The organism is Variovorax sp. OK212, from assembly GCF_900112425.1.
Taxonomy (GTDB): domain Bacteria; phylum Pseudomonadota; class Gammaproteobacteria; order Burkholderiales; family Burkholderiaceae_C; genus Variovorax.
The window spans coordinates 842,068-896,796 of the sequence record NZ_FOLP01000001.1 but is presented as its reverse complement, the minus strand read 5'-3'; the positions used below and the strand labels follow the sequence as shown (position 1 = coordinate 896,796).

The 54,729-nt window shown below is 68.5% G+C and carries 54 protein-coding genes and 1 riboswitch (2 of these 55 cut by a window edge); of the genes, 33 read left to right on the top strand and 21 right to left on the bottom strand.

The features are described from left to right. The 13 genes from BM004_RS04025 to BM004_RS03965 all read left to right on the top strand — a co-directional run. On the top strand, positions 1-60 hold the 3' portion of the coding sequence (locus tag BM004_RS04025; protein WP_093211414.1) for a hypothetical protein. The gene continues 360 nt to the left of window position 1, outside the view; 60 of the gene's 420 nt are visible here — the last part of the coding sequence; its start codon lies off the left edge, out of view; the stop codon is at positions 58-60. A 142-nt stretch (positions 61-202) separates the two neighbouring features. Further along, positions 203-1,054, top strand: coding sequence for a class D beta-lactamase (gene blaOXA / locus BM004_RS04020; protein ID WP_093211412.1), 852 nt, complete (start codon positions 203-205; stop codon positions 1,052-1,054). Between the two features lie 86 nt (positions 1,055-1,140). Then, positions 1,141-2,058, top strand: a complete 918-nt coding sequence (locus BM004_RS04015; RefSeq protein WP_093123914.1) for a LysR family transcriptional regulator — start codon at positions 1,141-1,143, stop codon at positions 2,056-2,058. Positions 2,059-2,202: 144 nt separating this feature from the next. Continuing rightward, entirely contained in the window at positions 2,203-2,901 is a 699-nt protein-coding gene (locus BM004_RS04010; RefSeq protein ID WP_256219775.1) for a DUF4286 family protein, read from the top strand. A gap of 37 nt (positions 2,902-2,938) precedes the next feature. Next, positions 2,939-4,267, top strand: a complete 1,329-nt coding sequence (locus BM004_RS04005; RefSeq protein WP_093211410.1) for an MFS transporter — start codon at positions 2,939-2,941, stop codon at positions 4,265-4,267. Between the two features lies 1 nt (position 4,268). Next, complete coding sequence (locus BM004_RS04000) at positions 4,269-5,003, top strand: DUF2848 domain-containing protein (RefSeq protein ID WP_256219774.1); 735 nt, start codon at positions 4,269-4,271, stop codon at positions 5,001-5,003. After that, entirely contained in the window at positions 5,003-6,346 is a 1,344-nt protein-coding gene (locus tag BM004_RS03995) for an amidase (RefSeq protein ID WP_093211408.1), read from the top strand. The genes BM004_RS04000 and BM004_RS03995 overlap by 1 nt, the downstream gene beginning before the upstream one ends. Positions 6,347-6,399: 53 nt before the next feature. Beyond that, entirely contained in the window at positions 6,400-7,017 is a 618-nt protein-coding gene (locus BM004_RS03990; protein ID WP_093211406.1) for a GNAT family N-acetyltransferase, read from the top strand. Continuing rightward, positions 7,014-7,505 (top strand): GNAT family N-acetyltransferase, encoded by a 492-nt coding sequence (locus BM004_RS03985; protein ID WP_093123903.1) that lies wholly within the window; start codon positions 7,014-7,016, stop codon positions 7,503-7,505. Before BM004_RS03990 ends, BM004_RS03985 begins: the two co-directional genes overlap by 4 nt. Positions 7,506-7,540: 35 nt before the next feature. Then, complete coding sequence (locus BM004_RS03980; RefSeq protein ID WP_093123901.1) at positions 7,541-7,816, top strand: DUF2277 domain-containing protein; 276 nt, start codon at positions 7,541-7,543, stop codon at positions 7,814-7,816. Between the two features lie 19 nt (positions 7,817-7,835). After that, positions 7,836-8,213: a hypothetical protein gene (locus BM004_RS03975; protein WP_218152670.1), complete on the top strand. Its 378-nt coding sequence runs from the start codon at positions 7,836-7,838 to the stop codon at positions 8,211-8,213. A 124-nt stretch (positions 8,214-8,337) separates the two neighbouring features. Continuing rightward, positions 8,338-8,742, top strand: coding sequence for a GFA family protein (locus BM004_RS03970; protein ID WP_093123898.1), 405 nt, complete (start codon positions 8,338-8,340; stop codon positions 8,740-8,742). Between the two features lie 36 nt (positions 8,743-8,778). Further along, positions 8,779-9,405, top strand: coding sequence for a LysE family translocator (locus tag BM004_RS03965; RefSeq protein ID WP_093123895.1), 627 nt, complete (start codon positions 8,779-8,781; stop codon positions 9,403-9,405). Between the two features lie 68 nt (positions 9,406-9,473). Here the strand turns inward: BM004_RS03965 and BM004_RS03960 are convergent, their stop codons facing one another. After that, positions 9,474-9,680 carry a thrombospondin type 3 repeat-containing protein gene (locus BM004_RS03960; protein ID WP_093123893.1) on the bottom strand — a complete coding sequence of 69 codons (207 nt, stop codon included), beginning with the start codon at positions 9,678-9,680 and terminating at the stop codon, positions 9,474-9,476. Positions 9,681-9,948: 268 nt separating this feature from the next. Here BM004_RS03960 and pbpC point away from each other — a divergent pair, with 268 nt between their 5' ends. Together pbpC and BM004_RS41765 are read left to right on the top strand one after the other, a co-directional pair. Beyond that, positions 9,949-12,252: a penicillin-binding protein 1C gene (gene pbpC / locus BM004_RS03955; protein ID WP_093211404.1), complete on the top strand. Its 2,304-nt coding sequence runs from the start codon at positions 9,949-9,951 to the stop codon at positions 12,250-12,252. 29 nt (positions 12,253-12,281) lie between these two features. Continuing rightward, positions 12,282-13,742 (top strand): TPM domain-containing protein, encoded by a 1,461-nt coding sequence (locus BM004_RS41765; protein WP_093212011.1) that lies wholly within the window; start codon positions 12,282-12,284, stop codon positions 13,740-13,742. Positions 13,743-13,764: 22 nt separating this feature from the next. Here BM004_RS41765 and BM004_RS03945 read toward each other — a convergent pair whose 3' ends face one another. Then, on the bottom strand, positions 13,765-14,658 hold the full coding sequence (locus BM004_RS03945; RefSeq protein WP_093123888.1) for a LysR family transcriptional regulator: 894 nt from the start codon (positions 14,656-14,658) through the stop codon (positions 13,765-13,767). Positions 14,659-15,013: 355 nt separating this feature from the next. On the opposite strand from BM004_RS03945, the gene BM004_RS03940 reads away from it, so the two are divergent. Continuing rightward, positions 15,014-15,703: a FadR/GntR family transcriptional regulator gene (locus BM004_RS03940; RefSeq protein ID WP_093211402.1), complete on the top strand. Its 690-nt coding sequence runs from the start codon at positions 15,014-15,016 to the stop codon at positions 15,701-15,703. 41 nt (positions 15,704-15,744) lie between these two features. Next, positions 15,745-16,986, top strand: a complete 1,242-nt coding sequence (locus tag BM004_RS03935) for a CynX/NimT family MFS transporter (protein ID WP_093211400.1) — start codon at positions 15,745-15,747, stop codon at positions 16,984-16,986. A gap of 24 nt (positions 16,987-17,010) precedes the next feature. Here the strand turns inward: BM004_RS03935 and BM004_RS03930 are convergent, their stop codons facing one another. The 7 genes from BM004_RS03930 to BM004_RS03900 all read right to left on the bottom strand — a co-directional run bounded on the left by BM004_RS03930 (position 17,011) and on the right by BM004_RS03900 (position 26,147). Beyond that, positions 17,011-18,195 carry a M20 aminoacylase family protein gene (locus tag BM004_RS03930; protein WP_093125158.1) on the bottom strand — a complete coding sequence of 395 codons (1,185 nt, stop codon included), beginning with the start codon at positions 18,193-18,195 and terminating at the stop codon, positions 17,011-17,013. Between the two features lie 38 nt (positions 18,196-18,233). Next, a complete protein-coding gene (locus BM004_RS03925; protein WP_093211398.1) occupies positions 18,234-19,736 on the bottom strand; it encodes a M81 family metallopeptidase in 1,503 nt (500 codons plus the stop codon). A 42-nt stretch (positions 19,737-19,778) separates the two neighbouring features. Beyond that, positions 19,779-21,407 (bottom strand): dipeptide ABC transporter ATP-binding protein, encoded by a 1,629-nt coding sequence (locus BM004_RS03920; RefSeq protein ID WP_093211396.1) that lies wholly within the window; start codon positions 21,405-21,407, stop codon positions 19,779-19,781. Positions 21,408-21,410: 3 nt separating this feature from the next. Continuing rightward, positions 21,411-22,367, bottom strand: coding sequence for an ABC transporter permease (locus tag BM004_RS03915; protein WP_093211394.1), 957 nt, complete (start codon positions 22,365-22,367; stop codon positions 21,411-21,413). Positions 22,368-22,386: 19 nt separating this feature from the next. Next, positions 22,387-23,328 carry an ABC transporter permease gene (locus tag BM004_RS03910; RefSeq protein ID WP_093123872.1) on the bottom strand — a complete coding sequence of 314 codons (942 nt, stop codon included), beginning with the start codon at positions 23,326-23,328 and terminating at the stop codon, positions 22,387-22,389. 22 nt (positions 23,329-23,350) lie between these two features. Continuing rightward, positions 23,351-24,934, bottom strand: coding sequence for an ABC transporter substrate-binding protein (locus tag BM004_RS03905; RefSeq protein ID WP_093123869.1), 1,584 nt, complete (start codon positions 24,932-24,934; stop codon positions 23,351-23,353). A 140-nt stretch (positions 24,935-25,074) separates the two neighbouring features. Next, positions 25,075-25,199: riboswitch (glycine riboswitch) on the bottom strand. Positions 25,200-25,370: 171 nt separating this feature from the next. Then, entirely contained in the window at positions 25,371-26,147 is a 777-nt protein-coding gene (locus BM004_RS03900) for a hypothetical protein (RefSeq protein WP_093211392.1), read from the bottom strand. Between the two features lie 78 nt (positions 26,148-26,225). Between BM004_RS03900 and BM004_RS03895 the strand changes: the two genes are divergently transcribed. From BM004_RS03895 to BM004_RS03885, 3 genes are all read left to right on the top strand, one after another. Then, positions 26,226-26,861: an ABC transporter ATP-binding protein gene (locus tag BM004_RS03895; RefSeq protein ID WP_093212009.1), complete on the top strand. Its 636-nt coding sequence runs from the start codon at positions 26,226-26,228 to the stop codon at positions 26,859-26,861. 148 nt (positions 26,862-27,009) lie between these two features. Next, positions 27,010-29,247 carry an NADP-dependent isocitrate dehydrogenase gene (locus tag BM004_RS03890; RefSeq protein WP_093211390.1) on the top strand — a complete coding sequence of 746 codons (2,238 nt, stop codon included), beginning with the start codon at positions 27,010-27,012 and terminating at the stop codon, positions 29,245-29,247. 112 nt (positions 29,248-29,359) lie between these two features. Next, entirely contained in the window at positions 29,360-29,704 is a 345-nt protein-coding gene (locus tag BM004_RS03885; RefSeq protein ID WP_093211388.1) for a DUF1161 domain-containing protein, read from the top strand. 36 nt (positions 29,705-29,740) lie between these two features. On the opposite strand, the gene BM004_RS03880 is transcribed toward BM004_RS03885, so the two are convergent. Continuing rightward, positions 29,741-30,715: a helix-turn-helix transcriptional regulator gene (locus BM004_RS03880; protein WP_093211386.1), complete on the bottom strand. Its 975-nt coding sequence runs from the start codon at positions 30,713-30,715 to the stop codon at positions 29,741-29,743. A gap of 241 nt (positions 30,716-30,956) precedes the next feature. Between BM004_RS03880 and BM004_RS03875 the strand changes: the two genes are divergently transcribed. Continuing rightward, the gene (locus BM004_RS03875) at positions 30,957-31,970 is read left to right on the top strand and encodes an AraC family transcriptional regulator (protein ID WP_093211384.1); all 1,014 of its coding nucleotides are present in this window, start codon (positions 30,957-30,959) and stop codon (positions 31,968-31,970) included. A gap of 43 nt (positions 31,971-32,013) precedes the next feature. Then, positions 32,014-32,451 (top strand): hypothetical protein, encoded by a 438-nt coding sequence (locus BM004_RS03870; RefSeq protein WP_143072404.1) that lies wholly within the window; start codon positions 32,014-32,016, stop codon positions 32,449-32,451. Between the two features lie 66 nt (positions 32,452-32,517). Here the strand turns inward: BM004_RS03870 and BM004_RS03865 are convergent, their stop codons facing one another. The 3 genes from BM004_RS03865 to BM004_RS03855 are packed head-to-tail and all read right to left on the bottom strand — an operon-like array spanning position 32,518 to position 35,797. After that, positions 32,518-33,390, bottom strand: a complete 873-nt coding sequence (locus tag BM004_RS03865; RefSeq protein WP_093211380.1) for an alpha/beta fold hydrolase — start codon at positions 33,388-33,390, stop codon at positions 32,518-32,520. A 56-nt stretch (positions 33,391-33,446) separates the two neighbouring features. Then, the gene (locus BM004_RS03860) at positions 33,447-34,007 is read right to left on the bottom strand and encodes a nucleoside 2-deoxyribosyltransferase (protein WP_093211378.1); all 561 of its coding nucleotides are present in this window, start codon (positions 34,005-34,007) and stop codon (positions 33,447-33,449) included. Positions 34,008-34,045: 38 nt separating this feature from the next. Beyond that, positions 34,046-35,797 carry a hypothetical protein gene (locus BM004_RS03855; protein WP_143072403.1) on the bottom strand — a complete coding sequence of 584 codons (1,752 nt, stop codon included), beginning with the start codon at positions 35,795-35,797 and terminating at the stop codon, positions 34,046-34,048. 114 nt (positions 35,798-35,911) lie between these two features. Here BM004_RS03855 and BM004_RS03850 point away from each other — a divergent pair, with 114 nt between their 5' ends. Continuing rightward, positions 35,912-36,283 (top strand): Atu4866 domain-containing protein, encoded by a 372-nt coding sequence (locus BM004_RS03850; RefSeq protein WP_093211374.1) that lies wholly within the window; start codon positions 35,912-35,914, stop codon positions 36,281-36,283. 181 nt (positions 36,284-36,464) lie between these two features. After that, a complete protein-coding gene (locus tag BM004_RS03845; protein ID WP_093211372.1) occupies positions 36,465-37,223 on the top strand; it encodes an SDR family oxidoreductase in 759 nt (252 codons plus the stop codon). Here the strand turns inward: BM004_RS03845 and cynS are convergent. Then, a complete protein-coding gene (gene cynS / locus BM004_RS03840; RefSeq protein ID WP_093123838.1) occupies positions 37,217-37,660 on the bottom strand; it encodes a cyanase in 444 nt (147 codons plus the stop codon). The two genes, BM004_RS03845 and cynS, sit on opposite strands and share 7 nt — an antisense overlap. Before the next feature lie 65 nt (positions 37,661-37,725). Beyond that, complete coding sequence (locus BM004_RS03835) at positions 37,726-38,151, bottom strand: nuclear transport factor 2 family protein (protein ID WP_093123835.1); 426 nt, start codon at positions 38,149-38,151, stop codon at positions 37,726-37,728. 109 nt (positions 38,152-38,260) lie between these two features. Here BM004_RS03835 and BM004_RS03830 point away from each other — a divergent pair, with 109 nt between their 5' ends. Continuing rightward, a complete protein-coding gene (locus BM004_RS03830; RefSeq protein ID WP_093211370.1) occupies positions 38,261-38,854 on the top strand; it encodes a TetR/AcrR family transcriptional regulator in 594 nt (197 codons plus the stop codon). A gap of 22 nt (positions 38,855-38,876) precedes the next feature. Here BM004_RS03830 and BM004_RS03825 read toward each other — a convergent pair whose 3' ends face one another. Next, on the bottom strand, positions 38,877-40,538 hold the full coding sequence (locus tag BM004_RS03825; RefSeq protein ID WP_093211368.1) for an L-lactate permease: 1,662 nt from the start codon (positions 40,536-40,538) through the stop codon (positions 38,877-38,879). A 119-nt stretch (positions 40,539-40,657) separates the two neighbouring features. Here BM004_RS03825 and BM004_RS03820 point away from each other — a divergent pair, with 119 nt between their 5' ends. From BM004_RS03820 to BM004_RS03800, 5 genes are all read left to right on the top strand, one after another. After that, positions 40,658-41,542, top strand: a complete 885-nt coding sequence (locus BM004_RS03820) for a LysR substrate-binding domain-containing protein (protein ID WP_093211366.1) — start codon at positions 40,658-40,660, stop codon at positions 41,540-41,542. Positions 41,543-41,753: 211 nt separating this feature from the next. Continuing rightward, positions 41,754-42,911, top strand: coding sequence for an alpha-hydroxy acid oxidase (locus BM004_RS03815; RefSeq protein WP_093123825.1), 1,158 nt, complete (start codon positions 41,754-41,756; stop codon positions 42,909-42,911). 109 nt (positions 42,912-43,020) lie between these two features. Then, positions 43,021-44,370 (top strand): MFS family transporter, encoded by a 1,350-nt coding sequence (locus BM004_RS03810; RefSeq protein ID WP_093211364.1) that lies wholly within the window; start codon positions 43,021-43,023, stop codon positions 44,368-44,370. Positions 44,371-44,446: 76 nt separating this feature from the next. Then, positions 44,447-45,037 (top strand): hypothetical protein, encoded by a 591-nt coding sequence (locus BM004_RS03805; RefSeq protein ID WP_093123820.1) that lies wholly within the window; start codon positions 44,447-44,449, stop codon positions 45,035-45,037. Between the two features lie 90 nt (positions 45,038-45,127). Beyond that, the gene (locus tag BM004_RS03800; protein ID WP_093211363.1) at positions 45,128-46,030 is read left to right on the top strand and encodes an EcsC family protein; all 903 of its coding nucleotides are present in this window, start codon (positions 45,128-45,130) and stop codon (positions 46,028-46,030) included. A gap of 134 nt (positions 46,031-46,164) precedes the next feature. On the opposite strand, the gene BM004_RS03795 is transcribed toward BM004_RS03800, so the two are convergent. The 4 genes from BM004_RS03795 to BM004_RS03780 all read right to left on the bottom strand — a co-directional run bounded on the left by BM004_RS03795 (position 46,165) and on the right by BM004_RS03780 (position 51,811). Next, positions 46,165-46,608 (bottom strand): helix-turn-helix domain-containing protein, encoded by a 444-nt coding sequence (locus tag BM004_RS03795; protein ID WP_093211361.1) that lies wholly within the window; start codon positions 46,606-46,608, stop codon positions 46,165-46,167. Positions 46,609-46,763: 155 nt separating this feature from the next. After that, positions 46,764-47,750 carry a tripartite tricarboxylate transporter substrate-binding protein gene (locus BM004_RS03790; protein ID WP_093211359.1) on the bottom strand — a complete coding sequence of 329 codons (987 nt, stop codon included), beginning with the start codon at positions 47,748-47,750 and terminating at the stop codon, positions 46,764-46,766. A 42-nt stretch (positions 47,751-47,792) separates the two neighbouring features. Further along, on the bottom strand, positions 47,793-49,154 hold the full coding sequence (locus BM004_RS03785) for an alpha/beta hydrolase (RefSeq protein WP_093211357.1): 1,362 nt from the start codon (positions 49,152-49,154) through the stop codon (positions 47,793-47,795). Continuing rightward, positions 49,151-51,811: a tannase/feruloyl esterase family alpha/beta hydrolase gene (locus BM004_RS03780; RefSeq protein ID WP_093211355.1), complete on the bottom strand. Its 2,661-nt coding sequence runs from the start codon at positions 51,809-51,811 to the stop codon at positions 49,151-49,153. The genes BM004_RS03785 and BM004_RS03780 overlap by 4 nt, the downstream gene beginning before the upstream one ends. A 131-nt stretch (positions 51,812-51,942) precedes the next feature. Here BM004_RS03780 and BM004_RS03775 point away from each other — a divergent pair, with 131 nt between their 5' ends. Both BM004_RS03775 and BM004_RS03770 read left to right on the top strand, forming a co-directional pair. Continuing rightward, positions 51,943-52,872, top strand: coding sequence for a LysR substrate-binding domain-containing protein (locus BM004_RS03775; protein WP_093211353.1), 930 nt, complete (start codon positions 51,943-51,945; stop codon positions 52,870-52,872). Beyond that, entirely contained in the window at positions 52,869-53,900 is a 1,032-nt protein-coding gene (locus BM004_RS03770) for a Bug family tripartite tricarboxylate transporter substrate binding protein (protein WP_093211351.1), read from the top strand. Before BM004_RS03775 ends, BM004_RS03770 begins: the two co-directional genes overlap by 4 nt. A 24-nt stretch (positions 53,901-53,924) precedes the next feature. Here BM004_RS03770 and BM004_RS03765 read toward each other — a convergent pair whose 3' ends face one another. Beyond that, on the bottom strand, positions 53,925-54,485 hold the full coding sequence (locus BM004_RS03765; RefSeq protein WP_093123805.1) for a putative glycolipid-binding domain-containing protein: 561 nt from the start codon (positions 54,483-54,485) through the stop codon (positions 53,925-53,927). Between the two features lie 64 nt (positions 54,486-54,549). Here BM004_RS03765 and BM004_RS03760 point away from each other — a divergent pair, with 64 nt between their 5' ends. Next, positions 54,550-54,729, top strand: the 5' portion of a protein-coding gene (locus BM004_RS03760; protein WP_256219773.1) for a YiiX family permuted papain-like enzyme. Its footprint extends 477 nt past the window's final position; only the first 180 of its 657 coding nucleotides appear in the window; it begins with the start codon at positions 54,550-54,552; the stop codon falls past the right edge of the window.

Here is a 54,729-nt window from a genome sequence, read left to right as displayed (position 1 = left end):
TCGGAGGCTGCGTGCCGGGCATTCCTGGCGGCGGTCGTTCGTCAGTTGAGAGACGCTTAGCCCGACGCCGTCCCGTCCACGGCCAGCGCGGCGGTTACGCCGGTTACGGCGGTGACGATGCGCACCGCCGCCCGCGTTGTCCTTGCGCGCGGCCCGCCGGATGATTCGCGGCGTCATCACTTGCGCACCCGCTTTTCACGCCATGCTTTCTTCCAGACCCGACCAGCAACGCCGCGCCCTGCTGGTGCGCGGCGGCAGCGCCGCCGCCGCATTCGCCGCCTCGTGGCACGCCGGCTTCGCCCACGCGGGCGCCACGCCCGACGCCGCCATCGAAGAACGCGCGGACCTCGCCCGCCACTTCACCGCCGCGGGCACGCCCGGCACCTTCGCGCTGCTCGACACCGCCACGTCGAAGCTCACGGTGGTCAACGGCAAGCGCGCGGCCCAGCGCTTCGTTCCCGCCTCGACCTACAAGATTCCCAACAGCCTGATCGCACTGGAGACCGGCGCGGTGAAGGACATCGACGAGGTGCTGCCCTGCGGCGGCAAACCCCAGCGCCGCAAGGAATGGGAACGCGACATGAACCTGCGCGACGCCATCCGCGTGTCGAACCTGCCGGTGTACCAGGGCGTGGCGCGCCGCATCGGCATGGCGCGCATGAACGAATGGATCGCACGGCTGCACTACGGCAACGAGGCGCTGGGCCCGGCGGTCGACCGCTTCTGGCTCGACGGCCCGCTGAAGATCTCGGCCATCGAGCAGGCGCGCTTTCTGGCGCAGCTGGCCCTGAAGCAGCTGCCGCTGTCGGCGCGCGCGCAGGAGATGGTGCACGACATCACCCTCGTCGAGAAGACCGCCACGCACGCGCTGCATGCCAAGACCGGCTGGTACCACAAGCCGCCGGTGTCGATGGGCTGGTGGGTGGGCTGGGTCGCCGATGCGCAAGGGGGCGTGAAGAGCTTCGCGCTCAACCTCGACATGCACAGCGACGACGACGCGCCCAAGCGCCTGACCATCGGCCGTGCGCTGCTGGCCGATCTGGGCGCGCTGTAACCCCGCGGGCCCCTGCGCCACGCAACGCAATGCAAGGCAATGCAGTGCCGGCATGAATACCGGCAAAATGCCCCGCAGGTGCCCTCATGAATACAAGATTTGTCGAAGCCTTCCTCTGGGCCGCACGCCTCGGCAGCTTCCGCGCGGCCAGCGACCGGCTCCACATCACGCAGGCGGCGGTGTCCAACCGCGTCGCCTCGCTCGAAGAAGACATCGGCGCGCGCCTGTTCGAGCGCGATGCGCGCGAGCTGCGGCTCACGCCGGTGGGCGTGCGGCTCATGGACTACGGCGAGCGGCTGCTCGAACTGCGCCGCGAAATCGTCTCGCTGGGGCGCCCGCGCGAAGACCTGCTGGGGCTGGTGCGCATCGGCGCCATCGAGACCGTGGTGCACACCTGGCTGCTGGGCTTTCTCACCAACCTGCGCTCCACCTACCCGGGCATCGAGGTGCAACTGACCTCCGAGACCACGCTGGCGCTGCACCGCGGCCTGCGCGAAGGCGCGCTGGACATCGCGCTGCAGACCGACCACATCGCCGGCGCGGGCATCGTGAGCACGCCCTGCCTGCCCATGCCCATGGGCTGGGTCGGCCCGCAAGGCGCCGAGGCCACGCAGACCGTCGACCAGCTGCTGCGCCAGCCCGTGCTGACCATGAGCCCGGGCTCGCAACCGCACGAGGCGCTGAAGAACCTGTACCGCGCGGTGGGCATTCCGCTGGGCAAGGTGCACTGCGTGAGTTCGATCTCCGCGCTGGCGCGGCTGGTGAAGGCCGGTTTCGGCAACGCGCTGGTGCCGCTGCCGCCGGTGTACGAGTACGTGGCCAGCGGCGACGTTCGCATCATCGCGTGCGACGCGCTCATCTCGCCGCAACGGCTGGTGGTGAGCCATCTGGAAGCGGCCGACTCCGACGCCATCCGGCTCGTGGCCGAACTGGCCTGCCGGGCCTCCGACCAGTTCACGACCTCTGCAATCGCACCAACCTGGAGCGGGGCTTCAGAGGGTTAACCCTCGAATTGGGGCGTTTCCGCCCCAGGAAGGGGCCAGTAATTCTTGTGGCTATCGCCCAGAAAAACTCGTTTGTGACAGCAGCACCCTGCGACGGAAGATCGCGCCTTCATTTTTCGAAGGCCCGCCCGCTCCTCCGCCGCCATGACCACTTCCGACTCTTTCGCCCCTGACACCGACGCCGCGGCCGTGGCCCCGGCTGTGTACGGCATGCTGTTCGTCGCCTCCGATGTCGACGCGGCCGACGACGCCGACTACAACCGCTGGTACGACCGCGAACACGTGGAAGAGCGCGTGCGCATTCCCGGTTTCCTGTCGGGCGCGCGCTATTCCTCGCTCGAGGGCGGGCGCCGATACCTGGGCCTGTACCGCACCGAATCGCTGGCCGTGTTCGGCTCCGCCGGCTACCGCGCCGCGTTCGAGAAGCAGACGCCCTGGTCCATCGCCAACCTGGACCGCATGCGCCAGCCGATGCGCCGCGTGTGCGCCGTGCGCGCCGTCACCGGCTTCGGCAGCGGCAGCCATGCCGTGGTGCTGCCGTTGGCCGCGGCGGCCGATGCCGAAGCGCTCGCGGCCCATGCCGCACGCGTCGGCCAGGCGCTCGCCGAGCAGGCAGGCTTCGTGCAGTCGTACCTGCTCGTGCCCGACACCGCGCTGAGCACGCCCCTGCCGCGCGAATCCACCGAAGGCCGCGTGCTGCAGCCGATGCTGGTGATCGAAGCCAGCAACGCCCACGCCGCGCGCACCGCCCGTGCCACGGCGGCCGCCGCCTTCGACACCGACCCCGCCACCGGCTGGCTGCTCGCACTCGGCTGGAAGCTGGGCGCGGCCGAGCTGGCCTGACCCGACCCCCGTGTCTTCACCGAACCAAGGTATTCCGATGACCGAACATGTTCTTCCCACCAAGGCCGCGCCGGGCACAGCGCCCGCTTCGCATGCCGCGCCCAGAATGGGCCGCCTGGCCATGGCCAGCTCGATCGGCACCACGCTGGAGTGGTACGACTTCACCGTCTACAACATCATGGCCGCGCTGGTCTTCAACGCGGTGTTCTTCCCCTCGTTCGACCCGCTGACCGGCACCATCCTGGCCTTCTCGACCTACGCGGTCGGCTACATCTCGCGCCCGCTGGGCGGCGTGGTGTTCGGCCACCTCGGCGACCGGCTCGGCCGGCGCTTCGTGCTGGTGGCCACGCTGGTCATCATGGGCATTTCCACCGGCCTGATGGGCCTGTTGCCCACCTACGCGAGCTGGGGCATCTGGGCGCCCGTGGCGCTGGTGGCCTTGCGCTTCGTGCAGGGCGTGGCGCTCGGCGGCGAATGGGCCGGCGCGGTGCTGCTGTCGATGGAACACGGCAAGAGCGACGAGCGCGGGCGCAACGCCTCGTTCACGCAGGTCGGCCCGTCGTGCGGCACGCTGATCGGCACGGGCTTCATCGCCATCGTGTCGGCCTGGCTGAGCCCGGAAGAATTCCAGGCCTGGGGCTGGCGCCTGCCGCTGATCTCCAGCGTGGCGCTGGTGCTGTTCGGCCTGTGGCTGCGCCGCGGCGTGGACGAGACGCCCGTGTTCCTCGAGATGGAACAGAAGAAGGCCACCGCCAAGACCCCCATCAAGGAAGTGTTCACGCAGCACTGGCGCAGCCTGCTGGTGGCCGGCGGCTCGCGCATCGGCTCCGACGTGCTGTACGCGCTGGTGGTGGTGTTCACGCTGACCTACGTGACGACGGTGCTGCACCTGTCGCGTCCGCTGGCGCTCACCGCCACGATGATCGGCGCGGCTTGCAACGCCATTGCGGTGCCGTGGTTCGGCGGGCTGTCCGACCGCATCGGCCGCCGGCCGGTCTACATTGCCGGCGCGCTGCTGGGCATGGTGTGGGCCTTCGTGTTCTTCGTGCTGATGGACAGCGCGCACCCGGTCGCCATCTGCGCGGCGGTGGTGGTCGGCCTGCTGATCCACGCCATGATGTACGGCCCGCAGGCCGCCTTCGTGACCGAGCAGTTCCCCGGCCGCGTGCGCTATGCGGGCGCCTCGCTGGCCTACACGCTGGCCGGCATCCTGGGCGGCGGCTTCGCGCCGCTGATCATCGCCAGCCTGTTCAAGTCGTGGGGCAGCACGCTGGCCGTGTCGTTCTACGTGGTGGCCGCACTGGCCCTGACGCTGGTCGCCCTGGTGGTGGCCCGCGAAACCGCCAAGCGCCCGCTGGAGACCTGAGATGCACATCGAAACGACCATGCAACGCCTGAACTTCGCCTGCGAGAGCGTCGCCGCCGACGGCACGCGCTCCACCGCCCTGCACACCGTCGCGCCCCGCGCGCTGGTGGTGGCGGGCTGGACCGGCCGCGACACCGCGGCCATCGAGCACCACATCGAGGAGCTGGCCGCCATCGGCGTGCCGCGCCCGTCGAGCGTGCCGCTGTACTACCGCGTGGCGGCCCAGCTGCTGACGCAATCGCCCGCCATCGAGGCCCTGGGCGAACAGAGCTCCGGCGAAGCCGAGCCCGTGTTCTTCTTCTCGCAGGGCGAGTGGTGGCTGAGCGTGGCCTCGGACCACACCGACCGCCAGGTGGAGAGCTACTCGGTGGCCGTGTCCAAGCAGATGTGCGCCAAGCCCGTGGCCGAGACGGCCTGGCGCTGGAGCGACGTGCAGTCGCACCAGGACACGCTGGAGCTGCGCTCGCGCATCCTGGAAGACGGCCGCTGGGTCGACTACCAGCGCGGCACGCTCGCTTCGATCCACCCGCTGGCCGCGCTGCGCGACGGCATGCCCGGCGCCGGCGCCGCGCCCGAAGGCCTCTTCATGACCTGCGGCACGCTGGGCGCGCTGCCCAACGCCAAGGGCGAAGGCATCCGCCCGGCCACGCAGATGGAGATCGAGCTGCACGACCCGAAGCTGCAGCGCCGCATCGTGCATCGCTATGCGGTGCAGGCACTGCCGGTGGTGGCGTGATGAACGGCGGCTTCACCATTTCCGAACTGCGCGCGCGCATCGCCAGGGGCGAGCTGTCGCACGAGGCGCTGATCGACCAGGTGCTCGACGCGGCCTCGCAGCCCGCCGCGGCACACGTGTTCACCCGTGTGTACGCCGATGCCGCGCGCGCCGCGGCGCGCCATGCCGACGCAGCGCGCAAGGCCGGCGTCGAGCTCCCCGCGCTCGCCGGCCTGCCCGTGTCGGTGAAAGACCTCTGCGACGTGGCCGGCGAAACCACCATGGCCGGCTCCGCCGTGTGCGCCGGCGAGCCGCCGGCCGCGCACGACGCCGTGGCCGTGGCGCGCCTTCGCACGCAGGGCGCGGCCATCGTGGGCAAGACCAACATGACCGAGTTCGCGTTCTCCGGCGTGGGCATCAACCCGCACCACGGCACGCCGCGCAACCCGGCCGATGCGGCCACGCCGCGCATTCCGGGCGGTTCGTCGTCCGGTGCGGCGGTGTCGGTGGCGCTGGGCCTTGCCGTGGCCGGGCTGGGCTCGGACACGGGCGGCTCCATCCGCATTCCGGCCGCGCTGTGCGGGCTGGTGGGCTTCAAGAGCACGCAGTCGCGCGTGCCGCGCACCGGTGCTTTCGAGCTGGCGCGCTCGCTCGACACGGTGTGCGCCATGGCGCGCAGCGTGGAAGACTGCCTGGTCGCCGACGCGGCCATTGCCGATGCGCCGCTCGCCGTGCGCCGCCGCCCCCTGCAGGGCATGCGGCTGGCCGTGCCGCGCACGCTGATGTTCGACGACATCGAGCCGGCCGTGGCGCTGGCCTTCGACCGCGCGCTGAAGGCGCTGTCGGCCGCGGGCGCGCAGGTGGTCGACATCACGCTGGCCGAGCTGGCGGAGATCGCCACCGTCAACGCGCCCGGCGGCTTCTCGCCCGTCGAAGCATCGGCCGTGCACCGCGAACGCTTCGCGGCCAAACGCGAGGGCTTCGACGCCCGCGTGGCCGCGCGCATCGCGCTGGGCACCGAGGTGCGCGCCGCCGACTACATCGCCATGCAGGACCGCCGCCGCGACTGGATCGGCCGCGTGGAGCGCGCCATCGAGGGCTTCGACGCGCTCGTGTGCCCGACCGTGCCGATCGTCGCGCCGCCCATCGCGGCGCTGGCGGAAGACGCGGCCTTCTTCAAGGCCAACGGCCTGCTGCTGCGCAACACCTTCGCCATCAACCTGCTCGACGGCTGCGCCTTCAGCCTGCCCTGCCACGCGCCGGGCGAACTGCCGGTGGGGCTCATGCTGTCGTCGGTGCGCGGCGACGACGCGCGCCTGGCCGCGGTGGCGCTGGCCGTGGAGCCGGTGCTGCGTTTCGGCTGAACGAAGCGAAGGCCGGTGACGGGCCCGTTCCGTCATCGGCTATCGTTTCGCCCATGTCCCTCGCGCCACCCTCGCTCACCGGCCCCCGCCTTCTCCTGCGCCCGCTGCTCGCCGCCGACGCGGCGGCACTGGTTGCCGCCGCTGCCGACGGCGAACTCTGGAGCCTCCCGTTCACCGTGGTTCCATCCGCCGACACGGTCGATGCCTACGTCGGCAACGCGCTGGCCGGCCAGGCCGCCGGCACCGTGATGCCCTTCGCCACCGTGCTGCGCGAAACGAGCCAGGTCATCGGCTCCACGCGTTTCTGGAAGATCGACCGCATCAACCGCAAGCTGGAAATCGGCAGCACCTGGATCGCGGCGTCGTGGCAGAAGACCTTCGTGAACACCGAGGCGAAGTTCCTGATGCTGCGCCATGCGTTCGAGGAACTGCGGTGCGTGCGCGTGCAGCTCACCACCGACGAGATCAATGCGAAGTCGCGCGCGGCCATCCTGCGGCTGGGCGCGAAGCAGGAAGGCGTCGTGCGCAACGAGCGCATCATGCCGGACGGGCGCAAGCGCAACTCGGTGCGCTTCAGCATCATCGACGACGAGTGGCCGCAGGTGAAGGCGCAGCTCGAAGAGCGGCTGGCTGCGGGGGGCGGCACAGTCTTGCAGAAGCGCACGGCATGAGCCACGAGATCGTTCCGACGCACGAGTCGCACTTCGAGAGCCTGCACCGCGCGCTCGACATCGTGGCGCGCGAGCACAAGTACCTTGCGCTCATGCAGGCGCCGCCGCTGGAGCGGTCGGTCGCGTTCTACCGCGGCTTGATCGAAGCCGGCTTCCCGCATGTGGTGGCACTCGACGGCGCGCGAGTGGTCGGCTGGTGCGACGTGTCGCCGGTGTTCGGCCAGTCGCGTGCCCACATCGGGCTGCTGGGCATCGCGCTGCTGCCCGAGGCGCGCCACCAGGGACTGGGCGCGCGGCTGCTGCAGGCCGCCATCGACAGGTCGTGGGCGCGCGGGCTCACGCGCATCGAGCTGTCGGTGCGCGCGGACAACCTGAACGCCAAGGCGCTGTACGAGCGCTTCGGCTTCGCGCACGAGGGCGTGCAGCGCCGCGCCACGCTGATCGACGGCGTCTACCACGACGCCCACGCGATGGCGCTGCTTCGCTAGACTGGGCGCACGTCGTCGCCGAACGGAGAGCGCCCATGTGCCGCAGCATCAAGACCCTCTACAACTTCGAACCGCCCGCCACCGAGCAGGAGATCCGCGCCGCCGCGCTGCAGTTCGTGCGCAAGCTCAGCGGCTTCAGCGTGCCGTCGCGCGCCAACGAGGAAGCCTTCGAGCGCGCGGTCGAAGAAGTGACCGCCACCGCCGCGCGGCTGCTCGAATCGCTGGTGACCACCGCCGAGCCGCGCGACCGCGAGGCAGAGGCCGAGCGGGCGAAGGCGCGCAATGCGGTGCGCTTCGGCAGCACCGCGTGACCCAAGGCGTGACTGGGACGTGATCGACGTCACCCTCAACGGCGAACTCCGCGCCGTCGCCTCGCCACAGGCCCTGCGCACCGCCCTCGCCCGCTTCGACGCCGATCTGCCGCACTACGAACTCTGGCTGTGCGTGCCCGACGGCCCCTCGCTGTGCATGCTGCGCAGCGGCCCCGACGCCTGGCTCATGCACCTGCGCCACCCGGGCGACCCCGGCTTCACCTCCGAAGGCGACACCGCGCGCGACGGCGTTGCGCACTACACGCTGTCCAACGGCCAGGTCGACGAATACCCGCTCGCGTGGTGCATCGGGCTGCCGCGCTGCCACGACGCCGTCGTGCACTTCTTCGCCAGCGCGGGCGGCCGCTTCGACGGCGTGGCCTGGCGCGAGAGCTGAGCCGCCTGCAGATAACCCGCGGCCAGCAGCCCGGCACCGCCTTTGCTATGGTGCTTTCCGGCGCCAGATTGCGCACGCCGCGCACGTCACGCCCATCACGCATGGCCTTGCGAATTTTCAGCGTATGAAAAAGACCTATACCGGCGGCTGCCACTGCGGCGCCGTGCGATTCGAAGCCGACATCGACCTGAGCCAGGGCACCCTGCGGTGCAACTGCTCCATCTGCACCAAGACCCGCTTCTGGCCCGCGGCGGTCGAGCCCGACGCATTCCGGCTGATGGCCGGCCAGGAAGAGCTGACGGAATACCTCTTCCACACGCGCCAGAACAAGCACTTCTTCTGCAAGCACTGCGGCGTGCGCTCGTTCGGGCTGGGCAACCGGCCGGACGACGGCGGCGCGATCTACGGCGTGAACGTGACCTGCCTGGACGACGCCGAGCCCGAAGAGCTGATCAACTCCCCCATCACCTACGTCGACGGCCGCAACAACAGCTGGCACCTGCCGCCGGCCGAGACCCGGCACCTCTGAACCACCCACCCACCCATCCACAGGAGACACCGCAACATGCCCATCGAACTCTGGCTCGCCTTCGTCGCAGCGTCCACGCTGATGCTGATCATTCCGGGGCCGACCATCCTCACGGTGATCAGCTATTCCATGTCGCACGGCCGCCGCGCCAACGTGCCGCTGGTGGCCGCGGTGGCGCTGGGCGACTCGACGGCGCTGGTGGTGTCGCTGCTGGGCCTGGGCGCGCTGCTCGCCACCTCGGCCTTCTGGTTCACGGTGGTGAAGTGGGTGGGCGGCCTGTACCTGCTGTACCTGGGCATCAAGCTGCTGCGCGCCGGCGTCTCGCCCGCCGAGCTGGCCAAGCCCGCCGCGCCCGTCTCGCGCCTGCGCCTCTTCGCCAACACCTACCTGGTGACGGCGCTGAACCCCAAGGGCATCGTGTTCTTCGTGGCCTTCCTGCCGCAGTTCATCAGCCCGGCGGCCGACGTGACGCGCCAGCTGTGGGTGCTGGCCGTGACCTTCGTGGTGCTGGCCGCGACCAACGCCACGCTGTACGCGGTGTTCGCGGGCTCGGCGCGCAAGCTGCTCTCGTCGCCGCGCGCGCAGAAGCGGTTCAACCTGGCGGGCGGTTCGCTGCTGAGCGCCGCGGGCATCTGGGCGTTGATGGCGCGCCGGCCCGGCTGAGACGCACACGCCCTTGAAATGAAAAAGGCCGCGAAGCAGGTTGCTTCGCGGCCTCTGTCTTTGCGCAATCAGTTGCGGTACGGATTGTTCGGGCTGCGGTCGTAGCGGTTGGGCACGCCGTCGTTGTCGCGGTCACGGTCGTAGCGGTTCGGCACACCGTCGCGGTCGCGGTCGCCGTAGTGCGCGCGCGGCGGCGGCGGACGGTCGTAAGGGGCCACCACGCAGCCAGCCAGCAGGGCCGATGCGGCCATCAGGATCGCCAAAGTCTTCGTCATGTGAGTTCTCCTTGGAGTGTTTGTCGAACCGGGGGTCGCCTCCTGCGAGCCGGTACTGCATTGAAGGCCACGCCGGTACGCGTCGGGTTTCGCGATGAAGGCCCTTGCGTGAAGTTCGTTACCGGATGTGGAACGTGCTGAGAACTTTGGCGTGTAGTTTTCGCTCGCCGGGGCGGTCGGCGGCGCGTGTGCGAGTAGGCGCGGTTCCCGTGGTGCATCGCGGAGAATGTCACCGGCCCACACTTCCGGATACGAAGCTTTTCTCTCGATGCAGTTCGCGCCTTTCATCCCCACCCGCAAGGCCCTCGCCCTGGCCGCCGCCGTGCTGGCCGCGGCCAGCGCGCACCCGGCCTGGGCCGTGGTCAGCTTCGACGAAGTGAAGCGCGAGTTCCGCTCCTCCGACACTGCCGTGCTCGACCGCAACGGCGAACTGCTGCAGCGCGTGCGCACCGACCCCACCGTGCGGCGCGGCCAGTGGACCGGGCTGGCCGACGTGTCGCCCGCGCTGCGCACGGCCATGGTGCTGAGCGAAGACAAGCGCTTCTTCGAACACAGCGGCATCGACTGGCGCGCCGTGTCGGCCGCCGCCTGGGGCAACCTGTGGAACACGCGCACGCGCGGCGCATCGACCATCACCATGCAGCTGTCGGGCCTGCTCGACGACGACCTGCGCCGCGCTTCAGGCGGGCGCAGCTTCACGCAGAAGATCAGCCAGACGGTGGCCGCCGCGCAGCTGGAGCGCAGCTGGCGCAAGGACCAGATCCTGGAGGCCTACCTCAACACCGTGCCGTTTCGCGGCGAGATCGTGGGCATCGATGCGCTCTCGCGCACGCTGTTCGGCAAGGCACCGAGCGGGCTCGACGCGCGCGAGGCGGCCGTGGCCTCGGCGCTGGTGCGCGCGCCGAACGCCAGGCCCAACGTGGTGGCGCAGCGCGCCTGCGAAGTGCTGCGCGCGATGGAGCCGCAGCAGAAGGTCGACTGCGAAGCGCTCGACATGTTCACCAGCGCGGCGGTGCAGCGGCGTGCCTTCGACGCGAACGAGGGCATTGCGCCGCATGCGTCGCGGCGCGTGCTGCGTGAATTGCGCGACTTGCGCGAGTTACGCGACCCGAAGGCGGCGGATGCGGGCACAGCCCCCAGCCCCAAGAAAGACAAGGACGCCGCCGTGCGCACCACGCTGCGCGCGCCGCTGCAACGCTTCGCGCTCGACACGCTGCAGCGCCACCTGCGCGAGCTGCGCGAGCGGCATGTGGAAGACGGCGCGCTGGTGGTGCTCGACAACGCGACCGGCGAAGTGCTCGCATGGGTCGGCTCGTCGGGCCCGCTGAGCCAGGCGGCCGAGGTCGACGGCGTGACCGCGCTGCGCCAGCCGGGCTCCACGCTCAAGCCGCTGCTCTACGGGCAGGCCATTGCCGAGCGGCGCCTCACGGCGGCTTCGCTGATCGAGGACTCGTCGGCGCAGATCAGCACAGCCAGCGGCCTCTACATTCCGCAGAACTACGACCGCCGCTTCAAGGGCCCGGTGTCGGCGCGCACCGCGCTGGCCGCCTCGCTCAACGTGCCCGCCGTGCGCACGCTGGTGATGGTGTCGCCCGAGTCCTTCGCGCGCGAGCTGCGCGCGGCCGGCCTGCCGCTGCGCGAGAGCGGCGACTACTACGGCTACAGCCTCGCGCTGGGCAGCGCCGAGGTGTCGCTGCTGTCGCTCACCAACGCCTACCGCATGCTGGCCAACGGCGGGCGCTACGGCACGACGACGCTGACAGTGCAGCCCACGGCGACGGGTACAGCGACGGGTGCAGCGCCGGGGGGCAAGTCGAAGGCCGCCACGCCACCCCCATCGCCGCCGCTGCTCGACCCGCGCGCCGCCTTCATCGTCGGCGACATCCTCTCCGACCCCAACGCGCGCACGCGCACCTTCGGCCTCGACAGCATTCTGTCCACCCGCTTCTGGACGGCCGTGAAGACCGGCACCAGCAAAGACATGCGCGACAACTGGGCCGTGGGCTGGTCGCAGCGCTACACGGTGGGCGTGTGGGTGGGCAACGCCAGCGGCGAGTCGATGTGGGACGTGAGCGGCACCAGCGGCGCCGCGCCGGTGTGGGCCGAGGTGATGCGCTTCCTGCACGCGCGCGAGCCGAGCCGCGCGCCCGCGCCGCCCGCGGGCCTGGTCGAGTCGCGCGTCGAATTCGGCCCCGGCCCCGACGGCAGCCCGCTGGAGGCGGCGCGCAGCGAGTGGTTCCTGCAAGGCACCGAGCAGCCGCTGTTCGCGCTGGACACCGGCATGGCGAACGACATCGGCTTCGCGCGCATCACCTCGCCGTCGGACGGCACCATCATCGCGGTCGACCCCGACATTCCGCCGCTGCGCCAGCGCGTGCGCTTCGAGTCCGAAGGGCGCGGCGTGCAGTGGCGCATCGACGGCAAGTTCTTCGCGCGCGGCAACACCGCGCAATGGCTGCCGTGGCCGGGCCGGCATGTGATCGAGCTGGTGGACGGCGCCGGCAAGGTGGTGGACCAGCGCCGCATCGAGGTGCGCGGCGCAGGCGTGGTGACGAAGAGCGCGCGCCGCTGAGAAAAACACGAAGACGAAGGGAGTGCTGAATGAATGCTCGCCGCTGGCCGGGAACGGCGCTGGCGTGGTTGTACCTGTGCCTGCATCTGTGCCTGGGCCTGCTGGCGGTGGCGCTGCCCGCGCAGGCCAAGCCGGTGCCGGTGCCCGCCATGCAGTCGCGCGTGGTCGACCTCACCAGGACCCTGAAGGCGGACGAGGCGGAGGCGCTGCGTGCCGACATCGCCGCGCTCCAGTCCGAGACGCAGGCCCAGCTCGCGGTGCTGATCGTGCCGACCACGGGCGAGGACTCCATCGAGCAGTACGCCACGCGCGTCTTCGCGCAATGGAAACTCGGGCGCAAGGAAGAAGACGACGGCGTGCTGCTGCTGGTGGCGCTGAAGGACCGGCGCATGCGCATCGAGGTGGGCACCGGGCTGGAGGGCACGATCACCGACATCCAGGCGGCGGCCATCATCGACCGCGAGATGACGCCGCGCTTTCGCGGCGGCGACTTCGCGGGCGGCATCCGGGCGGCCGTGCACTCGCTGTCCGCGCTGATCGCGGGGCCGTCAGCGTCCGCTGCGGACGCCGACATGCAGGTGCATGAACTGCCGTCGGACACCGCGCCGGCGATCGCCTCGCGCGACGGGCACGTCACGCCCGAAGGCTGGGCGCTGCTCGGCGTGGCGCTGTGGAGCCTCGCGGTGGGCGCGTGGCACGGGCGCGGCATGGCCAGCAACGCGCACGAACGCACGGCCGTGCAGCAGTCGGGCCGCAAGCGCAAGGGCAAGCTCAACGGGAAGCTGCAAGGCAAGGCCAGGAGCGCTCGCCCCGAGCCCTGGGCCGGCGCCGTGGCCGCCATCGAGCCCCCCGCGCCGCGGCGCAAGCCCAACTGGCGCGTGGCGCTCGGCCTGTTCGCCGTGGGCCCGGTGGCCGCGGCCGCGGCGCTGCTGAACCCGTTGATGGCGGGCTTCATGGCCATGCCGGCCGGCTTCGCCTACGGCGTCGGCTACGCCAGCGGGCGCTCGCGTGCGGTGAGCTACGTGGTGGGCGGCATCGCGCTGTTCATCGCGGCGCTGGTCGCCGTGGCGTTCATCGTCGGGGAAGAACACTTCTGGTGGGGCTTCCTGTGGGCCTTGGGCGTGGGCGGGGTCGGCGTCTTCGTCACGGGCATCTTCTTCGCCATGCGGGCTTGCTGGCGCAGGAGTGAACTGGGTTTCCTGCTGCGCTCGGCCGCTGCGCTGGGCGTCATCGGCTGGGTGGCGGCGATGGCGCAGCCGGGGCTGACGCCCGACGAATCGTGGATTCCGGTCGGGCTGGTGACCTTCATCACGCTGCTGTTCGCGTACCTGCCGTACGGCGGCGGCGGAGGTGGCGGCGACAGCGACGACAGCGGCTGGAGCAGCAGCTCCTCGAGCAGCTCGTCGTCCTCTTCGTCTTCTTCGTCTTCCTCGTCGTCCGACAGCGGCGGCGGCTCCAGCAGCGGCGGCGGCGCCTCGGGAAGCTGGTAGTTCGGGGGGCTGCAGGGCGGCCTCAGGACGCCCTGAACACGCCCAGCATGTAGTCGACGAAGGTCTTGATCTTGGGCGAGTTGCGGCGCGCCGGCAGGTAGACCAAGTTGATCTCCTGCGGCTTGAGCTTGAGCGCCGGCAGCACCGGCACCAGCAGCCCGCCGTCGAGCTGCGGCTGCGCCAGCGACACCGGCAGCAGCGCGATGCCCCGGCCCGAGAGCGCGAGCTGCAGGATCAGCTCGAGGTCGTCCGACTGGCACACGCTTTCCACGCGCACGCGGTGCGTCTTCTCCGGTGTCGCCAGGTGGATCTCGCGCTTGCGGCCCTCGGCGTCGGCGCTCAGGAAGGCGTGCGATGCCAGGTCCGACAGGCTGGCCAGCGGCGCGTGCGGCGCCAGGTAGGCGGGCGCGGCGCACAGCATCAGCGGCTCGTTCTTCAGGTGGCGCGCCACCAGCTCGTCGCAGCCTTCGCGGCCGCGTCGGATGGCCACGTCGGTCTCGTCGCGGAACAGGTCGACACGGTCGCGGCCGGTCTCGACCACCACGTCGAGCTGCGGGTAGGCGCCCATGAAATCGGGCAGGTGGCTGGTGAGCAGCTCGCGGCCGTAGTAGTGCGGCACGGCGATGCGCAACCGGCCGGTGACGGTGCTGCCGCTGGAGGAGAGGTTGAGCATGACGTCGTCGAGGATCGTCAGCACATGCTGGGCAGCCACCAGGAACTCCCGGCCCTCGTCGGTGAGCGCGAAGCGCGTGGAGCCGCGGTGCAGCAGCTGGTGGCCCACCGTGGCTTCCAGCCGCTGGAGCTGGCGCGAGGCGGAGGCCTTGGGTACGTTCAGCACATCGGCGGCCGGGGTCAGTCCCCCGAGCTGCGCGGCCTTGGTGAAAAGCCGCACGTCCGACAAAGAAAAGTCCTTCATTTCAACTTCGGCGAGATCCGTTTCCTGTGGTTCTGGCGCTCCCTGGACGCTGTTAGAGACGGTCGGGAAGGGAGCACCGGACCGCGAAACAAGGCAACTTCTGGATTCATAAGTGACCTTTAGTTTCATTTTCAGCCAGCGGATCGGGCTCGGTTAACAATGGTGAAAAGCATTTCCCAATGCCGGAAAAAGTTCACTTTATTCGGACAAATCTTCGAAACCGGCTTGCGCCCGGCTGCGAATAGAGCTTGGTGGGCACTGTGGCGCGAATGCGCCGTTCAACCACCTCACCCCTAGCCCGGGTTTTGCATTGACAGCAAAATTCGTCTAATCATTGAATGAATAGGCCTTCTCGATGCTCGCCCAAGCCCCTCGCACCTCCCTGGCAGACAGCGCCGCCGACAGCATCCGCGCCGAGATCTCCGCCGGCCGCTGGGCGGTCGGCTCCCGCATCCCGATCGAGCCGCAGCTGGCCCAATTGCTCGGCGTGAGCCGCGGCACGGTGCGCGAAGCGGTCAAGACGCTGGTGTCGCGCGGCCTGCTCGAGGTGCGCCAGGGTTCGGGCACCTACGTGCGCTCGGGCTTCGACCCCTCCGCCAGCCTGCAGAAGATGCGCCTGGCCAGCCTGCGCGACCAGTTCGAGGTGCGCCGCGCGCTCGAGGTCGAGGCCGCGCGCCTGGCCGCCGTGCGCCACACCGCGCGCGACCTGCGCCGCCTGCACACCCTGCTCGACAAGCGCGGCGTGCCCGACGCCGACGACGCGGGCGCCTCGTTCGTCGAGCGCGACCTGGCCTTCCACCTGGCCATCGTCGACGTGTCGGGCAACCTGGCGCTGGCCGAGACCTGCCGCTTCGTCACGGGCTACATCAAGGAAACCATCGCCAGCACCATGGGCACGGTGCTGCCCGAGCCCGACGAGGCGGCGCACCGCGCCATCGTCGAAGGCATTGCCAGCCGCAACCCCGACGTGGCGGCCGAGGCGGTGCGCGCCTTCATGGCGCCGATGATCAACGCGCTCGCACTGGGCACCCCGGCCACGCCTTGAGCATCCGCTGATGCACCCATTGAGCACCTCTTGAACACCCCATGAATTCGGCCACCCTTTCTTCTTCGCCTTCCACCGCCGCAGCGGCGCGCGCCCCCAACAGCCTCGCCCGCCGCATCCTGCTCGGCGCCAGCGTGGTGCTGATCGCCTTCAACCTGCGCCCGGTGTTCTCCAGCCTGTCGGTCGTGCTGCCCGAGATCATCAAGGCCACCGGCCTCTCTGCCACCGCCGCGAGCCTGCTGACCACGCTGCCGATCGTCTGCCTGGGCGTGTTCGCGCCGCTGGCGCCCGGCCTCGGGCGCCGCTTCGGCACCGAGCGCACGCTGCTGGGCTGCATGGTGCTGATCGGCGTGGGCACGGTGCTGCGCGGCACCGGCCACATTCCGCTGCTGTTCCTGGCCTCGGCCATCGCGGGCAGCGGCATCGCGGTGTCGAACGTGCTGCTGTCGGGCCTGGTGAAGCGCGACTTCGCGAGCCAGGCGGCGCTGATGATGGGCCTGTACACCATGGCCGTGTGCGGCGGCGCCGCGAGCGCGGCCGGCTTCACGGTGCCGCTGGAGCACGCGCTGGGCGGCGGCTGGACCATGGCGCTGGCCATGTGGGCGCTGCCGGCCGCGCTGGTCACGCTGATCTGGGCGCCGCAGGCGCTGCCCCGCAAGCCGGTGGCCAGCGAGTCGGGCTTCACGGTGCGCGGCCTGTGGCGCGACAAGCTGGCCTGGCAGGTCACCTTCTTCATGGGCCTGCAGTCCGCGCTGGCCTACATCGTGATGGGCTGGCTCGCGCCCATATTGCGCGAGCGCGGCCTGGGCAGCGAGACGGCCGGCTACGTGGTGTCGCTGTCGGTCATGACGCAGGTGGTCACCTGCCTGGTCGTGCCGGCGCTGGCCGTGAAGCTGCGCAACCAGCGCGGGCTGGCGGTGGTGCTGGCCGCGATGACGGTGGCGGCCATGCTGGCGATGCTGTTCGCGCCGCTGGCCGGGGTCTGGGCCTGGGCCGTGCTGCTGGGCATCGCGCAGGGCGGCACCTTCGCGCTGGCGCTCACCATGATCGTGCTGCGCTCGCCCGACTCGCACGTGGCCGCGCACCTCTCGGGCATGGCGCAGGGCGTGGGCTACATGGTGGCGGCCTTCGGCCCGCTGGTGGCCGGGCTGCTGCACGGCTGGACCGGGAGCTTCGGCGCCTCGTCGTGGCTGTTCATCGGGCTGGGCATCGCGCTGGTGGTCGCGGGCCTGGGCGCCGGCCGCACGATGCACGTGGGCACGACGACGGTGCCCCGTCACTAGGCACGGGGCATCAGCGCCGCAGCCCTACTGCAGGTAGCTCTCGGCCAGCAGCGCCCAGTAGGCCGCGCCGATCGGCAGGTTGCTGTCGTTGAAGTCGTAGCCGGGGTTGTGCACCATGCAGCCGCCGTGCTCACCCGGCGCGCCGTTGCCGATGAACAGGTAGCAGCCGGGCTTCTTCTCCAGCATGAAGGCGAAGTCTTCGCTGCCCGTGACGGCCGGGCCCTGCGGCTCGACATGCGCCTCGCCCACCAGCTCGTAGCCGATGCGGCGCGCGAACTCGGTTTCATCCGGCGTGTTCACCAGCACCGCATAGCCCTTGCGGTAGTCGACGTGCGCCTTCACGCCGAAGCTCTCGGCCTGCGCGTTGACGATGGCCTTGACCCGCTTCTCGAGCAGCACGCGCATCTCGCGGTTCAGCGAGCGCACGCTGATCTCCAGCGTGCAGGTCTCGGGAATCACGTTGTTGGCCTTGCCGGCGTGGATGGCGCCCACGGTGACGATGGTCATCTCCTGCGGATCGGCGTTGCGCGAGACGATGGTCTGCAGCGCCATCACGATGCTGGAGGCCGCCACGATCGGGTCGGCCGTGCGGTGCGGCATGGCGCCGTGGCCGCCCACGCCGGTGAGCGTGACGGTGGCGTAGTCCGACGAGGCCATGGCCGCGCCTTCGCGGAACACCAGGTCGCCCTGCTTGCGGCCCGGCGAGTTGTGCATGGCGTACACCGCGTCGCACGGGTACTTGTCGAACAGGCCGTCCTCCATCATCTTCACGGCGCCGCCCATGCCCTCTTCGGCCGGCTGGAAGATCAGGTTCAGCGTGCCCGAGAACTCGCCGTGCTGCGCCAGGTACTTGGCCGCGCCGAGCAGCATCGCCGTGTGGCCGTCGTGGCCGCAGGCGTGCATGATGCCCGGCCGCCCGCTGCGGTAGGCCAGGCCCGTCTTCTCCTCGATGGGCAGCGCGTCCATGTCGGCGCGGATGCCGATGGCACGCGTGCCGCCGCCACGCTTCAGGCGGCCCACGAGGCCAGTCACGCCCAACCCGCGTTCAACTTCATAGCCCCACGCCGTGAGGCGCTCGGCCACCAGGTCGCTGGTGCCGAACTCCTCGAAGCCGAGCTCGGGGTTCTGGTGGATCTGCTGGCGCACCGTCACGAATTCGGCGGCGTGCTTTCTCATGTACTCGAGGTAGTGCTGTGCGTTCTGGGGCATCGTGTGCTCTGGTTCGGTGGAAGGAAAAAACGGACGGGTCAGGGCCGCAGCGCCATGGTGGCGGGCAGCCGGGTCCATGGCAGGTCGGCCGGGTCGGCGGCCATCGGGCCCGGGGCCTTGGCCACGAGGATGGTGCTGGCAATGGGCGCGAAGTCGGCGCGGAAATGCACCGAGCTCTTGTTCACCAGCACCTTCATCGCCTCGGGCTCGATGCCCAGGTAGCGGAAGAACTCGCGGTCGAGCATCTGGCTCTTGCCGCTGGCCACGGCAATGCGCACGCCGTCGATCTCCAGGCAGGCGCTCGGGCCCAGCGACACCGTGCCGCCGCGCGACATCGGCCCCTTGCCCTGCACCTGCCCGTCGCTGAGCGCGGTCACGGTGAACACGCCTTCGACCGGCGCGTCGCTGAACTGGCCACCCCACGTGGGCACCGAGGTGCCGAGCGCGATGCGGATCTGCGCGCCCACGCCGGCCTTTTGCGCGGCGGCCGCGGCCGCCGGGTCGAACATCAGCCCCAGCGCCACCTGGCCCGGGTAGCGCTGGCCCGCGCCCTCGGCCAGCAGCGCGTGCAGCATGCCGGTGGTGTTGCTGTCGGCGCCCGCGCCGGGGTTGTCCTGCGTGTCGGCGATCACGACCGGCTGGCTCGCGCCTTCGGCCAGTTCGAGCGCGCGCGCCACGGCCGCACGCGGCTCCAGCACCTCGAGCCGCCACTGCGAGCGCGGCTGGTCGATGCGCTCGTACAGCGCGGCCACGGCCGCGCCGGCGTCGTCGCCGTAGCCCCACACCACCGGGCCGCACTCGGCAATGTCGGCGGCCGGAAAGCCGGTGGCAAAGCTCAGCACCGCGTCGTGCTTCGCGTCGAGCTCCTTCAGCAGCCCGTACACCGACGCGGCCGGCTCGATCATGGTCGACTGCACGTTCAGCGGCAGCAGGAAGGTGAAGCGCCGCGCGTGCAGCGGCTCGCGCGCGCCGCGCGCCATGCGGCGCTCCAGCAGCGTGGCCGCGAGCCGGCCGGTGTCGGCCATGTCGATGTGCGGGTAGGTGCGGTAGGTGGCCAGCGCGTCGGCCTCGGCCAGCATCTGCGCGGTGATGTTGCCGTGCAGGTCCAGGCTCGCGACGATGGGCACGCCGGGGCCCACCAGCGTGCGGATGCGCGCGATCAGCTCGCCCTCGGGGTCTTCGAGGTGCTCGGTCACGGCCGCGCCGTGCAGGTCGAGGTACACCGCGTCGATGCCGCCATTGGCCAGCGCCGCGGCCAGGTCCTCGGTGATGGCGCCAGAGATGCGCTCGAAGGCGTCCTCGGTCACGTGCGCGGACGGCGTGGCGCCGGCCCAGGCCGAGGGCACCAGCGACCAGCCCTTTTCCTTCGCCGCGTCGATGAAGCCGCCGACCGGGATGTTGCGGCCCGCGTAGGCCTCGACGATCGCTGCGCCGCGCCGGTACGGCGGAAAGCTCGAGCCCGCGTTGAACGCGGCCCAGTCGGCCTTGCTGGGCGCGAAGGTGTTGGTCTCGTGCTGGAAACCGGCGATGAAGACTTTCATGGATTCCTTGTCGTGGGGTGAAGCAATGAACGGGGCGCAGCCCTAGCTGCGCGCAAAAGCGAAGTCGCGCCCGGGCGCAGCAGCCAACAGTTTGCGCGTGTACGCATGCTGCGGTGCAAAGAACACGTCGCTCACGGCGCCGCGCTCCACGATCTCGCCCTGGCTCATGACGATCACGTTGTCGCAGATCTGGCTGGCCACGCGCAGGTCGTGGGTGATGAAGAGAATGCCGATCTTCAGCCGCTGCTGGATCTCGTCGAGCAGCCGAAGAATCTGCGCCTGCACCGACACGTCGAGCGCGGACACCGCCTCGTCGGCGATCAGCACCTTGGGCTCGCAGGCCAGCGCGCGCGCAATCGAGATGCGCTGGCGCTGCCCGCCCGAGAACTCGCTCGGGTAGCGGCGCAGCGCGTCGGGCGACAGCCGCACCAGCCGCATGAGTTCCTCGGCGCGGGCCCAGGCCTCGGCGTGCGGCGTGCCGAAGTTCACCGGCCCTTCGACGATGGATGCCCCCACCGTCTGGCGCGGGTTCAGCGAGCGGTATGGGTCCTGGAAGATCACCTGCACCGTGCGCCGGAACGGCGACAGCGCGCGCCCCGTGGCGTGCGCCACCGAGCGGCCGTCGGCAAAGATGTCGCCCGAGGTCGGGTCGATCAGCCGCGCAATGCAGCGCGCCACCGTCGACTTGCCCGAGCCCGACTCGCCCACGATGCCCACGGTTTCGCCGGGCCGCACGGCCAGCGACACGTCGCGCGCGGCCTTCACCGTGCGGCGCTTGCCCGGCCAGCTGCCGGTGACGTAGGTCTTGCAGATGTTCACCGCATTCAGCAGCGGATAGGCGTCGGCCACCGGCGCTCGCTTGTGCGCCGACAGCTCGGGCACCGCATCGAGCAGCATCTGCGTGTAGGGCTCGCGCGGCGCGGTGAGCACCGCCATCTTGTCGCCCTTCTCGATCATGGCGCCCAGCTGCAGCACCACCACCTCGTCGGCGATCTCGGCCACCACGCCGAAGTCGTGCGTGATGAACAGCACCGCCGTGCCGTTCTCGGTCTGCAGCTCCAGGATGAGCTTGAGGATCTCGGCCTGCGTGGTCACGTCCAGCGCGGTGGTCGGCTCGTCGCAGATGAGCAGCGCGGGCTTCAGGATGAGCGCCATCGCGATCACGATGCGCTGGCGCTGTCCGCCCGAGAGCTGGTGCGGGTACGAGGCATAGATGCGCTCGGGCTCGGGCAGCCGCACGCGCGCCATGATCGCCAGGATCTTCTGCCGCCGCTCGGCCGCGCCCATGGACACGTGCTGCGCGAGCATCTCGTCGACCTGCGCGCCGCAGGTCATCACGGGGTTGAGCGCGGTCATGGGCTCCTGGAACACCATGGCCATCGACGGGCCGCGCAGCGCGCGCAGCCGCGCCTGCGGCGCCGCCAGCAGGTTCTCGCCCTGCAGCGCGATGGTGCCGCGCACGGGCACGAGCCCCGGCGGCAGCAGCCCCATCACGGCGTTGGCGATGACCGACTTGCCCGAGCCCGATTCGCCGAGCAGGCAGACGATCTTGCCGGGCGGCACGTCGAAGGAGATGTGGTCGACCGCATGCGCGCGGTCGCCGCCAGGCGGCAATGCGATGGCCAGGTCGCGCACGGAAAGAACGGGCGGAACAGGGGTGGGGTTCGTCATGGCTCAGCCTCCGCGCTTGTTGAACTTGGGGTCGAGCGTGTCGCGCAGGCCGTCGCCCAGGATGTTCACGGCCAGCACCGTGAGCGCCAGGAAGATGCCCGGGAACAGCACGTTGTGCGGGAACTGGTTGAACTGCGCGCGGCCCTCGGCCATGATGTTTCCCCAGGTCGCCATGTCCGCCGGCAGGCCCACGCCGAGGAACGACAGGATCGCCTCGACCAGGATGGCGGACGCGCACACGTAGGTCGCCTGGATGATCAGCGGCGCAATGGCGTTCGGCAGGATGTGCCGCACCAGGATCTTCCAGGTCGGCGTGTCCAGCGCGATGGCCGCTTCCACGTACGGCTCCTCGCGCACCGTGAGCACCACCGAGCGCACCAGCCGCGCCACGCGCGGGATCTCGGGCACCGCAATGGCCACCACCACCGTGAGCAGCTTGCCGCCGAACAGCGCCACCAGGCTGATCGCGAACAGAATGCCGGGAATGGCCATGACGCCGTCCATGAGCCGCATGACGGCGCTGTCGATGCGCCGGAAGTAGCCGCCCAGCAGCCCCACCAGCATGCCGAACACCACCGCCAGCGCGGCCACCGCGATGCCCACGGTGAGCGACACGCGCGCGCCGTACAGCGTGCGGCTCCAGATGTCGCGGCCCAGGCTGTCGGTGCCCATGACGAACAGGTGCTCGAAGGTGTCGCCGGCCAGGCTGTTGAACTCGCCGCGCGTGCCCGGCAGGATGTTCGAGCTGCCGGGGTCGATGGCGGTCGGGTCGATGGTGCCGAGCCACGGCGCGGCCAGCGCGATGAGCACCAGCAGCACCAGCACGCCGCCGCCGGCGCGCACCGACCAGTTGGCCAGGATGCGCTTGAGCAGCGAGCGGCGCCTGGGCGGCGGCAGTGCCTCCACGGCGCCGTCGGATGCAGGCGCCGGGGGGGCGAGGGAAAGAGACGAATCGGTCATGGTGTTTCTTCGTGGCGGTTCAATACCGGATGCGGGGGTCGAACACCAGGTAGCTCACATCGATCAGCAGATTGATGAGCACATAGATGACGGAGAAGAACAGCGTGATGCCCTGGATCAGCGGAAAGTCGCGCGAGAGCACCGCGTCGACCGTGAGCTGGCCGAGCCCCGGAATGGCGAACACCGTCTCGGTGACCACCACGCCGCCGATGAGCAGCGCAATGCCGATGCCGATCACCGTGACGATGGGAATCGCCGCGTTGGCCAGTGCGTGGCGCATCAGCAGGCGCGTCTCCGATATGCCCTTGGCGCGCGCCGTGCGGATGTAGTCCTCGGTCATGGCCTCGGCCACCGCCGCGCGCGTGACGCGCGCGATCAGCGCCACGTAGATGATCGACAGCGTGATCGACGGCAGGATCAGGTGCTTGAGCCACAGCAGCGGCCCCTGGCTCAGCCGCGCGTAGCCCTGCACCGGCAGCCACTGCAGGTGCAGCGCGAAGATCCAGATGAGCACGTAGCCGATGACGAAGGCGGGTATGGAAAAACCCATCACCGAGAAGCCCATGAGCATGCGGTCGAGCCACCCGCCATGGCGCCACGCGGCGATCACGCCCAGCGGCACCGCGATGAGGATGGTGACCACCAGCGTCACCGCGGCCAGCGACACCGTGGCCTCGATGCGCTGGCCGATCAGCTCGGTCACGGTCTTCTTCATGAAGTACGACTCGCCCAGGTTGCCCTGCAGCAGCTGCGCGCTCCAGTGGAAGAACTGCACGGGCAGCGACTGGTTCAGGCCCAGCTGCTCGCGCACCCTGGCGATGTTCTCGCTGGTGCCGCTGTCGCCCACGATGGCGGCCGCGGGGTCGCCGGGCGCGAGCCGCAGCATCAGGAAGACGATCAGCGCGACGATGACGAGCACCGGCACGGTCGAGAGAATGCGGCGTGCAAGAAAGAGCAGCATGGGCGGGTCCCGTGAGGCGGGCTCAGTTCTTCTTCAGGTTCCAGAACACGCCGACCGGCGAGCGCACCACGCCGCTCACCACGCCCTTGCGGTAGGCCGTGAGCGGCTTGTATTCGCCGATGGGCGCGTAGATGCCGGTGTCGTACACGCGCTGCTGGATGGCCGTGGCCAGTTCCTTGCGCTTGGGTTCGTCGGCCGTGGCGAGGAACTCCGACTTCAGCTGCTCGAGCTTGTCGTCGGTGGCCCAGCCGAACCAGCCCTTGTCGCCGGTGCCGGTGAGCGGTGCGAAGAACATCGGGTTCATGTTGTCGGCAATGCCCCAGCCGGTGATGAAGAGGTTCCAGCCGCCGTTGGTGACCGGGTCTTTCTTGGCGCGGCGCGTGACGAGCGTGGGCCAGTCCATCGACTGCATGTCGACGTTGAAGCCGGCCTGCTTGAGCAGCTGCGCCATCACCGGCGGAAACTTGTTGAGCACCGCGAAGTCGGCCGGGAACATCAGCACCACGGGCTTGCCGTCATAGCCGGCTTCCTTCAGCAGCGCCTTGGCCTTCTCGAACTGCGGCTTGCCGGTGAAGTAGCCGGTCTTGTCGGTCGCGAAGGTCGAGCCGCACGGGTAGATGGAGGCGCAGCTGTTGTACAGCTCCTTGTGCACCAGCTGGGCGCGCATGAGCGCCTCCTGGTTGATGGCCATGAACGCGGCCTGCGCGATCTTCGGGTTGTCGAAGGGTGGGATCAGGTGGTTCAGGTGCAGCGCGAACGAGCCCTTGGACACCGGGCTGTCGAGCGTGATGGCGGGGTTGTTCTTCAGCGCCGTGTACTGCTCGGAGGGCACCCACTCGATCATGTCGACCTCGCCGTTGGCCAGCGCGTTGGCCTGGGTCTGCGCGTCCTTCAGGATGATCCATTCCATGCGATCGACGTACACGTTCTTGCCGCCGGCGGTGCCCGAGGGCGCCTCGGTGCGCGGCACGTACCTGGTGTTCTTCAGGTAGACGATCTTCTCGCCGGGCCGGTACTCGTCCTTCTTGAAGATGTACGGGCCCGAGCCGGTGGCGTCGTCGATCTGCTTGTCGGCGGGCGTGGCGGCCACGCGCGCGGGCATGATGAAAGGCGGGTTCGACGAAGGCTTGCTCAGCGCGTCGAGCACCATGCCGAAGGTGTCCTTGAACACCAGCTTGAAGGTGTTGGCGTCGACCGCCTCGGCCTTGTCGAGCGCGGCGAACATCTTCTGGCCCAGGCCGTCGCGCTGGCCCCAGCGCTTGAGCGAGGCGAGCACGTCTTCCGAGGTGACGGGCTTGCCGTCGTGGAAGGCCAGGCTCTTGCGCAGCGTGAAGGTCCAGGTCTTGCCGTCGGGGCTGGTCGTGTACTTGTCGACCATCTGCGGATGCACCTTGCCCTGCTCGTCCACGCCGAACAACGTGTCGTAGACCATGTAGCCGTGGTTGCGCGTGATGAAGGCGGTGGTCCAGATCGGGTCGAGGATCTTCAGGTCGGACTGCGGCACCAGGCGCAGCACCTTGCCGGTGTCCTGCGCGAAGGTGGTGGCTGCCGCCGCGGCCAGCAGGGCGCCCGCGAAGATGGCTTTCAATCGTCGTTTCGTCAGCATGGGTCAGTTCTCCGGTTGAAAAAGGGGGACGCGAAAACGGGCAACGCCAGGAACACATGCGTCGTGTGGCGTTGCGGAAAACAAGTCATGGAAACAAGGAGGCTCCGGAAGCGAACACGGACACCCCGCGCTCTGCGCGGCGTGCCCCTGCTGTCCTTTTGCCTGAGAGATTCACCCTGCGCGCACATCGCACAGGGCTTGCCCCTTCGGCGGCTGCCCTCGGTCCCTGCAACGGGTCCGGTCAGCGCTCTCCAGCGTTAGAAAAATCCAGTCTTGGGACCTGAGCGTTCTGGGCTATCGCCTTCGGTAATGCACTAACTCGAAGCATCGAGCCGGCATTTCTCCTGGATGGATTTCTCCAAAGCAGTTTGCGTGCCACTCGGCGCGATGCGCGTGGCCCTACGCTGCGCGCACGGTGCGCGATACGCCTTTGTATTTACTGCGGCCCGCCGCAGAAGCCCGCGCGCTCGGTGGTCTTCGCGGTGAAGCGGATGCGCGAGCTGACCGCGGCGCTCTGCGGTTCGTTCTGGCCCCACTCGGTCTGCAGCCACGTGTACTGCCAGTCGTACAGGCCGCCGGGTTTCGCGGCTTCGCCGTAGGCGATGCGCAGGCTGCCGTTGCTCTCGTCGTGGCAGTGCCTGGAGGTCTTGTATTCCTTCTCGCTGAAGCAGGCGCGGATCATCTTGAAGCACGAGAAGGGAATGTCTTCGTGCACGGCCTTGCCGTCCTCGAGCGGCACGAAGTCGGCGGTGTCGAACGAGGCGCCGCCGCCCGAGTACATCTCCGACACGGTCTGCAGCACGGCCACCGCCCACTTGCCTTCGGCCAGCGGATAGAGCGCGGGCGCAAGCGACAGGCGGGTCTCGGGCGCGCCCGCGTTGTCTTCCTTCCTGACGGACTCGGCGTAGGCCGGGAATTCGTACATGCGGTCGAGCTGCCAGCCCTTCGCGTCGGTGGTGCGCTTGACGCGCGCCATGGCCAGCGGCTGTGCGGAGAGCACGACGAAGTTGCCCGGCGTTGCGCCGCGTGGGCGGTACAGGCCCAGCTGCTGCACGTCGCACGGCTGCGGCAGCAGGGCGCACAGACGCGCACGCCATTGCGCATCGACCGACTCGGGCTTGTTCACCACCTCGAACACCTGCGCGGACGGCGCGGCGAGCACCGGGCCGGCGAACAACGACACGAGGAGACCGGTGGCGAGCAGCTTTTTCATGGAGCCGAATGGTAGCCACGGCGGGCGCCTTTCGTGCGGCCGGCTGCACAAGCTCGCTTGGTACAGTCGGCCGCGACCATGAACCCACCTACCTCCCTCCTCCAGATCGGCGCGCTCGGCTTCGCGTACCCCGGCCAGCCCGCCATCGCCTCGAACTGGAGCGCCGCCATCGGCCCCGGCGTGACGCTGCTGTACGGCGACACCGGCGCGGGCAAGTCGGCGCTGCTGCAGGTGATTGCGGGCGCGCTGCCCGCCACCGGCGAGCTGAGCGTGGCGGGCACCAGCCTGGCCGCGTCGCCCGAGGCCTATCGCCGTAACGTCTTCTTCGTCGACCCGTCCACCGACCGCTTCGACCAGGCCACGGTGCACCAATGCACCGCCGCGCTGCGCGAGGGCGACGCGGGCTTCGACGACGCCCGCTGGCAGGCGCTGGTCGAAGGCTTCTCGCTGACCCCGCACCTGGAGAAGTCGTTGTTCATGCTGTCGACCGGCTCGAGGCGCAAGGTGTGGCTGGCCGCCGCCCTCGCCTCGAGCCGCCCGCTGGTGCTGCTGGACGAGCCCGCGGCCGCGCTGGACGCGGGTTCGGTGCGCTGCCTGTGGCGTTCGCTGTGCGAACTGGCCGAAGCGGGCACGCAGAGGGCCTTCCTGGTCGCCAGCGCCGAGCGCATCGACACCGTGCCGCTGGCGGCCACCATCGAGCTGCCGCTCCCCTGAAACCCCATTGACAAGGTGCCCGTGGGGGTGATCGCCCCTCGGGCGGACTAAACAGGTCGCCGACGGGCGACAATCGCGGATTCCGGCGGCCGATCCCGCCAGAAGTTTTCCAGCCAACCCGACAACCAGCATCTACGGAAGCAAGCGCATGAGCTCGAAGCAACCCACCATCGTCTACACCCTCACCGACGAGGCGCCCCTGCTGGCGACCTACGCGTTTTTGCCCATCATCCGCGCCTTCACGAACCCGGCCGGCATCAACGTCACCACGAGCGACATCTCCGTGGCCGCCCGCGTCCTGGGTGAATTCCCCGAATTCCTGAGCGACGCGCAGAAGGTGCCCGACAACCTCAGCGAACTCGGCAAGCTCACGCTGCAGGCCGACGCCAACATCATCAAGCTGCCCAACATCAGCGCCTCGGTGTCGCAGCTCAAGGCGGCGATCAAGGAACTGCAGGGCAAGGGCTACAAGATCCCCGACTACCCCGAGAGCCCGTCCACGGACGAGGACAAGGACATCCGCGCGCGCTACAACAAGTGCACCGGCAGCGCCGTGAACCCCGTGCTGCGCGAAGGCAACTCCGACCGCCGCGCGCCCAATGCCGTCAAGGAATACGCACGCAAGAACCCGCACAGCATGGCCGACTGGAGCCAGGCCTCGCGCTCCCACGTGTCGCACATGCACGGCGGCGACTTCTATCACGGCGAAAAGTCCATGACCCTGGACCGCGCGCGCAACGTGAAGATGGAGCTGATCACCAAGAGCGGCAAGACCATCGTGCTCAAGCCCAAGATCGCGCTGTTGGACCGCGAAGTGATCGACTCCATGTTCATGAGCAAGAAGGCGCTGCTGGCCTTCTATGAAAAGGAGATCGAGGACGCGCACAAGACCGGCGTCATGTTCTCGCTGCACGTCAAGGCCACCATGATGAAGGTCTCGCACCCCATCGTGTTCGGCCACTGCGTGAAGATCTTCTACAAGGAAGCCTTCGAGAAACACGGCAAGCTGTTCGACGAGCTGGGCATCAACGTCAACAACGGCATGGTCGACCTGTACACCAAGATCGCCACGCTGCCCCAGAGCACGCAGGACGAGATCAAGCGCGACCTGCACGCCTGCCACGAGAACCGCCCCGAACTGGCCATGGTCGACTCGGCCAAGGGCATCACCAACTTCCATTCGCCCAACGACGTCATCGTGGACGCCTCGATGCCCGCGATGATCCGCAACGGCGGCAAGATGTGGGGCGCCGACGGCCGCCTGAAGGACGTCAAGGCCGTGATGCCCGAGTCGACCTTCGCCCGCATCTACCAGGAGATCATCAACTTCTGCAAGTGGCATGGCGCCTTCGACCCCAAGACCATGGGCACGGTGCCCAACGTGGGCCTCATGGCCCAGAAGGCCGAGGAGTACGGCTCGCACGACAAGACCTTCGAGATCCCGGAAGACGGCGTTGCCAACATCACCGACCTGGACAGCGGCGAAGTGCTGATGAGCGAAGACGTGGAGCAAGGCGACATCTGGCGCATGTGCCAGGTCAAGGACGCCGCGATCCGCGACTGGGTCAAGCTGGCCGTCACCCGCGCGCGCAACTCCGGCATGCCGGTGGTGTTCTGGCTGGACGCCTACCGCCCGCACGAGGCGCAGCTGATCACCAAGGTCAAGATGTACCTGCACGAGCACAACACCTCGGGCCTGGACATCCAGATCATGAGCCAGGTGCGCGCCATGCGCTACACGCTGGAACGCGTCGTGCGCGGCCTGGACACCATCAGCGCCACCGGCAACATCCTGCGCGACTACCTGACCGACCTGTTCCCCATCATGGAACTGGGCACCTCGGCCAAGATGCTGTCCATCGTGCCCCTGATGGCCGGCGGCGGCCTGTACGAGACCGGCGCGGGCGGCTCGGCCCCCAAGCACGTGCAGCAACTGGTCGAGGAGAACCACCTGCGCTGGGACTCGCTGGGTGAATTCCTGGCGCTGGCCGTGAGCCTGGAAGACCTGGGCCTGAAGACGGGCAACAAGCAGGCCGCCATCCTGGCCAGGACGCTCGACACCGCCACCGGCAAGCTGCTGGACAACAACAAGAACCCGTCGCCCAAGACCGGCCAGCTGGACAACCGCGGCAGCCAGTTCTACCTGGCCATGTACTGGGCCCAGGAACTGGCCGCGCAGACCGAAGACAAGGATCTGCAAGCCAAGTTCAAGAAGCTGGCCGAGACGCTCACGTCCAACGAGCAGAAGATCGTCGACGAGCTCGCAGCCGTGCAAGGCAAGGCCGTGGACATCGGCGGCTACTACCTGGCCGACCCCGAGAAGTACGCGGCCGTGATGCGTCCGAGCGCAACGCTCAACGCCACCCTGGCGTCGGCACAAGCCTGACGCCACGACGAGCCCTGGGACGGCAGCAACTGCCGCTCCCCGGCTCTCCCTCCTCCAGCGGGTGCGGGACTAGACTCCACGTCCCTCCATCCGCTGGCAAGGCAGGCCCCCCATGAAAACCTGGCTCATTCCCGCCGTGCTGGCCGTTGCCGGCGCCGCCCATGGCGCCCAAAGCTGCGACGACCTGCGCACCCAGATCGAATCGAAGATCGCCGCCGCCGGCGTGGCGCGCTTCACCGTGTCCGTGGTCGATGCCAACGCACCGGCCAGCGGGCAGGTGGTGGGCAGCTGCGAGCTGGGCAGCAAGAAGGTCGTCTACGAAAAAGGCGTCGGAGAACCGAGGCCGGACGCGGGCGGCGCGCCGGCGCTGGCGCCGTCGCCGTCGCGCGAGCCCATGCTCACCGAATGCAAGGACGGCACCGTGTCCGTCGGCGGCGATTGCCGCAAGCCGCAATAGCCCGGCCAGCCCGGGCCAGCTCGGGCCGACCTGGGGCTAGTTGCAGGCCTCGGGGTTGAGCAGCCCCCGTTGCATCGCCTCGCGCACCGCCTGTGCGCGCGTCTTCACCGCCAGCTTGCGGTAGATGTTCTTCACCTGCGCATCGACCGTGTGCAGCGAGCGGTAGCTGGTCTCGGCGATCTCGCGGTTGCTCAGGCCTTGCGAAATCATGCGCAGCACCTTCAGTTCGCGCGGAGACAGCGAGCCGCGTCCGCGCTCCGGGCTCGCCGGCGCCGCCGCGCGCGCGCGCCTGGCCTTCGGTGGCGCCGAGGCTGCGGCCTCGGCCAGCGGCTCGGCCCCGGTCGAGCGCTTCGTCTCCAGGATGCGCCGTGCAATGCGAGCGGCCGTGGCCGAGTCGCCTTCGGCGATCAGGCGCATCAGGAAGGCCAGCTCCACCTCGTTCGCCTCGGAGAACATCGAACCCACGATGCTCGCGGCCGCGGCCGAATCGGCCGGCAGCACGTCGTCGCCGAGCGCGTGCGCGAGCCCTGCGTCGCGCTCCCAGGCGGGGAAGCCGGCGGGCAATGCGCTGCCGGGCGTGGCGGCTTGCGGCGGCGCGCTCCAGTGGCCCGGCTGCATCGCGCGGGCCGCCCGGTACAGCTGCGCGCCCGGCGCCGCGATGGTGTTGTTCTTGCGAAAGACTTCCGGCTTCAGCAGCGCTGGCGACAGCGGCATCCTCGGGCTCGCCGCGCTCACCGACACGCTCGCGCGGCTTGCGCCGTCGCCCGGGTACATCGCGCCGAGTACGCACATCTGGTCGATGAGCCGCGTGCGTTCCCGCAGCGCCACGAGCCGCGCCCGCGCCCCCCAGCGCTTCACGCCCAGGCTGCGCCGGAAGAGCTTGCCGCGCCCCGCGATGCCCTTCGCCAGCCAGCGCAGCGGCCGCCCTTCGAGCGCCGCCCCGCCGGCGGCGCTGGTGCGATAGCGGCTTGCCAACCGCAGGGCAACCCGCCCGATCTTTCCCGTGGACATGTCTGTCTCGCCCCCTCAAGAATGAAGTGAAGCTGCGTATTGACCGGTACTCGCCCAGGGCAAACCGCGCACGCGTGGACTTGCTGCCACGTCTGCAGGGAGATTGCGTGCACGCGCCGGACGGCCTTGACCGTGCGTCTCACTTCTTGAGAGAATCCGCCAGATTTCCGGGAATTTTTGGCACTTTCGTCTTATTTGTAGGTTTTTTAACGGTCTTCACGCCGTTTTTTGAACATCTTTGATGGGCTTGCGCGACCTCGAAACCGGTGTCCGTTCCACGCTCCCGAACGGTCTTCCCTACAGCCACTTCAGCGTGCTGAACGAGCCGCCGGCCCGTCGGGTGCAGGCCTGGCGCGACCGCGTGGGCCACGTCATGGACGTGGTGCCCGTTCCCGACGACAGCGGCCGCCCGTTTCACGCAGCCATCGACCGCTACGACATCGGCGACGTCGTCTTCACCGACTGCCGCTCCGACGCCATGCGGCTGGAGCGCTCGCTGGCGCGCATTTCCACCGACAAGGTGCGCGACTTCGCCTTCCATGTGTTCCTGGAGGGCGACGTCGAAGGCGTCACCGTGCGCTCGCCGGCCCGGCAAAAGGAAACGCCCCATTCGGCCAAGGTGATCGCGCTCGACATGGGCCAGCCCGTGCGCATGCGGCGCAACGACTGCCGGGTGCTGACCTTCTTCGTGCCCGGCTCGCTGGTGAACGAAGTCTTTCCCGACCCCGAGGCCATCCACGGCCGCGTGATGCCGCAGCACACGCCGCTCGCGCGGCTGGCCCTGGCCCAGGTCGAGGCGCTGGGCCGCGACATCTCGCACATGAGCGCCCTCATGGCCGAGAACGCCGTGCGTTCGAGCGCGCAGCTGCTGCTGGCCGGTTTCGGCAAGGAAGCCCGCCTGAGCGGCGACGCGCGCGCCGCCGCGCGCGCGGCCATGTTCGGCCAGGTGCGGCGCTACGTGCAGGCCAACCTGCACCGCGCCGACCTGTCGCCCGAGCAGGTGCTGGCCGCGCTGCACCTGCCGCGCCCCACCCTGTACCGGCTGTTCCAGCACGAAGGCGGCCTGGGCGCGTACATCCGCCACCTGCGCCTGCGCCATGCGGCCGACGACCTCGCGCGCTACCCGCACATGATGGTCACGGACGTGGCGTACGGCGTGGGGTTCAAGAGCCCGTCGGATTTCACGCGGGCGTTTCGCCGGGCGTACGACGTGTCGCCGCAGGAGTTCAGGGCGTCGTCGGCAAGGCCTGCCTGAGAGCAGCCGCCGCCGGATGCGGCACCCGGCTACAGTCGCCCGGATGTTGCGTCGCGCCCTGCCTCTTCTTTGCCTGGCGATCCTTTGCCAGTCCGGCGCGCAGGCGCAGCAGATGCAGCAGATGCAGCAGGTGCAGGAGGTGCCCGACGGTGCACCGGCGAGCCAGGAAAGCGCCATCGGCTATGCCTCGCCGGACGCTGCCTTGAAAGCCCTGCAGGCAAAGCCGGGCGTGAACATCCGTGAAGAGAACGACTGGTTTGTGATCGACGACGCGAGCGAGATGACCTTGTGGTCCATCGCGACGCCCCAGCACCCCGTGTACCCCACAGCCGTCAAGCGGAGCCTGATCCAGGAAAACGGAACCATCGACATCCGGATGCACGTGCTCTGCGGCGCGAGCAAGGAGGCTTGCGACGATGTGGTGGAGCAGTTCCGGAAGATGAACGCGGGCCTTGCCGAGTCGCTGAACCGCAAGCGCTGAGGCGCATGGCTCGATGCCCGGCGCGCCGCCTGAGCCTCGAGCCGTCCGCAGCCGCCGGACCGGAACCTACCTCGCCCCCACCACCCGCGCGATCCAAGCCAGCAGCACCGCCTCGACCTCGTCGCGGTTGGTCTCGTTCAGCGTCTCGTGCCGCGCACCGCCGAACACGTGGCACGACACGTCGCGCAGCCCCGCCTCGCGGTAGCGCTGCACCAGCGGATAGAACCATTCGGCCTTGTTGCTGACCGGGTCCTCGTCGCCCACGAACAGGTACAGCGGCAGCTCGGGCCGGATGCGTTTCTGCATCGCGGCGGGCGCCAGGTCGGCGAGGTTCGCGAACATCGAGCCCATGCCCTCGGCCGAAACCGTGAAGCCGCACAGCGGGTCGGCCATGTAGGCGTCGACCTGTGCCGGGTCGCGGCTGAGCCAGTCGAAGGGCGTGCGCACGTCGGGCAGCGCGGCGTTCATGTCCTCGAGCTTGAAGCCACCCTGCAAGGCGGCGCCGAGCAGGTCGAGCGCGGAGGTGCCAGAGAGCACCGCGCCCGACAGCAGTTCGCCGTGCCTGACGAGGTAGTACTGCGTGGCGAAGGAGCCCATGCTGTGGCCGAGCAGGATCAGCGGCAGGCCCGGATGCACGCCGCGCACGTGGCGGCTCAGCAGCGCCATGTCGTCCACCAGCCCGGCGAACCCGCGCGGGCCGAACTCGCCCAGCTCGCCGCGCGCCGAAGCGCCCTTGCCGTGGCCGCGGTGCTCGTTCGAATAGACGACGTACCCGGCCTGCACCAGCGCCTGCGCCAGATGCCGATAGCGCAGCGAATGCTCGCCCATGCCGTGCGCCAGCTGGATGACGGCCCGCTGCGTCGCGCCCTGCCAGCGATGGGCCTCCACCGTGACGCCGTCGTTGGCGCTGAGGTCGAAGTGCGTCTCGGTGATCTGCATGCGGTGCTCCAGTGGAAAGGGACTGCCATCCTAGGCGGTGGCGGCTGGAGCGGGGGTCAGGGCTTTCCTGCTTGGGGTGCGCGGCGCGCGGCCAGCAGCCCGGCCATCGCCTTCAACGCCGCTTCAGGCGTCGGCTCGATCTGGATCGAGCAGGCCAGCATGAGGTTCAGCTGCTGGCCGAAGTCTTCGACCGCGATGCCGGTGCCGCTTTCGCGCAGCACGCCGTTCGCGTCCTTCTCGCATGCCAGCGCCGCCTGCGCGCGGTCCGCATAGCTGCCCTCCGCCACGCCGTAGGCCACCACGGGAATGCCGAGCGCAATGGCCGCGCCGACTTCGAACACCGTGCCGGAATCGGGCTCCAGGCCCCTGAAGCAGGCGAGGTTGGCGACGACACCGTCGGCACCGCGAAGACGCTGCATGTTGGCTTCGTAGATCCGCTTCTCGGGCGTGTCTGAAGTCGTGTCTTCGTTGCCGTCGGCGGGCAGCAGGGCTGCGAGGCCGACCGCATCGCAAGCGGCGGCGAGCCGGACGAAATGGTCTCTGGCGTCGGGACGGAAGACGTCCGGGCCGGCCAGGTAGATGCGCGGACGCGACGGAATTTCGGGAGCTTCGACCATCGACGGAGCATCATCGATTTCCCGGGTCGACTCAAGGCTCAGCGGCGCTCCGCATTGCGCTTTGCTACGGCCAGGCTCAGCAACGCGTCTACGCGAGCGAATGGAATGGCGATTTGCCCGGCCGACTGTTTCGCACGCGCGAATGCCTGGTCCGCAAACCGGGGAAGTTGCTTTCGCCTGGCCAACGTGGCCATCGAGCCGAGGTCGATGAACCGGCGAGGGTCGTTCGAACTTGCGATCGCTTCTATTGCTTCTGGTAACAGGGACGCTGCCTGCGCATTTTTTCCCAGGACGAGGGACCGCCGAATCACTGTCGTCCAGACGCCCGCGCCGCCACCGCGCACCGCCGCCTCATCGGCAGGGCTTGCCTTCGAAAGGTCGGTGGCCAGCAGCACGAACCAGATCCAGAACACCTCGCGGTTTTCAGGCGGCACCTTCGCCGCGATATCCGCAAAGATCTCGCCCAAGCCCGACCAATAGGCAGCAAACGCCAGGTAGCAATGGTCGGACTGGAACGCGGGACTGCTTTGAACGTAACCGGCAGGCAAGGGGTTCTCACTCTTGCCCCGAGCCGCCTTGGCCTTTGGTGCAAGTCGGTAGAGTTCGTGGCCGCGAAGGCACAGCGCGCGGGCAGCATCGCGATCACCGAGATCATGGAAGAGGACGGACAGCATGGCAAAGCCATAGAGTCCACGCGATGCTTGCGCGTCGAACTGCACAACCGCTCGTCGAGCCAGGTCGAGAGCGCCCTGATCGTCGCCGGCGGATCGTCGAATCGCTGCAAGCGTGGTGATGGCATTCACGGCCGTGACCTCATCGCCTGCGAGTTGAGCGATCGTTGCAGCTTCGAGCACGCGCAGCCTCTTGAAGCCGACGGCAGCGCCCTTCTGCTTGATCTCGAGCATGACGACACCGCTCCAGAGCGAAAACTTGATCCGGAAGTCGGGCAGTGCGTCCAGCATGCCGATCGCACCTTCCAGATCGCCGACCGTGAGGTAAGTCAGACCCGCGTAGCTCATGTCGTTGGCGAGGTCGGCAGGAGGCCCCTTGTAAAAGGTCCAGTTGAAGGCCGCCGCCTTCAGCGCCGTTCTGGTCAAAGCCACTTCGCCGAGCTGTGCCGCGAAATTGGCGATCTGCACCGCATACAGGTTCTGTTGGCGTTGCAGCACACCGGTTTCCACGCTCGTCTTCATGAGCTGCACGATCGCAGCGCGCGTGGCGTTGGGCTTCCTCGGCGTGCTCGGCTCAAGCGACCTGCTCGCGCGCTCGCTCGCTGGCGAAGGCTCGGCCCAGAAGCCCGAGGGGCCCATCTGCAGGTCGTCCAGTTGCTCAAGGACTTTCAGCAGGACAGGCATTGCCTGCGGCGAGGCAGCCGATGCCCCATCGGACAGCCCGAGGGCTCCGGGCGAAAGGTCCGCCGCGGCCGATGGTTTTTGCAAGGCCTTTCGCACGAGGGCTGCCGCTCGCAAGCTGGCACGAAGGTTGTCGCGCTGCATTGCTTCAGCGCCTGACAGCGAAGGTGGATAGAGCCTGTCGAGCAGCGCGGATGCCTCTGGAATATCAAAAATGCAGAACCGCCAGATCAGCCGGCGCAGGTCGGCATCAGCAAAGCTGGCGGCTTCCCGTGCCAGGGCAGCCACCTCATTTTCCGGTGAGCCGGGCGTTGCGGGTGCTGCGCCAGAGATCCTCAAGAACGCGGCCAACGGCCATGCAAGCACGCCCCGGCGGTGCAGAGTCAATCGAGCAACCATGGATTTCAAGAAGAGGTTCAAACCGAGGAATTGAATCACAGCGTCGGCCAGTCAACGCCGGGGAATCAGGCAAGAAACTCGCACGAAGCGGCTAACGCCCCGCCCGCGCCTTTTTCAAGAATGGACGCTCCATTCACGAACCCAGGCGCTCCCATGAACACCACCGCACACCGCCGCGGCGCGCTCGCCGCGATCTCCACGCTGTCGCTGTCCCTTGCCATCCCGCCGGGGCCGTCGCATGCCCAGGCGCAACAGCCCCGGCTGCTGAACGACCCCAACCGCTGCGTCGGCATGTGGGTGACACGAGACGGTCACATTCGCCACGAGCTGCTTGCCGGTGGCCGCTACGACGAAGCGCGCGGCACGCGCCAGAGCGCCTACCAGGGCCGCTACATGCTCACCGGCAACCACATCGACTACGTCGACGACACCGGCTTCACCGCCGACGGCGACTTTCGCGACGGCGTGCTGCACCACGCCGGCATGGTGCTCTACCGCGAAACCGAAAGCACTCACCCGCGCTGATTCGCGTTGATGCGCGCCGATCGGCGGCGCCGGCCGACCACACCTTTTGCAGGATCAGGCAAAAACCCCGTTCGATCCGGATACCGCTTCGAGCCCCTGACGCGAGACACTTCTTTCCATGCCCGGTGCACCCTCTTCTGTGTGCGCCCCACGGCAACCGACCAGCACGAGGAGTTTTCAAATGAGCGCAATCCAGGAAAAAGTCGTTCTCATCACCGGCGCGAGCAGCGGCATCGGCGAAGCGACCGCGCGGCTGCTTGCGCGGCGCGGTGCCAAGGTGGTGCTGGGTGCACGGCGCACCGACCGGCTCGCGGCGCTGGTGGCCGAGATCGAAGCCACCGGCGGCACCGCGAGCTTCCAGCGGCTCGACGTGACGCACCGCCCCGACATGGAGGCCTTTGCCGAGTTCGCCCTCGAGACGCACGAGCAGATCGACGTGCTGGTGAACGCGGCGGGGGTGATGCCGATGTCGCCGCTGTGGAACCGCAAGGTCGAGGAGTGGGAACTCATGATCGACGTGAACCTGCGCGGCGTGCTGCTCGGCATTGCGGCCGTGCTGCCGGCGATGCAGGAGCAGGGCTGGGGCCACATCGTGAACGTGGCGCCGGTGGCCATGCAGGGCGTGCTGCCGAGCTCGGCCGTGTACCACGGCACGCAGTACGCGGTGAACGCGATCTCCGAAGGCCTGCGCCAGGAGCATGCCGGCCGCCTGCACGTGACGGTGGTGAGCCCCGACGTGAACGGCCCGAGCGATCCGCTGGCCGAACGCATCGCGGCCAGCTACTGCCGCGAGCGCATGCGCACGAACCGCCGCCTCGCGATGCCGGTGGATGCGGTGGCCCGTTCGATCGCCGGGGCCATCGAGGGCTACGGCATCACCGCAGGCGCGCTGCGCCCGTCGCCCAGGCACCGGCCGCACCCCACCGAGTACGTTCAGTAGGTCTTGTAGGGCAGGAACTTGCCCGACAGCACCACGTTGACGCGGTCGCCCTTGGGGTCGGCCTGGCGCTGGATGTCCATGCTGAAGTCGATGGCGCTCATGATGCCGTCGCCGAACTCCTCATGGATCAGCTCCTTGATGGTGGTGCCGTACACGCTCACCACCTCGTACCAGCGGTAGATGAGCGGGTCGGTCGGCACGGGCGTGGGCAGCGAGCCCTTGTAGGGCACCACCTGCAGCCACTTCTGCTCCTCCGCGGTGAGGCCGAAGATCTTGCCGATGACCTTGGCCTGCTTGTCGTCGAGCGTCATCTGGCCCAGGCAGGCGGCGGTGGTCCACTCCTTGGAGAGGCCGACCTTCCTGGCCACGTCGGCCCACTGGATGCCCTTGCTCACCTTGACGGTGATGATCTTCTCGGTGACGTCGTTGCGGTTCATGCGGTCTCCTGTTGAAAGGGCTCAGCCAAGCAACTGCTGTGCCCATTCGGTGTGTGCCGCATGGCTCAGCCGCGCGCCCAGTGGAACTTGCGGCCGGCCTCCGCGATGGGCTGGTCGTTGATGCTCGCGAAGCGCCGTTGCATCAGGCCGTTCTCGGCGAACTCCCAGTTCTCGTTGCCATGGCTGCGGTACCACTGGCCCGCGTCGTCGTGCCACTCGTACTCGAAGCGCACCGCGATGCGGTTGTCCATGAAGGCCCACAGCTCCTTCTTCAAGCGGTAGTCGAGCTCGCGCACCCACTTGCGCGACAGGAACTCGACCACCTGCTCGCGGCCGTTGACGAAGTCGGCGCGGTTGCGCCACTCGGTGTCGGGCGTGTAGGCCAGGCTCACGCGCACGGGGTCGCGCGAGTTCCAGGCGTCTTCGGCGGCCTGGACTTTCTTCAGGGCCGACTCGAGGGTGAAGGGCGGCAGCGGGGGACGGGATTCCATGAGGGTCTTTCGGTGAAGTGGGGAAACGGTGAACCGCCGGAGCAGTTCGGGGAATGCGCCGCAATGTGCCACATGTAGACAGGTCTGTCTACATGCCTACAATCGCGGCATGGACATCTCCACCCTGCCCGCGCGCGAGCGCATCCTGCTCACCGCGCACGACCTCTTCTATGCCGACGGCATTCGCGCCACGGGTGTCGACCGCGTGATTGCGGCATCGGGCGTCACCAAGGTCACGTTCTACCGGCACTTCCCGTCGAAGGACGACCTGGTGCGCGCCTTTCTCGAGCACCGCCACGGCCTGTGGATGGCGTGGTTCGTCGATGCGCTGGGACGGCGCGGCGCGCAGCAGCGCATCGGCGACGCGCAGGCGCTGCCGGTGCTGGCCGACGCCATGGCCGAGTGGTTCTCGGACCCGGTGTTTCGCGGCTGCGCGTTCATCAATTCGGTGGTCGAAGTAGGTGCGAGCGTGGCCGGCGCGAGCGACATCGCGCGCGAGCACAAGCGCGAGATGGTCGAGGTCATTGCCGGCCTGCTGCCGGAGCGGCTCGACGGACCGCGGCGCATGGCCATTGCACAGGCGGCCGGGCTGGGCGTGGACGGCGCCATCGTCAAGGCGCAGATGGGCGGCGCGCAGGCGCAGGAGGCGGTGGACGACCTGCGCCGGCTGCTTCAGGCGCTGGGGGCGGCGTTGTCGGCGTGAACAACGTCGGCGTCGTGGGTGGCTACTTCACCACCATCAGCGTGAACGGCCACACATAGGCCTGCAAGGTCACGTAGAAGCCCACCAGGCAGGCCAGCGCGATCGAGTGGAAGAACACGTAGCGAAGAATTTCGCCTTCGTGATTGAACCAGCGCGTGGCGGTGGAGGCCACCACGATCGACTGCGCATCGATCATCTTGCCCATCACGCCGCCCGAGCTGTTGGCCGCGCCCATGAGGTTGGGGCTCAGGCCGAGCTGGTCGGCCGCCACCTTCTGCATGCCGCCGAAGAGCACGTTCGATGCGGTGTCGGACCCCGTGAGCGCCACGCCCAGCCAGCCCATCAGCGTGCCGAAGAACGGATAGAACATGCCGGTGTTGGCAAAGGCCAGGCCCAGCGTGGTGTCCAGGCCGGAGTAGCGCGTGAGCGTGCCCAGCGCGAGCATCAGCATGATGGTGAGCAGCGAGAACTTCACCAGCCACAGCGTGCGGCCGTAGGCGGCCACGAGCTGCACCGGGTTGTACTTCATGACCAGCCCGCCCACGATGGCCGACAGCAGGATGCCGGTGCCCGTGGCCGAGAGCAGCAGCAACTGGTACACCGCGCCCTCCTTCGTGGGCTTGGGCACCACCGGCGCCACCTTCTCGATCATGTTGTGCAGCCCGTCGATGGGGAAGCTCGGCGCGAAGATGCCGTTGAGCCAGGTCTTCACCGCGGGCAGGCCCCAGATGAACACGAACACGGTGAGGATGAGCCACGGCGTCCACGCGCGGATGACGGCGGCGCTCGGGTGCTTCGCGGGCGCGGTGGCCGGGCCGGCCTCGCCGCCGTCGGCCTCGTGCCCCTTGAGCGACACCGAGGTCCAGATCTTCTTCGGCTTCCACACGCGCAGGAACAGCACCAGGCACACCATCGACACGATGGCCGCGATGATGTCCACAAGCTCCGGCCCGATGAAGTTCGACACCAGGAACTGCGGAACGGCGAACGACACGCCCGTCACCAGAATGGCGGGCCACACCTCCATCATTCCCTTGCGCCCCGCGAAGGCCCAGATGAGCCAGAACGGCACCAGCAGCGAGAAGAACGGCAGCTGCCGCCCGATCATCGCGGTGACCGCCATGAGGTCGTAGCCGTGCACCTTGGCCAGCGTGATGACCGGCGTGCCCAGCGCGCCGAAGGCCACCGGCGCCGTGTTGGCGATGAGCGAGAGCCCCGAGGCCGCAAGCGGCGAGAAGCCCAGCCCGATGAGGATGGCCGCCGTGACCGCCACCGGCGTGCCGAAGCCCGCCGCGCCCTCGAAGAACGCACCGAACGCGAAGGCGATGAGCAGCAGCTGCAGGCGCCGGTCTTCGGTGATGCCCGCGATGGAATCCTGCAGCACCTGGAAGCTGCCGTTCTGCTGCGTGAGCTGCTGCAGGAAGATGATGTTCAGCACGATCCAGCCGATGGGCAGCAAGCCGGTGATGCCCCCCAGGAAGGCCGCCTTGCCCGCCATGTCGGCCGGCATGCCGAAGGCGAACACCGCGATGGCCACCGCGCTCAGGAGGCCCAGCCCCGCCGCGTAGTGCGCCTTGACGTGAAGCAGCCCCAGAGACACCAGCATCACCACCACCGGTATCGCGGCCAGGGCCGTCGATACGATCATGTTGCCGAACGGGTTGTAAACCTGTTGCCAGACCATGCGCTTGTCTCCTCTTTGTTGGAATCTTTTTGAGCCGGTGACCCGAGGCAATGAGAGTCCGCCACGAGAGACCGAGAGCGTTCGATACCATCCTACCCCGCTACTTTCGCCAACAAAAGATGGTTTCTCCGCGTCTCCCCTCGACCCAGGGCCTGCAGGCCTTCGAGGCCCTCGCGCGGCTGCGCAGCGTGAACCTGGCCGCCGAGGAGCTCAGCGTGACGCCCAGCGCGGTGAGCCACCGCATCCGCCAGCTCGAGCTGCTGCTGGGCCTGAAGTTCTTCGCGGGCAGCGACTTCAGCCTGAGCGCCGACGGCATGGCCTACCTGGCCCGCGTGCGCGAAGCCATTGCGGCGCTGCAGCAAGTGCCCGGGCGCGAGCCCCCCTCGCAGGTGCGCCGGCTGCGCGTGGCCGTCACGCCCACCTTCTCGCGCCAGATGCTGCTGCCGCGGCTCGCGCGCTTTCGCGACGCCTACCCGAACATCGAGCTGATGCTGCAGGTGACCGCGCCGGTGCGCAACACCACGGTGGAAGAGGCCGACATCGAGCTGCGCTTCGGCACCGGGCCGTTTCACGACCGCGAGTCTTTCCAGCTGCTGGCCGACGAGGTCTCGCCCGTGTGCAGCCCGGCCTACCTGCGGCGCCACGGCCCGTTCGACGGCTTTGCCACCGACGCCGAGGTGTCGCGCGCGCAGTTGCTGCGCACGCCGCTGGAGTCGTGGCGCACCTGGTTCAAGGCCTGCGGCGTGGGCCTGCCAGAGCCGGCCACGGGCCACCAGTTCAACGACCTGGGACTGGCGCTGGACGCGGCGGCCGAAGACTTCGGCGTGGTGCTAATGCACCTGCGCCTGGGCAGCGCCTGGCTCGACAACGGCCGGCTGGTGCGGCTGTCGCCGCGCAGCGTGCCCTCGCCCAACGCCTACTTCCTGTGCTGGCGGCCAGGGGCCATGGAGCGATGGGAGTGCGCGACCTTCGTGGAGTGGCTGCGCGAGGCGCTGCGGGATTGACCGGGGACCGATAGGGGGCCGATGAAGGGCCGATGAGGGGCCGATGAGGGGCCGATCGGGGACCGGTCAGTGGCCGGCCAGTCACCGATCGGCGGGACTGAATTTATTTCAGTTGCCGGCCACGCTTTTTTCAGATGGCCGCCGAAGGTGCCTGCGGATAATGGCCGGTTCGCCCCCGCCTTCCCACCAAGACCAGCCAGGAGACAAGCCCGTGTCCGACCTTTCCAAGATCACCAGCATCGAAGACCTGCGGGTGATCGCCAAGCGCCGCGTGCCCAAGATGTTCTACGACTACGCCGACTCCGGCGCCTGGACCGAGGGTACCTACCGCGCCAACGAAAGCGACTTCCAGAAGATCAAGCTGCGCCAGCGCGTGGCCGTGAACATGGAAGGCCGCTCGCTGCGCACCACCATGGTCGGCCAGGAAACCGCCATGCCCGTGGCCATTGCGCCCACCGGCCTCACCGGCATGCAGCACGCCGACGGCGAGATCCTCGGCGCCCGCGCGGCCAAGGCCTTCGGCATTCCGTTCACGCTGTCCACCATGAGCATCTGCTCGCTGGAGGACATTGCCGAGAACACCGACCGCCACCCGTTCTGGTTCCAGCTGTACGTCATGAAGGACCGCGACTTCATCGAACGCCTGATCGAACGCGCCAAGGCCGCCAACGTGACCGCGCTGCAGCTCACGCTCGACCTGCAGATTCTTGGCCAGCGCCACAAGGACATCAAGAACGGCCTCACCGCGCCGCCCAAGCCCACGCTGAAGAACCTCATCGACCTGGCCACCAAGCCGCGCTGGTGCATGGGCATGCTGGGCACCAAGCGCCGCACCTTCGGCAACATCGCGGGCCACGCCAAGGGTGTGAAGGACCTGTCGTCGCTGTCGTCGTGGACCGCCGAGCAGTTCGACCCCGCACTGAGCTGGGCCGACGTGGAGTGGATCAAGAAGCTCTGGGGCGGCAAGCTCATCCTGAAGGGCGTGATGGACGTGGAAGACGCGCGCCTCGCGGCCTCCAGCGGCGCCGACGCGCTCATCGTGTCGAACCACGGCGGGCGCCAGCTCGACGGCGCGCCCTCTTCCATCGCGGCGCTGCCCGCCATCGTCGATGCCGTGGGCACCGAGATCGAGGTGTGGATGGACGGCGGCATCCGCAGCGGGCAGGACGTGCTCAAGGCCCGCGCACTGGGCGCGCGCGGCACGCTCATCGGCCGCAGCTTTCTGTACGGCCTGGGCGCCCACGGGCAAGAGGGCGTGACGCGCGCGCTGGAAATCATCCGCAAGGAACTCGACATCACCATGGCCTTCTGCGGCCGCACGCAGATCGACGAGGTCGACTCGAGCATCCTCCTTCCCGGCACCTTCTAAGGCCACTTCGGAGGTAGGCTGATGCGGTGCCGGCTGACACGCCGCACCCTTGTGGCGGCGCAGAATGTTTTGGCAACAACAACATTGCCGCACGGCACAAGAAGGCACCATGAGCGCAGTCACGCCTACTTCGGGAGGCCCAGCGGCCTCCTCGTCCCTCCCGCAGCCGGAGTCTGCGCCGCACTACACCGCCGAAGAAAAACGCCACCGCGTCTTCGCGATCATGGCGGCCTCGTCGGGCAACCTGGTCGAGTGGTTCGACTTCTACGTGTATGCGTTCTCGGCGCTGTACTTCGCGCCGGCCTTCTTCCCCAAGTCGGACCCCACCGCGCAGCTGCTGAACACCGCCGGCGTGTTCGCGGCGGGCTTTCTCATGCGGCCCATCGGCGGCTGGCTCTTCGGCCGCGTGGCCGACCGGCTCGGGCGCAAGACCTCGATGCTCATCTCGGTCACCATGATGTGCGGCGGCTCGCTGGTCATCGCCTTCTTGCCGACCTACGCGCAGATCGGCGCGTGGGCACCCTTCCTGCTGCTGATGTGCCGGCTGTTCCAGGGCCTGTCGGTGGGCGGCGAATACGGCACCACCGCCACCTACATGAGCGAGGTGGCGCTGCGCGGCCAGCGCGGCTTCTTCTCGTCGTTCCAGTATGTGACGCTCATCGGCGGGCAGCTGCTCGCAGTGCTGGTCATCGTGGTGCTCGAACAGCTGCTGACCGAAACCGAACTCAAGGCCTGGGGCTGGCGCATTCCGTTCGTCATCGGCGCCATTGCCGCCGTGGTGGCGCTGCTGCTGCGCCGCACGCTGCATGAGACCCAGACCGCCGAGGCCAAGGCCAACAAGGAAGCCGGCAGCATGGCCGGGCTCTTCAAGCACCACACGCCCGCCTTTCTGACCGTGCTGGGCTACACGGCCGGCGGCTCGCTGATCTTCTACACCTTCACCACCTACATGCAGAAGTACCTGGTGAACACCGTGCACCTGCCGATCAAGACCGCCAGCTACGTGATGACCGGCGCGCTGTTCGTCTACATGTGCATGCAGCCGGTGTTCGGTGCCTTGTCGGACCGCATCGGGCGGCGCAACAACATGCTGCTGTTCGGCGGCCTGGGGACGCTGGCCACCGTGCCCATCCTCACGGCCTTGCAGCACACCACCAGTCCCGTGCTGGCCTTCGTGCTCATCATCGTGGCGCTGGCCATCGTGAGCTTCTACACCTCGATCAGCGGCATCGTGAAGGCCGAGATGTTCCCGCCCGAAGTGCGCGCGCTGGGCGTGGGGCTGGCCTATGCCGTGGCCAATGCCATCTTCGGCGGCTCGGCGGAGTACGTGGCGCTGGGCCTGAAGTCGCTGGGGCACGAGTCGGCGTTCTTCTGGTACGTGAGCGCCATGATGGTCATCGCGTTCCTGGTCAGCCTGCGGCTGCCGCGCCAGGCCAGCTACCTGCATCACGACCACTGAGCGGGTTAAGCCCCTCTGTTCGGGCAATTCAAACGCCCGGGTGGCGGAGATACTTCCGGCCTCAAAGGATCGAGGCATGAAGTCAAAGCTGGAAAGCGCGGCGGTGTATGGCGCCGCCGTACTCATTTGCGGCACGTTGATCGGCATCTTCGCGGCCTACCCGCCCGTGACGCCCGGGGACTGGGCCGCCTGGGCGCAGGCCTTCGGCGCCATCGCCGCCATCGCGCTGGGCCTGTGGGCCGTGCAGCGGCAGCACCGGCTCGAGATACTGCGCCAGGTCGAAGCGACCGCCGCGGCGCGCCGTTCGCAGCACCAGAGCGCGCTGCTGCTGATCGACGCGGTCTACAAGATGGCGGAGAAGGTCAAGTCGCACGCCGACGAGAGCGCGCTCGACCTGCTGCACCTTTCCCTCGAAGCCGAAGGCATCACGTCGGCATTGGCAACCGTCGACCATCTGCGCTTCGACACGCAGCGCGCGATCGACGCACTGCTCGTGGCACAGGCTTCGTCGCGCAAGCTGCTGGCGCACCTGCAGCGGGCCTATGACCTGTCGCTCGATGGACGGGGGCACAAGTGGGCGCCGGTGAAGGAATTTGCCGAGCAGGTGAGTGCCGCGGTGAAGGGGCCGATGGAGGCGTATCGCGGGGAACTCGTGGGTGACGAGTAAGCAGCCACCGGCGCTTCATCAAGGCCGAACGCGTGAGTTCCGCGTGAGAACACGTTTCAATTTTTACCAACGCTGATTTCAGTGCTGACCATGTCCAATCTCCCCTCTTACGACCTTATTGCGCTGAAGCAAATCCATGACTGGAAGCATCCATCGGTCGGATGGTTGGGCAAGAAGTTGCAGTTGCTCAACCGACCGTTGGACAAGGCGGGAGACTTCTTGCTCGATACACCGGGCGTGGGCACGGTCATCAAGAAGTCCGTTCAAGGACTGACCACCCTTTGCAACGATGCCGCTCAATGGAGCGTTCGGCCAGAAGCCATCTTTGAAGAGTTTCGCAAGGCCGGACACGAGGGCGTCAAATCACATGCGGATATCGCCGATCTGCCTCTGGAAGATGTCGACAAGGTCGTCGGCTGGCTCGCGGCGAAGTACAAAGGCATCGCCGCCGCCGAAGGCGCGAGCGCGGGGGCAGCAGGTGCGGTGGGTCTGGTCGTCGATATCCCAGCGTTGATCGCACTCAATCTGCGCGCAGTGGGCGAATACGCGGCGTACTACGGGTTTGACACGACACGCCAGGAAGAACGGCTGTTTGCACTGAACACGCTGGGATTCGCTTCTTCGCCGACCGATGCATCCAAAGCCCTTGCAATGTCTCAGCTGGTCCGGCTGGCCCAGGACGTGGCAAAGAAAGTCACGTGGAATGAGTTGGAAAAGAACGTCTTCGTGAAGCTGGTCCAGGAGATCGCCAAAGCACTCGGCATCCGTTTGACCAAAGCGAAACTTGCCCAGGCCATTCCCGTGGTCGGTGCCGCGGTCGGCGGCGGTTTCAATGCGTACTTCACTTCAAAGGTATGTGACGCGGCATACCAGCTCTATCGCGAACGCTTCCTCGCCCAGAAGCACGGCGCCAATGTCATCGATGCGGCGGTGAAGCCGGCGGAAACATTCGATGCCGAGTTCCCCGACGTGGATCTGAAAAAAGCAGCGTAGCCGCACCGTGCCGCCGGCAAATCGGCCGTAACGAAAGCAGGCGTGTGGAATTGGTGAAAGAGCCGCTCCATTTCATGAAGCGCTCAAACCGAAAGGCCAAACCAAAGGCCGCACGGCCAACCATTGGGCGCTGCTTATTCAGCCCCCAACCGCTGCGCCACTTCCACTTTCCCCAGCCCCCGCACGGAAGCCAGGCTTTCCAATTGCGCGGCCCTTGGCCGCGCCTTGCCCTGCTCCCAGTGGTAGATCGTCTGCCCCGACACGCCCACCAGCTTGCCGTAAGACGCCGCGGAAATACCCAACTTGGTGCGGTGCGAAGCCAGCCGGCCCGCGCTGAAGCGTCGCTTCGTCTCACCGTCGCCCGATTCGTCGGATGCGCTCGAGGCACGTGCACTGCGGGCGCTGCCCTTGGCCACGTTGCGCAGTTCCTTTTCCAGCGCGCTCACCTGACGGCGCAATGCCGCGATGGCCGTGCGGTGATGCACGGAGGCTTTCTTGAGGGTTTCGATTTCAGCGCGGACTTCCTTGCGGGCGACACGCGAGATTTCAGACTTAAGGATTGACGCAATGTTTGGCATGCCGGCATTGTGCCCAGCAAATGTAAACATCCGAAAAGAATACTGAATTGCCCCGTCATCAAATTTGAATCTTTTGATTACAAAGGGGCCATGCATTTCGCGCGCGGGCCTTCTTGCAAGCCCACGCGCGAACTGTCGACGATGGGCTGAGCGGCTCAGTCGGCGTACACGCCGGCCGCCTTGATGATCGGCGTCCACTTGGCGATTTCGTCGATCACGAACTTCTTGTGGCCCGCGGGTTCGATGCGGCCGTCGGTGGCCACCACGGCGCCGAGCAGTTCCTCGCGGTGAATGAAGTCCGGGTCTTTGAGCGCCGCCTTCATGGCGTCGTTCAGCTTCTTCAGCACCGGCGCGGGCGTGCCCTTGGGCGCATAGAGGCCGTGCCAGATCGTCACCTGGAAGTTCTTCAGCCCTGCTTCGTCGAGCGTGGGCAGGTCTTTCAGCATCGGCAGCGCGAGCCGCTTGGGCGTGGTCACTGCAAAGGCTTTCACCTTGCCGGCCTGGATCTGCGGCGTGGTGTTGGTGGTCTGGTCGCACAGCAGGTCGATCTGCCCGCCGATCAGGTCGGTGATGGCGGGCGCCGTGCCCTTGTAGGGCACGGGCGTCATCTCGGTTTTGGTGGCGCTCTGGTACAGCAGGCCGCACAGGTGCGAGGCCGAGCCCACGCCCGCATTGCCGATGTTGATCTTGCCCTTGTTGGCGGCGATCCAGCCGGCCAGTTCCTTGTAGTTGGTGGCGGGAATGCCGGGCTTGGAGATGAGCGTCATGGGCACGTCGTTGACGATGCCCAGGTACTCGAAGTCGGTCTCGACCTTGAACGGCACGTTGCGCACCAGGCTGGGCACGGTGGCCATCGCGATGTGGTTCAGCAGCAGCGTGTAGCCGTCGGGTGCGGCTCGCGCCACCTTGGCCGCGCCGATGGAGCTGCCCGCGCCGGGCACGTTGTCGATGATGACGGTGTTGCCGCCCAGCGGCTTGCGCAGCGCCTCGGCCAGGTCGCGCGCCACGCGGTCGGTCGGGCCGCCGGCCGCGAACGGCACGACGATGGTCACGGGCTTGCTGCCCGGGAAGTCCTGGGCCTGCGCGCAGGTGGCGCCCATGGCTGCAGCGGCGACGGCTGCGAGGGCGAACAGTTTCTTCATGGAGTCTCCGTAATTTTCCGTAGGGTTGAAGGCAGGATGGAATCAGGGTGCGCGCGAAGGCACGCGGGTTTCGAGTGCGGGCGGCTGCCACCCGGGCTTGATGTGGCAGCCGTTCTTGCCGTCGGTGTCGAAGCGCGGCATCAGCGCCTTGCAGCGTTGCGCGAGGCCTTCGGGCGTGGGCTTCTCGCCCTTGTCGATCCAGTCGAGCAGCGAGGCAAAGAGCGCGGGGTATTCCGAATCGCTCAGGTAGCTGTGCTCGTGCTCGGTGCTGAAGCTCTGCACCAGCAGCTCGCCGGTGCCGGCCGCGTCGCGGATGCGGCGGTAGGAGTTCTCGAGCTCGACGAAGGCCGTCGGGTCGTCGATGGCGTGCAGGCCCACGGTGGGCAGCGCGGTGCGGCCGGTGGGCTGGCTGTCTGCGGCGAGGGCGCCCTTGGCCTGCGGGTCGGCCGCGTAGCGCGCCACGCCGGCATTGAGCGCCGCATCGTCGGCCGAGCCGGCATACACCACGCCGATGTTGCCGAAGGGGTTGCGCCCGCCCAGGCGCTTCTGCACGAGGTCCTGGAACAGCCAGGTCGCCCAGCCGAGGTGGCCGAGCAGCGAGCGCTCCTGGATCTTCACGACCGACAGGATGGTCTTCAGGCGCGCCGCCTGCTCGGGCGTGCGCTGTGCGGCGGGCAGGCCGACGCCGGTGCATTCCTTGACGCGCGCGGCGAGCTCGGCGCGCGAGAGCTTCGCATCGAGCGGCAGGCCCATCCACAGCGGGTACTGCGGCTCGTCGGGGCGCGGATGGTTGTGGCAGACGTACTGGTAGACCACGCGCAGGTCGAGCCGGAAGTCGTAGGCGCTGTTGCCGCCGCCGAGCACGCCGCTGGTGAGCATGAGGCCGTCGTACGGGCTCTTTGCACCGCCCGCGGGGGCGTACAGCTCGGCCGCCTTCGCCGCCACGCCCGCGCCGTAGCTCTGCCCGTGCAGCAGCGTGCGCCGCGGCTGGCCGAAGTAGCGCACGAAGACCTGGCGCAGGCGCTCGGTGTCTTCCGCGGCCATGGTCACGCCGTAGCCGCCGCGGCGGTAGGTGGAACCGGCCCAGGCGTAGCCGGCCTTCACGGTGACGGCCCAGCGCTTCAGGTCCTCCTCGCTGCGCTCGAGCTTGGGCGGGCCGCTCTCGGGGCCGCCGTGGGCGTGCATGACGAGCACACCCTTGCCATCCCTGGACCAGTCCTTCGGAATGGCGATCCAGTAGAGCGCGCCGCTGCCGTCTTCACCGGTGTAGCAGCGCGCGGCCTCGGGCACGGGGGACGGGCAGGTCGCGGGCTTCGGCGCGGTGGCCGGTGCGGCGTGCGCGGACAACATCGGCGCCGCGCCGATCAGCGCGAAGGCCGCAAGATGGGTCAGTTTTTTTTTCAATGGCGTACTCCGAATTCCAGCGCCGCGTTCGCTCCTGAACTGGAAACGAAGCCGAGGACGCCGCTGTTGAAGATGAAATTGCCCGGGCGGCCCGCGTCGGCCTGCACCGCGCCGAGCACGGGCGCGTCGTAGCTCAACACGGCGGGCGTGCCACCCAGATTGAAGCCGGTACCGGCCACTGTGGCATCGTGGTTCTCGACCTTGACACTGACCAGCGCATAGCTGCCATCGGCCGCGCCGGCCATCAAGCTCTGCTGCGGCGCGAGCAGGCGCATGCCCGTGCTGGTGGGCGACTCCCGCACCAAGTGAAGCGGCACGGGCACGGCGTTGACCATGCCGATGACCATCGAGCCGGTAACCGCGCCGCCGGTGGCAAGCACGTCGAACGCGCCATGCGCCGTGTTGTAGGTGATGGAACCTTTCTCGGTCTGAGCGCAAGTCTGGTCGTAGGTCATGAAGCTGTTCGTGACCGCGTCGCGGCAATACTGGAAAGTGCCCGCGTTGCGTAGCCGTCCCGATGCCGAGTACGCCTCGGGAGCGCCCCCGCCCTGTTTCACGCCCACGGCGTTGAAGATCAAAGCCACGGGATTGAAGACGCCCGGGGTCGCGATGTTCTCGAACGTTTTCTGGAATGCCAGCAGGGGCGCAAAGCCACCACCGCTGGGCGCGTTCACACCGCCCGAGATCACGCCACCGGCCGCGAAACTGAACACTGCCCCGCTCTCGCTGCTGGCGTAGCTGCAGTTGCCCTCGGCCACCAGCGTGCCGCTGCGCTGCGTGCCCACGGTGCGCAACAGCGTGGCATCGATGGTCACGGTGTAGGCCATGGTGGCGGGGTCGATCTGCACGCGCAGTTCCTCGCCGAAACTGTTGCCGCCCTTGTAGTTCGTCACGGCCGCTGGCAGGTTCGGGCAAGCCAGCGGGTCGCCGACCTCAGTCACGCAGCTGTAGTTGACGGCCGCGTCCAGGCTGCCGCTGCCGCGGTACTTGGGCCACGACGGAAACTGGCACAGCGGCCTCGTGCGCCCGTAGGTACCCGCCACCGCATCAACCGCCACCCCTGTGGCGGGCGCGAGGCCGCCCTCGACCCAGCCTTCCAGCGCCGCGAGCGAGTCCCAGTTGGGAATGAAGCTTCCGGTGCCATGGCCCATGCCGGGCACGGTGTAGAAGCGCACGTTCTGTTCGACCGTGGCCTGGCCGAGCGTGGCAATGAGCTGCTTGTAGTAGTCGATGGTCGAGTTCGGGCTGATCACTTCGTCGGCCAGGCCGTGCAGCAGGATGAGCCGGCCGCCGTGCGCGAAGAACGGCGCGAGGTTCGGGTTGGTCGCATCGGTGAGGTTCGAGACCTCGGTCACGCGGGCGGCATACGCGCCGGGGTCGAGCGGGTCGAAGGTCAGGGTGTCGAAGGCGCCGACCCGTGTGACGAAGTACTTCACCCATTGGTCGCCGGTGACGTACATGTTGGCGTCCGACGACGTGGCCGGGTTGCCCGGCACCTTGCGCGTGCCCAGGTCTCGCGAGGTGTACGGGCCCGCCACCAGTGCGCCTTCGAGCAGGTTGTAGCCGCCTGCGCGCTTCACACCGTTGGCCAGCGAATAGGTGGTGAAGTCCAGCGGCGATTCGATGGTGCGCACGGTGACAAGCTGCGCGTCCGAAAGGCAGGCGTCGCCCGTGTCCGCTCCGCCCGGGCAGCGCAGCGAGGCAAGGATCTGCGTGTTCAGCTGCCGGCAGCTCTCCACGTTGCTCACGATGCTGTCGGCCGCGCCGTCCAGCTTGTCGCAGGCCTGCATCACGGTCTTCTGTACCAGCAGCGTCTTTGTCAGGCTCAGCCAGCCCTCCGCACCGTTGTTGTAGAGCGCGCGGCCCACGGCCACGTTCGACAGCCGGGTGCCCGTGTAGTTGAGCGCAGGCTCGTTGGCGATCACGCCGTCGTAGTCTTCCGGCCAGCGCTGGATGTAGCCGAGTGCGTCGCGCCCGCCTGTCGAGGTGCCGAGGAAGTAGGCGTGCCTGGGCGCCATGCCATAGCGCGCGAGCACCAGCGCCTGCGCCACGTCGCGCGTCTTCTTGAGCGAGAGGCCTCCGTAGTTGGCGAGCTGCTCGTCGTTGGCCGCGAACTTGCCGTCGGTGATGCTGCCCGACTGGTGGCCCGAGTCGTCGCCGTAGGTGGCATAGCCGAGCGCCAGCGGCGCCGGCTTGCCGGCCGGGCCGAAGCGGATGACCTCGGTGCCGTTGATGAGCACGCCGTCGAAGCCGCCGCCGCCGAAGTGGATGGTCTTGCGGTTCCACTGCTCGGGCAGGTTCACCGCGAAGTTGATGACCGACGCTCCCGCGTCCACTGGCTGAATCGTGCCGCGCACGCGGCAGTAGTCGCCAAGGGTGTTGCCTGCGTCCAAAGCAGCCACGGGCGTGGCGCTGGTGACGGTGGCGCCCTGCGTGGGCAGGCTGATGAGCGAGGCTGGCAGGCTCTTGCCCGCGAGGTCGGCGCAGGCCACGACAGGCTGTATGGTCGCAGGCGCGGGGTTGCCGCTGCCGGAAGGCGTGGAGACGGCTCCTCCTTCCCCGCCCCCGCCACAGGCGGCCAGGACCATTGGAATGCCGAGCGCCATGCCGAACCAGCGGCAGGCGCGAACCATCGATGCAGGGCGCGGTGTGCGCATGGGTTTGTCTCCTTGATGCGGCCTCGATGGGCCGCTTTTTCTAGTGGGCGGGCGGACGATAGGTTCACGAGTGACTTCGGGTCAAATAAAATAAAGCAGCACTTTCGATATAAAAAACATATGAGAGACAGATGGACATCCGTGCACTGAGGTACTTCTCCGCGGTGGCCGAAACCGGCCATATGACGCGCGCCGCGGAGCAGCTGGGCATCCAGCAGCCGCCGCTGAGCCTGCAGATCAAGTCGCTGGAGCGCGAGCTGGGCACGCTGCTGTTTCGCCGCCATCCGCGCGGCGTGGCGCTCACCGACGCGGGCCGGCTGTTCCAGGTGGAGGCGCTGCGCATGCTGCAGGACATGGACGCCATGAAGCAGCGCATGGCGCGCGTGGCCAACGGGCAGGCCGGCACGCTGGCGGTGGGCTTCACCAGCTCGGCCGCGGCGCACCGCTTCATGCCCGAGGCGCTGCGCGCGTTCCGCCGCGCCTACCCCGCCGTGGAGCTGCAGCTGCGCGAGGACAACGCGGCCGAGCTCACCGAGGCGCTGTCGGCGGGCCGCCTGCATTGCGGGCTGCTGCGCGTGCCGGTGGCGCGGCCCGACGGGCTGGTGTTCGAGACGCTGCTGCGCGAACCGGTGTGGGCGGCCATGCCCAGCGACCATCGCCTTGCCGCGTCCTTCGGCCAGCGGGGCAAGGCCTCGCGCCCGTTGCCGCTGGCGAAGCTGTGCGAGGAAGGCATCATCCTCGTGCGGCGCCCGGGCGCGCCCGGCCTCTATGCCGACCTGCTCGCGCTGTGCCACGCCAAGGGCCTGCGCCCGCGCGTGGTGGCCGAAGTCGATCGCATGATGACCAACCTGAACCTCGTGGCCGCGGGTGTCGGCCTGTCGGTGGTGCCGGCCTCCATGACCGGCGTGCACGCGCACGCCATCGCCTATGCGCGGCTGGCCGACGGCGGGCAGCTCGACGCGCCGCTGACGCTGGTGTCGCGCGCGGAAGAAGACAACCTGCCCGCGCAACACTTCGCCACATTGCTGCGCCAATTGGCCGCCCAGAATCCCGCGTCATGAGATTGCCCGGGCGTCGCCACTTCATCCGGCTTGCCGGCGGCGCGCTGGCGGCCGCGTGCGCGGCGCCGCGCCTGCTGCGGGCTGCGCCCGCATCCACATCCGCACCCACACCCACATCGGCCGACGGGCTTTGGCCGAACCGGCCGCTGCGTCTTCTGGTGGTGTACCCGCCCGGCGGCGTGAGCGACGGCATGGCGCGCGTGCTGGCCGAGCCGCTGGCGCAGTCGCTGGGCGTGCCGGTGCTGATCGAGAACCGGCCGGGCGCGGGCGGCAGCCTGGGCATGGACGCGCTCTCGCGCTCGGCGCCCGACGGCCACACGCTGGCCTTCTCGGCCATCAGCCCGCTCACGCTGCACCCGCTGATTGCGCGCGTGTCCTACGACCCGCTGCGCGCCGTGGTGCCCGTGGCCAGCGTGATGCGCACGCCGGTGCTGGTGGTGGGCACGCCGGCCTTCACCGGCCGCGGCTTCGGCGAGCTGATCGCGCAGGCGCGCCGGGAGCCGGGCGCGGTGCGCTGGGCCACCTCGGGCGTGGCCACCATCGGCCACATGGTGCTGGCGCAGGTGCGCATGCAAAGCCGCACCGGCATCACGCACATTCCCTACCAGGGCGGCGGTCCGCAGGTCAACGACGCGCTGAGCGGGCAGTTCGAGGTGCTGTCGACCAACGTGGCGGCGCAGCAGCTGCAGTACATCGAGGGCGGGCGCCTGCAGGCGCTGGCGGTAGGCGCGCGCACGCGCATCGAGGCGCTGCCGGCGGTGCCCACGCTGGCGGAGCTGGGCTTCGAGAAGGCCAACCGCGATTCGCTCTTCGGCTTCTTCGCGCCCGCCCGCACGCCGGCGGCGGTGGTGCAGCGCCTCAACGCGGAGATCAACCGCGTGCTGGCCGGCGACACGGTGCGCGCGCGCCTGCGCGAGGCCTACAACCTGCCGGCCGGCGGCAGCACCGAAGACTTCGCGCGCGAGATCGCGGCCGACCGGCGGCGCAACCGCGAACTGGTGGCGGGCGACCGGTCGCAGTTCGACTGACCGGCCGTTGCGCGTTCCGGCAACCTACTTCTCGGCCACCCACAGCCGCGGGTAGTCGCGCACGAAGCCGTCTTCGGTCACGCTCAGCGTGGCCGCGTAGTCGAAGCGCTTGGCCTCGTAGGCGTATTCGCTGTCGCTGCGCCGCTCGTAGCGCTGCGCCAGTTCGCTCAGCACTCCGCCGTCCAGGTCGACCCACGCGGCCGGCGCGTCGGCGCTCTCGCCCTTCGAGAGGTTGAGCCGGCGCAGCTGCAGCAGGTTGGTGGCGGGCGTGAAGCCCAGGTCGAGGTCCACGCAGTGCGACAGGTCGGCCACCGCCTCGTCGTTGAGCTTCCAGTGGCCGCGCGCGTCGCGGGCAATCGACAGGTCGACCGCCGCGCCGCCGAGCCAGCCGCGCACCGTGCCCCACTGTGTGTGCCACAGCAGGTCGCAGCGCACGCGATAGTGCAGCTGGGCGATGCGGCCGTCTTCCAGGCGGAACACGGTGGCACCGTCGAGCTGCCAGGCCGAGGCATTGCGTTCAAGACGGCAGGCGTCATGACCCGGTGCATCGAGCCTGCGCCAGAGGATGGAGGCGACGGTTTGCATGGCGCGCATGATGGCACCGGCATGCGGCGGTGTGCAAGCGGCATCGCGCAAAATGCCCCGCATCATGAAAGACCATTCCGCCGCATCGCTGGCACTTCTGGCCGCCCTGCTGGCAGTGGGGAGCGCCATCTCGGCCGCCCAGGCCGCACCCGCTGTACACGCCGCGCGCGCCACGGACTCGCTGAAGGACGGCGACATCGTCTTCCACACCTCGCGTTCCGCGCAGAGCGTGGCCGTGCAGCGC

What these genes read in the sequence shown, in the direction of transcription:
- BM004_RS04015 (WP_093123914.1), top strand. Translation starts at nt 1,141, where the DNA reads ATGAATACAAGATTTGTCGAAGCCTTCCTCTGGGCCGCACGCCTCGGC.
- BM004_RS03810 (WP_093211364.1), top strand. Translation starts at nt 43,021, where the DNA reads ATGAGCGCAGTCACGCCTACTTCGGGAGGCCCAGCGGCCTCCTCGTCC.
- BM004_RS03845 (WP_093211372.1), top strand. Translation starts at nt 36,465, where the DNA reads ATGAGCGCAATCCAGGAAAAAGTCGTTCTCATCACCGGCGCGAGCAGC.
- BM004_RS03930 (WP_093125158.1), bottom strand. Translation starts at nt 18,195, where the DNA reads ATGCCCCAGAACGCACAGCACTACCTCGAGTACATGAGAAAGCACGCC.
- BM004_RS03830 (WP_093211370.1), top strand. Translation starts at nt 38,261, where the DNA reads ATGGACATCTCCACCCTGCCCGCGCGCGAGCGCATCCTGCTCACCGCG.
- pbpC (WP_093211404.1), top strand. Translation starts at nt 9,949, where the DNA reads ATGCAGTTCGCGCCTTTCATCCCCACCCGCAAGGCCCTCGCCCTGGCC.
- BM004_RS03820 (WP_093211366.1), top strand. Translation starts at nt 40,658, where the DNA reads ATGGTTTCTCCGCGTCTCCCCTCGACCCAGGGCCTGCAGGCCTTCGAG.
- BM004_RS03960 (WP_093123893.1), bottom strand. Translation starts at nt 9,680, where the DNA reads ATGACGAAGACTTTGGCGATCCTGATGGCCGCATCGGCCCTGCTGGCT.
- BM004_RS03870 (WP_143072404.1), top strand. Translation starts at nt 32,014, where the DNA reads ATGTTGCGTCGCGCCCTGCCTCTTCTTTGCCTGGCGATCCTTTGCCAG.
- BM004_RS03935 (WP_093211400.1), top strand. Translation starts at nt 15,745, where the DNA reads ATGAATTCGGCCACCCTTTCTTCTTCGCCTTCCACCGCCGCAGCGGCG.
- BM004_RS03990 (WP_093211406.1), top strand. Translation starts at nt 6,400, where the DNA reads ATGTCCCTCGCGCCACCCTCGCTCACCGGCCCCCGCCTTCTCCTGCGC.
- BM004_RS03980 (WP_093123901.1), top strand. Translation starts at nt 7,541, where the DNA reads ATGTGCCGCAGCATCAAGACCCTCTACAACTTCGAACCGCCCGCCACC.
- BM004_RS03790 (WP_093211359.1), bottom strand. Translation starts at nt 47,750, where the DNA reads ATGAAGAAACTGTTCGCCCTCGCAGCCGTCGCCGCTGCAGCCATGGGC.
- BM004_RS03775 (WP_093211353.1), top strand. Translation starts at nt 51,943, where the DNA reads ATGGACATCCGTGCACTGAGGTACTTCTCCGCGGTGGCCGAAACCGGC.
- BM004_RS03925 (WP_093211398.1), bottom strand. Translation starts at nt 19,736, where the DNA reads ATGAAAGTCTTCATCGCCGGTTTCCAGCACGAGACCAACACCTTCGCG.
- BM004_RS03905 (WP_093123869.1), bottom strand. Translation starts at nt 24,934, where the DNA reads ATGCTGACGAAACGACGATTGAAAGCCATCTTCGCGGGCGCCCTGCTG.
- blaOXA (WP_093211412.1), top strand. Translation starts at nt 203, where the DNA reads ATGCTTTCTTCCAGACCCGACCAGCAACGCCGCGCCCTGCTGGTGCGC.
- BM004_RS03910 (WP_093123872.1), bottom strand. Translation starts at nt 23,328, where the DNA reads ATGCTGCTCTTTCTTGCACGCCGCATTCTCTCGACCGTGCCGGTGCTC.
- BM004_RS04000 (WP_256219774.1), top strand. Translation starts at nt 4,269, where the DNA reads ATGCACATCGAAACGACCATGCAACGCCTGAACTTCGCCTGCGAGAGC.
- BM004_RS03770 (WP_093211351.1), top strand. Translation starts at nt 52,869, where the DNA reads ATGAGATTGCCCGGGCGTCGCCACTTCATCCGGCTTGCCGGCGGCGCG.
- BM004_RS03860 (WP_093211378.1), bottom strand. Translation starts at nt 34,007, where the DNA reads ATGGTCGAAGCTCCCGAAATTCCGTCGCGTCCGCGCATCTACCTGGCC.
- BM004_RS03940 (WP_093211402.1), top strand. Translation starts at nt 15,014, where the DNA reads ATGCTCGCCCAAGCCCCTCGCACCTCCCTGGCAGACAGCGCCGCCGAC.
- BM004_RS03835 (WP_093123835.1), bottom strand. Translation starts at nt 38,151, where the DNA reads ATGGAATCCCGTCCCCCGCTGCCGCCCTTCACCCTCGAGTCGGCCCTG.
- BM004_RS03995 (WP_093211408.1), top strand. Translation starts at nt 5,003, where the DNA reads ATGAACGGCGGCTTCACCATTTCCGAACTGCGCGCGCGCATCGCCAGG.
- BM004_RS03880 (WP_093211386.1), bottom strand. Translation starts at nt 30,715, where the DNA reads ATGTCCACGGGAAAGATCGGGCGGGTTGCCCTGCGGTTGGCAAGCCGC.
- BM004_RS03795 (WP_093211361.1), bottom strand. Translation starts at nt 46,608, where the DNA reads ATGCCAAACATTGCGTCAATCCTTAAGTCTGAAATCTCGCGTGTCGCC.
- BM004_RS03965 (WP_093123895.1), top strand. Translation starts at nt 8,779, where the DNA reads ATGCCCATCGAACTCTGGCTCGCCTTCGTCGCAGCGTCCACGCTGATG.
- BM004_RS03850 (WP_093211374.1), top strand. Translation starts at nt 35,912, where the DNA reads ATGAACACCACCGCACACCGCCGCGGCGCGCTCGCCGCGATCTCCACG.
- BM004_RS03920 (WP_093211396.1), bottom strand. Translation starts at nt 21,407, where the DNA reads ATGACGAACCCCACCCCTGTTCCGCCCGTTCTTTCCGTGCGCGACCTG.
- BM004_RS03865 (WP_093211380.1), bottom strand. Translation starts at nt 33,390, where the DNA reads ATGCAGATCACCGAGACGCACTTCGACCTCAGCGCCAACGACGGCGTC.
- cynS (WP_093123838.1), bottom strand. Translation starts at nt 37,660, where the DNA reads ATGAACCGCAACGACGTCACCGAGAAGATCATCACCGTCAAGGTGAGC.
- BM004_RS04005 (WP_093211410.1), top strand. Translation starts at nt 2,939, where the DNA reads ATGACCGAACATGTTCTTCCCACCAAGGCCGCGCCGGGCACAGCGCCC.
- BM004_RS03800 (WP_093211363.1), top strand. Translation starts at nt 45,128, where the DNA reads ATGTCCAATCTCCCCTCTTACGACCTTATTGCGCTGAAGCAAATCCAT.
- BM004_RS03885 (WP_093211388.1), top strand. Translation starts at nt 29,360, where the DNA reads ATGAAAACCTGGCTCATTCCCGCCGTGCTGGCCGTTGCCGGCGCCGCC.
- BM004_RS03890 (WP_093211390.1), top strand. Translation starts at nt 27,010, where the DNA reads ATGAGCTCGAAGCAACCCACCATCGTCTACACCCTCACCGACGAGGCG.
- BM004_RS03805 (WP_093123820.1), top strand. Translation starts at nt 44,447, where the DNA reads ATGAAGTCAAAGCTGGAAAGCGCGGCGGTGTATGGCGCCGCCGTACTC.
- BM004_RS03945 (WP_093123888.1), bottom strand. Translation starts at nt 14,658, where the DNA reads ATGAAGGACTTTTCTTTGTCGGACGTGCGGCTTTTCACCAAGGCCGCG.
- BM004_RS41765 (WP_093212011.1), top strand. Translation starts at nt 12,282, where the DNA reads ATGAATGCTCGCCGCTGGCCGGGAACGGCGCTGGCGTGGTTGTACCTG.
- BM004_RS03970 (WP_093123898.1), top strand. Translation starts at nt 8,338, where the DNA reads ATGAAAAAGACCTATACCGGCGGCTGCCACTGCGGCGCCGTGCGATTC.
- BM004_RS03900 (WP_093211392.1), bottom strand. Translation starts at nt 26,147, where the DNA reads ATGAAAAAGCTGCTCGCCACCGGTCTCCTCGTGTCGTTGTTCGCCGGC.
- BM004_RS03780 (WP_093211355.1), bottom strand. Translation starts at nt 51,811, where the DNA reads ATGCGCACACCGCGCCCTGCATCGATGGTTCGCGCCTGCCGCTGGTTC.
- BM004_RS03825 (WP_093211368.1), bottom strand. Translation starts at nt 40,538, where the DNA reads ATGGTCTGGCAACAGGTTTACAACCCGTTCGGCAACATGATCGTATCG.
- BM004_RS03985 (WP_093123903.1), top strand. Translation starts at nt 7,014, where the DNA reads ATGAGCCACGAGATCGTTCCGACGCACGAGTCGCACTTCGAGAGCCTG.
- BM004_RS03765 (WP_093123805.1), bottom strand. Translation starts at nt 54,485, where the DNA reads ATGCAAACCGTCGCCTCCATCCTCTGGCGCAGGCTCGATGCACCGGGT.
- BM004_RS04010 (WP_256219775.1), top strand. Translation starts at nt 2,203, where the DNA reads ATGACCACTTCCGACTCTTTCGCCCCTGACACCGACGCCGCGGCCGTG.
- BM004_RS03895 (WP_093212009.1), top strand. Translation starts at nt 26,226, where the DNA reads ATGAACCCACCTACCTCCCTCCTCCAGATCGGCGCGCTCGGCTTCGCG.
- BM004_RS03915 (WP_093211394.1), bottom strand. Translation starts at nt 22,367, where the DNA reads ATGACCGATTCGTCTCTTTCCCTCGCCCCCCCGGCGCCTGCATCCGAC.
- BM004_RS03875 (WP_093211384.1), top strand. Translation starts at nt 30,957, where the DNA reads ATGGGCTTGCGCGACCTCGAAACCGGTGTCCGTTCCACGCTCCCGAAC.